This window comes from Burkholderia sp. Bp9090, assembly GCF_003857985.1.
In the GTDB taxonomy this organism is placed as follows: domain Bacteria; phylum Pseudomonadota; class Gammaproteobacteria; order Burkholderiales; family Burkholderiaceae; genus Burkholderia.
The window spans coordinates 55980-112925 of record NZ_QTPV01000004.1; the positions used below are offsets into that span (position 1 = coordinate 55980).

The following is a 56946-nucleotide window of genomic DNA, read 5'->3' on the forward strand; positions in this document are numbered from 1 at the left end:
CCCGATGTTCGACACGATCCTGGCCGGCGGCGGCATCGGCGTCGTGCAGGCGCCGGCCTGCGCCCATGCGCTCGCGCACGGCAGGCTCGTCGAGATCCTGCCGCAATACACGATCCCCGCATTCGCGCTCAACGCGCTGGTCCAGGCGCAACGGCCGCTGCCGCCGCGCGTGCGGGTCGTCGTCGATCTGCTGAAGAAGGAGATTCCGGCGCTTTTGGACAGCAGCAAACCCTGAGCGCGCACACCCGCCCGAGCGGTACCGTCTGCTTTCCGGATAACTGAAGCCTCGCCTCGAAACCCGTCCGTCGATTCGATCCGATTCGATTCCATGCGGCCACGCGTTTGCCGGCGCCGTCGCGTCGTTGCCCGTGCAGCCGCCACGCAGTCACGCGCGCCGCATCACCACGCCTGCCGATAGATCGCCAGCGCGTCGGCTTCCGTCACCTCGCGCGGATTGTTCACGAGCAGGCGCGTCTGCAGCATCGCGTCCGACGCCATCCTCGGCAGGTCGCCCTCGCCGATGCCGACCTCGCGCAGCGTGCGCGGAATGCCCGTCGCGACGATCAGGCGATCGATCTCGTCGATCAGCGCCTGCGTTCTCGCTTCGTCGCTCCCCGCGGCCGACGGCGCGACGATCGCCGCGAGTTCCGCATACAGCGGCGCGGCAGCCGGCGCATTGAAGCGCAGCACGTGCGGCAGCACGAGCGCGTTCGACAGCCCGTGCGGCACGTGGAACATGCCGCCGACCGGATAGGCCAGCGCATGCACGGCCGCGACCGGCGCGTTCGCGAACGCCTGGCCGGCGAACATCGCGCCGACCAGCATCGCTTCGCGCGCGCGGCGATCGTTGCCGTCGTCGCAGGCCTTCAGCAGGTTGCGCGACAGCAGCGTCAATGCGTGCACGGCCAGCATGTCGGACACCGGATTCTTCAGCCGCGACGACGTATAGGCCTCGATCGCGTGCACCATCGCGTCGATGCCCGTCGCGGCGGTTGCCGCGCGCGGCAGCCCGAGCGTCAGCTCGGCGTCGAGAATCGCGACGTCCGCGAACAGCTGCGGCGACACGACGCCCATCTTGCGCGCCTCGCCGACCGTGACGATCGACACGGCCGTCACTTCGGAGCCGGTGCCGGCCGTGGTCGGCATCTGCACGAGCGGCAGCCGGGACGTGGCAACCTTGTCGACGCCGTACATGTCGGCCAGCGCCTGCCGCCCCGGCGCGAGCACCGCGATCAGCTTCGCGACGTCCATCGACGAACCGCCGCCGAGGCCGAGCACGATCTCCGCATCGGCCGCCACCGCCCGCGCGGTCGCCTCGAGCACGACGTGCTCGGGTGGATCGGCGATCACGTCGTCGATCACGGTCACCTGCCAGCCGTGCGCGGCGAGGCTCTCCAGCGCGGGCGCGAGCACGCCGCTGCGATGCAGGAACGCGTCGGTGACGACGCACAGCCGCGCGAGCGCCGGAAAGCGTTCGCGCAACAGCGCGCCGAGCCGGCGCGCGGCGCCGAATTCGACGATCTGCGTCGGCACGGTACGGAATTGAAACGGGTTCATCGGGTGCCTCCCGGTGGCGTCGCCGTGCCGGTATCCGGCTGCACCATGTACTGCGTCACGTCGCGGCGATCGAGCAACGGAATGATCGCGCCGACACCGAGCCGCTGGAAATGCGGCGTTTCCCGATGCACGTCGAGGCCGTCGGCATCGCGGTAACGCTCGAGGATCACGATGTGGTCGGGATCGACCGGCGAGCGGAAGTACGCATAGTCGAGGTTCTTCGGCTCGGCACGCGTGGCCGGCGCGAGTTCCGCGAGCAATTCGATCACGCGGTCGCCGTTGCCGGGTTTCGCGAAGAAATGGGCGATGACCTGCAGGTAAGGTTCGTTCATGCTGCACTCCGTATTCGCCAGCGGCCCGTCATGACGGGCCGTCATTCGACCATGCGTGGTCGCTCGTCGAAGGCGGCAGTCGGCGGCCCGACACGGTGCCGACGCCTCGTCGTCGCATTGTATTGAATCGGTGCCGCTTGCGCCGCGCACGCGTCATGCAAGCGACGGCACGCTTCGCGCGAAGGGTTCACGGCAGGGCCGTCGAATGCCCGCGCGTCACACCAGCCGGCCGCCCCCGTCGACATGCAGGATTTCGGCATTCATGAAGCCGTTGCCCAGCAGGAACGCGATCGCTCCGCCGACTTCGTCGGCGCGACCGACGCGTCCGCCAGCTGTCCGCCGGTGAGCACGATCGAGCCGGTCGCGGGCAGCAGCGGCAACGCGGCGCGGATCGCATGAACCGGCCCGGCGATACGCTCCTGCAGCGCGGCGAGCAGAATTCCGAATTCCGGCTATTGCATCGCCCCCGGAGCGGCGCCGGTGGGCCCTTCGGCTAAAATGCCGCACTTTCCACCTTGTCCGGCCCGCTCGCCATGCAACCCGCTTCCCCCGCCCGATCCACTACCCACGGCGCCGACGATGCAGACCTGTCGCACGACCTCGTCTACGGTCCCGACGACCGGCCCGCGCCGATGGTCGCCTTCGTCGCCGCGCTGCAGCACCTGCTGGCGATCATCGTGCCGATCGTCACGCCCGGCCTGCTGATCTGCCAGGCGCTCGGCGTATCGAGTCGGGATACGACCCTTATCGTGTCGATGTCGCTGGTGATTTCCGGCATCGCGACCTTCGTGCAGTGCAAACGCTTCGGCCCGCTCGGCGCCGGCCTCCTGATCGTGCAGGGCACCAGCTTCAACTTCGTCGGCCCGCTGATCGCCGGCGGCAGCGTGATGGTCAAGCAAGGCACGCCGGTCGAGACCGTGATGGCCGCGATCTTCGGCGTCGTGATCGCCGGTTCGTTCGTCGAGATGGGCGTATCGCGCATCCTGCCGTTCGTGAAGCGCCTGATCACGCCGCTCGTCACCGGCATCGTCGTGCTGCTGATCGGCCTCACGCTGATCAAGGTCGGCCTCATCAGCATGGGCGGCGGCTACGGCGCGATGGCCAACGGCACGTTCGCGAGCGCCCAGAACCTGACGCTGTCGTGCCTCGTGCTCGGCACCATCATCCTGCTGAACCGCGTGCCGATCGTGTGGGTGCGCAGCACCGCACTCGTGATCGCGCTCGTGATCGGCTATGTCGCGGCCGCCGTGCTCGGCCGCCTCGACTTCACCGGCGTGCACCAGGCCGCGCTGTTCCAGGTCCCGACGCCGCTGCATTTCGGCATCGGCTTTTCATGGTCGCTGTTCGTGCCGATGCTGATCATCTACCTCGTCACGTCGCTCGAAGCGATCGGCGACGTCACGGCCACCAGCAAGATCTCGAAGGAGCCGGTCGAAGGGCCGGTGTGGATGCGGCGGATCAAGGGCGGCGTGCTCGTGAACGGCGCGAACTCGCTGCTGGCCGGCGTCTTCAACACGTTCCCGAGCTCCGTGTTCGCGCAGAACAACGGCGTGATCCAGATCACCGGCGTCGCGAGCCGCTACGTCGGCATCTGGATCGCGGGCATGCTCGTGGTGCTCGGCCTGTTCCCGGTCGTCGCGGGCGCGCTGCAGGCCGTGCCGGAGCCCGTGCTCGGCGGTGCGGCAATGGTGATGTTCGGCGCGGTGGCCGCATCGGGCATCAACATCCTGTCCGGCGTCCAGCTCGATCGCCGCGCGCTGCTGATCATCGCGGTGTCGCTCGCACTCGGCCTCGGCGTGTCGCAAGTGCCGGACATTCTGAACAGCCTGCCGCATGCACTGAAGAACGTGCTGGAGTCGGGTGTCGCGACGGGCGGCATCTGCGCGCTCGTGATGAACTGGTTCTTGCCGGAACAGAAGTAACGCTACGGACTCCATGACGACGCGGCCCGGCCGACGGATCGCGTCGCGCTCGACGAGCCCGGCTTGGCCGGGCGCCCGACTCTCGCTAGAATCGGTTCATGCCTCAAGCCCCCGTCTCCTCGAATGCGCCGGAAGCCAGTGCGGTCCCCGTCAAGGAACGCGCGACCGTCGTCTGCTACCGTGAACAGCAGGTCCTGCTCGTCGCGCGCGCATCATCGCGCTGGGCGCTGCCCGGCGGCACGATCAAGCGCGGAGAAACACCGCTCGAAGCCGCGCATCGGGAGCTACAGGAAGAGACCGGCATCACCGGCCAGGACCTCGTCTATTCGATGCAGTTCACGGGGCTCGCGAAGGTGCATCACGTGTTCTTCGCCGAAGTCGGCCCGGAGCACACGGCCCAGGCGAACAACGAGATCAAGAAGTGCAAATGGTTTCGCATCGACAACGTCGACGAACTGCGCGCGAGCATCCCGACGAAACGCATCGTCGAGCTCGTCTACGAGCACGAGATCCTCGAGTAGGTAGACACCCCACCCCCGCCGGCTCGCGCGAGCCGATATGATGCGCCCACGGTCCATCACCGCGTTCCCTTCCGAGCGAGCTGCAGATGAACAGTGCGTACACCTACCGCGGGTACACGATCGATATCCGCTGCGAATTCCGGCTCGACGAATCGCGCGACGACGCGCCGCCCGCCCAGCTGCGGTTCGGGTTCGTCGCGGTCGTGCAGGTGCGCTCGGCCGGCAGCGCGCCGCGCCTGCTCGGACCGATTCGCCTCGCCGACGACGGCGGCCACCTGTTCCGCAACACCCGCAATGCGTTGCGCGCAGGCCGCGCGGCCGGCGAAATCCTCGTCGACGATCTGCTGGTCGATACGGGTCAGGCAACAGGACGCGCGCATTCCTGAGCCGTCGATCGGCCCGGCATCATCTTTGCGGCGTTTTGCGGAGCGCGCGTGCCGGCGCTCAGTGCAGGCGCTTTCGTCGTAGTTCGTGTGTGGAATAGACGGCGAGGAAGATACCGAGCATCGCAACGCCGGACGCCAGGAAGTCGTTTGCGGTTCCCGTGCTATTCAGCGATTTCGGGAAGATGCCGAGACTCAGTCCTGCGGCAGCCAGAAACACGCCTGCCGCCACACCCCACACCGGTCCGGTGGTCTTTTCGATTGTGTTTTTCATACAGCACCCGTCTACAGTCTTTGCCTGAATGGCGGCGGCGCATGGCGCTCGCATCTACCATTCGTGATTCGACTATAGCGGCGAAATAATCAGGGCGGATTTAGTGCTTTCACCGATCAAGTTTTTTCCGATCGCGAACATGCCGTGTCCCGGCGACTCATGCCCTGCTCGATCGATCCGGACAGGATTCCCTCGCTGTGAGCCTTATTGCCTGCCATTGCGTCGCGAATATCGATCGACGGGCAGCGGTTCTTACGCTCCGACGCAGAATTTACGGTTCGTTTCAAAGCTGCTCATACTGTGGGCGTTCCCCGCGGCTATGCTTCGTTGCACGCACAATAACCTCGAAGGGGGACAAAGCAATGAACAACACATTCTGGAAGGCCGCACTATGCGCGGCGGCGGTGCCGTTCGCACTCGCAGGATGCGGCGGCGGCGACGATGGCGGCAGCCCGCAAACCGGCACGCTGCATGTCGCAATGACCGATGCACCGTCATGCGGCTTCGATCACGTATTCGTGACCGTTTCTCAGGTCCGCGTCAATGCGAATGGGAATGCTTCCGATAACGATGCCGGCTGGTCGACCATCACGCTGGCGACACCGCAGAAGATCGACCTGCTGTCGCTGACCAACGGCGTGCTCGCCGATATCGGCCAGACCGCCTTGCCGGCCGGCCAGTATCAGCAGATCCGCCTCGTTCTCGCGCCGAACCAGGGCAACACCCTCGCGAACTCGGTCGTCCCGACGGGCGGCACGGAACAGGCGCTCGCGACGCCGAGCGCGACGCAAAGCGGTTACAAGATCATCCAGCCTTTCACGGTCCAACCGAACACGCTCGTCGACCTCGTGCTCGACTTCAACGCGTGCAAGTCGATCGTCCAGCGCGGCAACGGCACGTATGCGCTGAAGCCGGTCGTCACCGCGATCCCGACCGTCGTGAGCGGCGCGATCTCCGGCTATGTCGCCTCGGCCGAAGCCGGCGCGACCGTGTATGCGGAACAAGGCGGCAAGGTGGTCCGCGGCACGGTTGCCGACAACACCGGGAAGTTCGTGCTGTCGCCGCTGATCCAGAGCTCGACGCAAGGCAACTACGACGTCGTGATCGTGCAGAACAACTTCGCGTCCGGCATCGTCCGCTCGGTCCCGGTCGTGGTGAACACGACCACGGCCGTGTCGGCGTCGACTGCCCCGATCACGCTGCCGGCATCGACGATGAGCACGGTCAGCGGCACGGTGACGGCAAGCGCCAATGCGTTCGTGCGCGCGTTGCAGACCGTCGATGCGAATGCGTACGAGATCACGTCGATCAACGCGAACCTGGATACGGGTACGTATGCGCTCAACGTGCCCACGGCCGCGCCGATCGTCGGCACGTACTCGGGCTCGCTGCCGGTCGCGCTGGCCGCGTCGCCGACCGCCGCGGCACAATACACGATCGAAGCGGACGCAGCGTCGGGCGCAACGCAATCGACGAACGTCAACGCGACGACCAGCCAGTCGAACGTCAATTTCAGCTTCTGACGCATCTGCAGCATCATCGAAAGGGCCTCACGGCCCTTTCCTCAATAAACGGGAGAACGAAGTGAAGAAAGGGGTTATCGCATTGCTCGCCGCGGCGAGCGTGGTCGGCGCGCTCAGCGGATGCGTCGCATACGTGCCGGGGCCGCCGGTCGTCGTGGCACCGCAGGGCGGACCGGGGAACGGGTTCTGCCCGCCCGGACAGGCGAAGAAAGGCAATTGCTGATTGCACGAGGCCCGCGTACGCGGGCCTTTTTCATGGTCGGTCGCTGCATGACGGGCATCGCGGCGGAATGGCGGAAGGCAGCCGACTCCAACTGTCGGGCGGGAAGCCTCGCCAGGGTTTGACTTCCATCGTTGCGAGTCTCCTCCTACCCTTGCTTCGCGCCAGTTCAACTGCGACCCGCATCACTCGCTGCATGCCGAGAAGCGCTTGCCGCTTCGCACAGATGCGTGGCGGGCGGGCTGACCAATGCGACAACGTCATGGGCATTCCCTCAGCGGCAGACATGCCGCGCACGCGACTACCGTGATCCACGATTGGCCACATTGAACGATACCGTGGAGACCCGCGAGCTGATCAGCAATGTGGCCGCCGAGGACATATACACCGCGGCGTGTCCAAAGCGAATCGCATTCGCCAAACCGCCGCTTCCATCCAGCGTCGGCGCACCGCTTGACGCGGCCGCCCGATAAGTCAACGAGATTAGCCCGCCGGTCACCGCAACACCGATCAATCCACCCATCGTTCGCAGCGCTCGAACTGAGGCAATCGCGATGCCGACCTGTGCAGGTCCGGCCAGCTGATGGCCAATGATCGTCCAAGCCCGAAAACGTAAACCGAAGGCGATCCCAAGCAACGCGACGAGGTCCGTCGTCATTCCGGTCGACCCGCCGCGAAATCCGCGACGTCAAGCCCACCGACAGCCTTCGGCGATAGCTGCCCGCCCGCATCGCGCAACCACGTTGGGCGAGCGGCGCGCCGGCAAGGCATCGACAAACGCGGCGAGAGCTACATTCCCGGCATGCGCACTAAATCGCGAACTCTCCAACGCGCTGCCGCCCGATTTGCGTCGACTATGCGACAGATACGCGACGCACGATCTACGCTTGATCGATCGACTTGACGACACCACGGTGATCGAAAAATGAAGCCAGGTTTGGTCGTTCGACCTGCAATCATTAATCTTGCGTCGCGGCGACTGACGTTGGAACGGCAATAGATTCATTCCCCATGCCCATTATCTCTATCCATCTCCAGAAAAATAGTGACATATCTCGCGAGGAATTATCTCAAATATAGCACACCGAAATAAATTGTTTACTTTCTCGATCCCATCTATATACTTACGATTGCATTTCAACCGAAACACCTGAAGTGCAACATCAAGAACAGTTGTTTTCGCAAATGCTTCCTTACTGAAGGAGAGTGAAATGAATGCTGTCTCGATTCAACCCACCAAAGTCGTCGCCTATGGCTCGTTTCTTGCCGTCATTCTGTCCAAGAAATCTATTCCAGGCGATGGACTCTACGGGCGCGGCGTGAAAGGTATGTAACAGTAGCGCGCTGAATCACACGATGATACGAGGCACGCGCCCAAGTATCGGCCGGGCGCGTGCCTCGCGAATGCTCTCATGGTGGGCATGCATGTCACACAAGCACTCGACAGAACAAGACGCGAAATTGCTTTATCCGAACTATTCGCTCGAATGCGTTTTACTTGATGGTGAGACGATCTTCTATAGCGAGACAAAGAATAGTTATTTCGGCCTGTCAGGGGTAGCAGTCGATATTTTGACGATCTCTCGGAGATTGCACACGGGGCTACGCGCGGAGGATTTTATTAATGAGATTGCAGGTAGCCGAGCACTAACGACCACCGATAAGAAATTGATTTTAGATGGAGTCACCACATTAATCGATCTGGGCGCCCTTTATGAAAAATGACGGCGCGTACATCTTTCTCACCCATAGCCTCGTGCGAGCCATGTTGCTTGGTCGGCCGGTCAGCGACGCCTATCTCGGTATTTTCAAGTCGATCTTTCCCGGCGCGGTTAGAGGCAGGTACGCGGGCGCGGTCGGCCGTATCGACCAACCTTATCTTCAGGAAGTCTGCGATTCCATTTACCAGGCCGACCTGCTCGAAATGGGTGGCGCGTCGTGCTATTCGGCCAGCATCGTCGTGCAGGCCCTGGCATTTCTGCATGGCATTCCAAGCGACCTGGTGATCGGCGTCAAAAGGCAGGATGAGAAGGTCGTCGGACACGCGTGGATCGAATTGTGTCGCACGGGATCCGTGCCGGAAATCGTCAATCCGGGGCGCATGGATTTGAACGAATATCGGGCGCTGACGCGCATGAATCCTGAAACGGCTGTCACGGGATGGGTTGCCTCGCTATGAAACTCTGGACGATAGTGGTGAACGGCACAACGGTGGAAGTCGACGCCTACATCGACGACCTCCTCGATGCTTTGGGCGATGTTCAGGTCGACAGCGCGAAGCGGATGGCTCACGGCTGGGCGACTCTGATCGAGATGGATATACGCCTGTGCGAAGCCGAATGCCGGAGCCCCCGACGGATCGACACATCGGCCGGCGACACCGCGTATAGCGGTTGGTTGCGCGACCTGCACAGCGGCACGCTCCATTCGTCGTTCCGCCAGGACGCGCTTGCGCTCGATCCATCGAAAAACGTCGTGCTCGGCGAGTTCAGCTACGCGTCGATCCGGCCCGAACGCGTGATCCTGATGACCGACCATTATGCGACGCACCCGATTTACTACTGGTGCGGCAAAAACGGGCAATGGGTGGCGAGCAACGATCTGCGGCTGCTCTTGCTATGCCGCCTCGTGCCGCTGAAAATCAGGCGCGAGTCTTGCATCGAGTTCCTGACGCAATCCGTCATGGTCGGCGAAAACGAATTGGCCGGCGAAGCGACATTCTTCGCAGAGGTACTGAAGATGCCGGCGAGTGGCGTTCTGAGCATCGACAGAACAGGCCAGACGTTCGAGCTGACGCAGGCGCGCGACGATGTCGCTTTCCGGCTTGACAGCGCGATCTCCCGTCGGGAGGACTTCGAGCAGGTGTTTCGGGCTCGCCTCGACGCCTGCGTGCTCGACCGCATCGAAGCCGGCGCGGGCGGGATCATGCTGAGCGGGGGCGTTGACTCCAATACCGTCCTCGGGGCGACCCTCTCGGTGCACGGGCGCAGCGCGCCCTTCTGCGCCAACATGGGCTTCAGGGATGCGGATCTCGCGATGAGCCAGGATGACAAGCTCGTCGAGGCGCTCGTTCGGCACTGCGACGTTCCTCATCGGATCATCTACGCCGACGATTTTTTGCGTCTTCCGGCGCTGGACGATGCCTGCGCCTATGTCGACGGGCCCGACGCAGCCGCCAATCCGCTCGCCAAGGAAGCCTGCGCACGCGTGTTCCAGGATCACGATGTTTCGCTCGTCATGACGGGCGAAGGGGGAGACGTCATTCTTGGCGAGTCGACGCATCCCTGGATTCTCGATTCCATTCGCGAGCATGACGGGATCGAAGCACTCCACGACTACGTGACGGAAAACCTCGGCATTCGAGCCTTCTCGCGAGCCTACTTTCACAAGATGCTGACCTCGCTGTCGCCACGCCTGGGGCGACGCGAGTGGCTTGAGAAGGAATCGACCGAAGGGCGCGCGATATTGCCCGACTATCTCGGAAAGTGCCTGCTCGCGGGAGCGCGGCGCCAAGCGCGCGCCGGAAAGGGGTACGCGAGGCATTCGCGGACGCGATACCTGGGCCACGACTACATCAGGGCAATGCTGTTTCCGCGGGCGACTTACTTCGACACCTTGAATGTCTACTGCACCCACTCCCATCCGTTCCTCGACCCGCGGATGATCTCGTTCGCACTCGCGTGTCCGCCGCATCTTCACCACGACTATAGACGCCTGAATCGCGCGAATCCCTACGCGACGTCGAAAATGCTGGCGCGAAACGCCTATCGCGGAGCGCTGCCGGATTTCGCGACGGAGAAAAAGAGCAAGACGAGCTATGCGCTGATGGCACGGCGAATGTTTCGCAATAGCGCGGGGGCGCTGCGGCGCCTGACCGATCGCCCCATGATTCTGAATGACTGGGGACTCGTCGATCAGGCTCGTTTCCGCCGCCACCTGACGGCCTATATTGTCGCGACGGAAGACCCTAACGCACAGCTCGGCACTCAGTACCACTATATTCGCGGCGTGACCGATCTTGAAGCCTGGCTCGTAAGATTCTCCGGAGCGCGGGCTACTGTCGTCAAGCATTTGAAATTCCGTCCACTACGTGCCCTTGCGGGCTGAGCCAGCCGCCATGAAAGTCTGGGAAATCCTGCACAATCTCGGCGAGACGCTATTGCTGCTGTGGCGAGCGGCGCCGCGGGCGCTGAGCCTCGCCATCATGTCGAACCTCGTCGTCGGCGTCATACCGAGCGTGCTGCTCTACATCAACGCGCAGCTCATCGAGCGCCTGACGTCCAATGCGGCCGCAGCCGCTGTCATGGCGCTCGTCATTGCCTACTTCATACTCGGCGGCTTTCACGATGGATTGAACGCGATATCGAGCTTCATCGTCGACTCGCTTGGAGATTCGGCGCGCATGCTGCTGAAGCGAGATGTGAACTCGATCGTCGCGACGTTCCCGAACCTCGGCATACACGAGGATGCCGATCTGCGCGAAACGGCGATTCTCGCGGCCGGCGCGAGCGACCAGGTGGGTGAACTTGTGCTGCATCTTTATGCAGTCTGCATTGGAACCGTGATGATCATTCCGATCCTGCTCCTGACGGGGCAAACGGCATGGTGGATTCCCTTCCTCGTGTTGGCTGGCATGGTGCCGCCCCTCCTGTTCCGGGCGCGGGCCGAACGCGAGAGCTGGAATGTCCAGGAGCATCATGCGGCAACGTTCAACGATCTGCGCCTTCTCGAGCGGGTTCTGACGCAGCCCGAATTCGCCAAGGACTTGCGCATCTACCGCATGCAGGAGCGTCTGCTGGCCAAGTGGCAGGGTCTCTACGACAACTATCTCGAGACCATCAAGCGAGTACGCACGCGCAACGCGCTCAAGCTCGCCGCGACGTCGCTGGCGGCAAGTGTCTGCCTCGGACTGCCGCTCTATGCCGTCATCGACGGATTTCAGCTCGGCAAGTTCAGCATCGCCCAGCTCGCGTTCCTGCTCGGCGCGCTCGTTCAGTTGAAAGACGGGTTAGCCGCGATCGTCTACAACTTCGGCGATCTGTTGCGCGTTTCCTATGCCGTGCGCCCGTTCCGCAAGCTGATCGCCCTTCACGCTGCGCAGCAGAAGCAGGCGGTCGACCCTGCCCGCCGGCCGCCGCCGGTGCGCGAAACGTCGGCGGCCGCACCCTGCGTGACGCTGCGCAACGTGGGTCTGCGGTACGGCGACGCCGAACATGCCGCGCTTGATCAGATCGGTCTGGAGATTCGCGATCGAGAGGTCATCGCGATCGTCGGCGAAAATGGCGCCGGCAAGACGACCCTGCTCAAATTGCTGTGCGGTCTCTACGAGCCGACGACAGGTGTGTTGGCGTGGTCGACGGCCCATCATCCTCCGCGTGTGGTCGGTGTGTTTCAGGACTTTGCGCGCTTTCCGCTCGACGTGCGCGAGAATCTCGTCGAGCACGACATGCAGCAAGCCGACGAATACCTGAAGGCGGTCGGCCTCGAGTTCCTGGGCCGCCGCCCGGACACCCCTCTGACCACGGAGACGGCGGGCGGAACCGATATTTCAGGGGGGCAGTGGCAGAGGCTAGCCATCGCGCGTGCGATGGCACATGCCGACGAAGCCGACCTGCTCGTCTTCGACGAACCCACTTCAGCGCTCGATCCCGAGTCCGAAGCGGACATCATGCGACTCATTCTCGAACTGGCCGAGCAACGGACGACCGTCATCGTTAGCCACCGTCTCGCGTTGACGCGATTCGTCGATCGCATCGTCGTGCTCGACAAGGGCCATCTCGTTGAGGAGGGGTCTCACGACGAACTCATCGCCCGAAACGGGAAGTACGCGCGGATGTTTCATAGTCAAGCCATGTTCTATCACGACAGCGTTCCGGATGGTCCTGCCGCAATACGGCGGTCCGATGTGCTGGTGGGGAGGAACTCGAAGGGATTCGATCGACGACGCCCGCGCTGAATTCGCCCCGGAACCCAGAAACTCCGAAGCTTTCTGCATTTCAACCAGTCCATTTCCATTTCATTACAGACGGCCGCTCGTACACCCCCGAAGCACATTGCTCTCATGAAGAAATCCCCCCAACGCGGGTGCTACGTGGCTACCGGCCTCGCCGTCACCGTCTTGCTCATTGCGTTCGCGTGGCGCTGGCTCGCGCCGGACAAGCGTCCGCAATACCTGAGCGCGAAGGTCGAGCGCGGCGATCTCGAGAGTGCGGTGCTCGCGACGGGCACGCTGCAGGCCTTCAAGGGGGTCGACGTCGGCGCGCAGGTGACCGGCCAGCTCAAGTCGCTGAAGGTCAAACTCGGCGACAAGGTCAAGAAGGGGCAATGGCTCGCGGAGATCGACCCGGTGCTCCCGCAGAACGCGCTGCGTCAAGCGAAAATCAGCGAGCAGAACCTCGTCGCGCAAAGACGCGCGACGGCCGCGCAGCTCGCTCAGGCCGAGCTCGCATTCCGCCGCCAACGGCAAATGCTGCCGGACGACGCGACCTCACGGCAGGACTACGAAGCTGCGCAGGCCACACTCGACGTGCAGCGTGCAACCCTTGCGTCGTTCGACGCACAGATCCGCGCGGCCCGCATCCAGATCGAGACCGAGCAGGCCAACGTCGGCTACACGCGAATCGTCGCGCCGATGGACGGCGAAGTCGTCGCGATCGTCACGCAGGAGGGGCAAACCGTACTCGCGCAGCAGCAGGCGCCCGTGATCCTGAAGCTCGCCGACGTCGACACGATGACCGTCAAGGCGCAGGTGTCCGAAGCCGACGTCATCCGCGTGCACCCCGGCCAGACCGCGTACTTCACGATCCTCGGCGACCCCGACAAGCGCTACTACGGCAAGCTGCGAGCAATCGAGCCCGCGCCGCAGAACTTCCTCGACACGCAGAGTTCGCTCGGCGGTATGGGCGGCGGCTTGTCCAAGCCGAATACTGCGGTGTTCTACAACGCACTGTTCGAGGTGCCGAATCCCGGTCATCGGCTGCGCATCTCGATGACCGCGCAGGTCAGCGTGGTGCTCGACACCGCGCGCCAAGCGCTTAGCATTCCCGTTGCCGCGCTCGGCGCGCAGGCGCCGGACGGCCGCTATGCGGTGCGCGTGATCGGCGCCAACGACAAGGTTGTCACGCGCCAGGTCCTCACCGGACTGAACAACAACGTGAAGATCGAGGTGCGCGACGGCCTGAAGGCCGGCGAGCGCGTCGTGATTGGCGAAGCGGCAGACGACACTCCCGGTTCGGAAATTTAGCGATGACCCGGCCGCTGCTGCAGTTCACCAACGTCACACGGCGCTTTCCGGCCGGCGATCGGGATGTGATCGTGCTGAAAGACGTCAATCTGTCGATCGACGCTGGCGAGATCGTCGCAATCGTCGGCGCGTCGGGTTCCGGCAAGTCGACGCTGATGAACATGCTCGGCTGCCTGGACCACCCGAGCGCTGGCAGCTACCGGGTCGGCGGCCGCGAGACGCGCGACCTCGACGCGGACGAGCTCGCTCAATTGCGGCGCGAGCACTTCGGCTTCATCTTCCAGCGTTACCACCTGCTGCCGTATCTCAATGCGGCGGCAAACGTCGAGATGCCGGCTATCTATGCGGGGAGCGCGCATGCTGCCCGGCGCGCGTGCGCCGAGCACCTGCTTGCTCGCCTCGGGCTTACGGAACGCGCCGGCCACCGGCCGAGCCAGCTGTCCGGCGGCCAGCAGCAGCGCGTCAGCATCGCACGCGCACTGATGAACGGCGGCGAAGTGATCCTTGCCGACGAGCCGACGGGCGCACTCGATTCGAAAAGCGGTCAGGACGTCATCCGGATCCTGCGCGAACTGAATGCGCTCGGCCATACGGTGATCATCGTCACGCACGACGAGCAGGTCGCCGCGCACGCGCGCCGCATCATCGAGATCCGCGACGGCGAGATCGTCGCGGACCGACCAAACTCGCCGGTCGAGGATGGCTCGCCGGCCCCGGCGCATGCTGCCGACGTGTCGTCCACCGTCGCCGGCGACCGAACCGCGCAGGCGAACGCATCGGACGATCGCGGCGTCCGAGCCGCCTCAGCGGACGCACTGGCTGCCGCGCCGCTTCGCCCGCGCCAGTGGTCGGCGAGTGCCGGCAGCTTCGCCGAGGCGTTCCGGATGGCCTGGCTCGCGCTCGTATCGCACCGGCTGCGAACGATCCTGACGATGCTCGGCATAATCTTCGGCATCACGTCGGTCGTGTCGATCGCCGCGATCGGTGAAGGCGCGAAGCGTTACATGCTCGACGAAATCGCCAGTATGGGCACCAACACGATCAGCATCTACCCGGGCCGCGACTGGGGCGACAGCCAGGCAGGCACGATCCAGACGCTCGTGGCCGCCGACGTGGCCGCCCTCGCCGAGCAGCACTACATCGACGGCGCGACGCCCGAAACGGCGCGCAGCCTGCTGCTGCGGTACCGAAATATCGACGTGAATGCGCTCGTGAGCGGTGTCGGCGAGCGTTTCTTCCAGGTGCGCGGAAGGAACTTCACACTGGGTGTCGGTTTCAGCACGGATGACGTGCGTCGTCAGGCGCCGGTCGCGGTGATCGACCAGAACACGCGCCGCAAGCTGTTCGGCGCGAACCCGAATCCGCTCGGCGAGGTGATCCTCGTCGACAACCTGCCGTGCATCGTGATCGGCGTGACGGCGGACAAGAAGAGCGCGTTCAGCGACATGAAGGACCTGAACGTATGGGTACCGTACACGACCGCGAGCGGCAGGCTGTTCGGCCAACCCCATTTCGGCAGTATCACCGTACGCGTACGCGACGGCCAGCCAAGCAAGGCCGCCGAGAACAGCCTTGTGAAACTGATGACTCAGCGCCACGGGCGCAAGGATTTCTTCACGTACAACCTGGATAGCGTAGCCAAGACGACCGCGAAGACCGGCCAGTCGATCGCGCTGCTGCTGTCGCTGATCGCGGTGATCTCGCTCATCGTCGGCGGGATCGGAGTGGTGAACATCATGCTCGTGTCGGTCACGGAGCGCACGCGCGAAATCGGCATCCGGATGGCGGTCGGCGCGCGGCAGAGCGATATCATGCAACAGTTCCTCGTCGAGTCCGTGATGGTATGCCTGATGGGCGGCGCGATCGGAATCGTGCTGTCGTTCGGCATGAGCTTCATCTTTTCGCTGTTTGTCACCCAATGGAAAATGGTGTTCTCTGTCGGCTCGATCGTCACCGCGGTCCTGTGTTCGACGCTGATCGGCATCGTCTTCGGCTTCATGCCCGCGCGCAACGCGGCGCGGCTCGATCCGATTGATGCGCTCGCGCGCGATTGAGGTCGCGATGATCTGCATCCCGACCGCCCCTCGCAGCGTGCTCGCGCTCGCTTGCGCAGCCGCGCTGCTCGCCGGCTGCGCAAGCGAGCGTCGCCAGCCGCTACCCGCCGTGAACCTGCCCGCGCAATGGACCACGTACGACGCGGCCGGCACGGCGCCCGCTTCCGCTGCGTCGAGCGCATCCGCGCCCTTTGCTACCTCGCCAATTCCGGCCGACTGGTGGCGCGGCTTCGGCGACCCGGTGCTCGACCGGCTGATCGCCGACGCGCTCGATGTCAACAACGACCTCGCTGCTGCCACGATCCGCGTCTATCGTGCCCGCCTGCAGGCGGGGCTCGTCGCGACCAATCAGACGCCGAACGTCACCCTCGAGGGCGCCGGCAGCGTGTCGCACTCGCTCGGCGGCAACGACGGCATGTCGCGCAATTTTGACGAAAATGGCAGCGTGCCGCGCACGCTCGATTCACATCGAACGTCGCGCATGAGCAATCTGTCCGGCATGCTCAGCTACGAACTCGACCTCTGGGGCAAGCTCGCCGCGCTGCGCGACGCGGCGCGCTGGAGCGCCAATGCGACGCAGGCCAATCGCGACGCGGCGCGGCTCTCGTTGATCGGCGCGACGGCCGCGCTGTACTGGGAGATCGGTTATCTGAACCAGCAGATCGCGCTCGGCGACGCAAGCATCACGTATGCGGAGCGCACGCTTGCGCTGGTGCGCGCGCGCCATGCGGCGGGCGCGGTGTCCGGGTTCGACGTTGCGCAGGCCGAGCTGAGCGTGTCCGCGCAGCGCGCGGCTCAGACGCATCTGATCCAACAACGCACCGTGAAACGTCACGCGCTTGCGATCCTGTTCGACAGGCCGCCGCACGCGAAAGCCGCGGAGCCGACCGCGCTGCCCGACCGGCCGCTGCCAGCGGTGCCTGCGGGCGTGCCTGCGGATCTGCTTGGTCGACGCCCGGATCTCCGTGAAGCGGAGTTCCGGCTGCGCGAATCACTCGCGAACCTCGACTTCACCCGCACAAGCTTCTATCCCTCGTTCACGCTGACAAGTTCCTTCGGCACGTCGAGCGCGAGTCTCGAGCGCGTGCTGTCGAATCCGATCGCGATGCTCGGCCTCGGGCTCTCGCTGCCGCTCATCGAATGGAATACGATGCGACTGAAGATCAAGGTGTCGCAGACGGAGTACGAGGAAGCAGTCGTCGCTTTCCGCCAGCGGTTGCACACCGCGCTCGGCGAGGTCGAAAACGTATTGTCTGCACGTGCGCAGCTCGAACGTGAAGGCGAACAGCACACGCTGTCGCTCAAGTGGGCACAGCATGCGGAAGCGCTGGCGCGAGTCCGCTTCGTGGCCGGCGCGACCGACGTACGGCCATGGCTCGACCAGCAGCAGCGGCTGCGCGACGCGCAGAGCGCCGTCGCGCTGAACCGCTTGCATCGACTCAACAACCGGATGGACTTATACAAGGCGCTGGGCGGTAGTGATCACTGACCTGATTCCAACGCGTGCGAACAGACTTGTCGATTGCGAAGTGGGAGACGGCGGGTGACGGGCACGCGATTCCGTTTCGAAAAAGCAAGAAACGCCTGATGGGCGGGAGTTTTGGACAGGCGTCCGGAGGACTCGAACGCGGCACAAATCGGCCCGGCGCACTTCCCAAAGCGGATATTGCCGCCATCGCTCGCTGCGTAAATTTCGATGTTCCGCCGTGGAAAGACTGCCCGGAGCGCCAAAATCTTGTAACCCTTGTGGCGGAAGGCAGCCGGAGTCGAACCGACCCGGGAGTGACTGACACCCCCAACTGGATTTGAAGTCCAGCCGTACCACCGGATACGAATGCCTTCCGTGGGGAAAAACCAAAGAACGACGAGCGCCTACGCCTGTACACCCACCCAACCGCTGTCAGGCCGCAGGAAGTGAAGATCGCGGTGGAAGCGAGTATACCCAACCCGATCGAAGAACTCGAGAATCTGGATCGCGCGCTTGCGGCCGAGCCCCGTTGCATCGCGAAACGTCGCCGCGTCGAGCCCGCCGCCGCGCGCCGGCGCGAGATGCGCGACCAGCCCGGCCAGCTCTCGCACGACATCCGCGTGATAGAACAGGTCGCGCACGATCTGATGCACGTCGCCGCGCCGCGCGAGCTTGCGCAGCAGCGTGCGCACGGCCTCCTCCTGCGCGCCCGTGTCGCGCGCCAGATCGCGGACCCACGGCGGATCGAAGCGCCCCGCATGAATCAGCGGCAGCAATTGCCCCGCCAGCGCTTCCTCGCGCGCATCGAAACTCACCGAATGCGACGGCAGATGCAGCCACGGCCCGCTTCGCGCCACCTCCCCGCCGTCCACCAGCGCATCGACCAACGCACGCCACAGCGCATCGCCGACGAGCGGCGCCGCCATCCGCCGCAGGCGCGCCGCATCGAGCCCCTGCTCGTCCGGCACGCGTTCGTGATACGCGCGCAGCGTATCGATCGCCCGCGCCTGCAGCGCGTCCCAATGCACTCGCGCGATCACCGTGCCGTCGTTCGACGCGCGCTCGCGCTGGCCGATCGCCAGTGCGTCGTCCGGCAACGCCAGCACGTCGGGCGCGAAGCCCGTCAGGTGCGTGAGCATCGCGCGTGCGATCCCGAGCGGCGCCTGCGCGAGCAATGCATCGAGCCGCCCTTCGTCGAGCCAAGCGGCCAGTGCGTCGAGCCACGCACGGCGCGCGGGCGTGCGACGCTTGCGTGCGGGACCGAACGGATCGAGCACGCGACCGCCGCCGACGGTGCGCGTCGCCTGCGGATTGCGGACTATGAAGCGATCGCCCGGCAGCGCGAACACGGGTTCGTCGAACACCAGTTGCACGCGCATCATCTGGCCCGCCGCGAGCGTATCGCCGTCGAGCAGCGCGACGTGCGCGACGCGATGCAGCGTGCCGAGATGCACGTGCAGCGGCGCCCAGTGCGTCAGCGTGAGCCCCGCATCGGCCAGGAGCGTCAGTTCGACGTCGAGACGCGGCGACGTCGCGACGAGCCGCGCATCCGCGACGGTATCGCCACGCTCGACGTCCGCACGGTCGACGCCGGCCAGGTTCAGCGCGCAGCGCTCACCCGCGCGGCCCGCGTCGACCGGCCGGTTCTGCGCATGGATGCTGCGCACGCGCGCCGCACCGCCGGTGCGCACGACCGCGAGCGTGTCGCCCGTCGCCACGCGGCCCGCGAACGCGGTGCCCGTCACGATGGTCCCCTGCCCGGCGAGCGTGAACACGCGATCGACCGCGAGCCGGAACAGGCCGTCGTCGCGGCGCGCACGCCATGCGAGTGCCGCATCGGCGAGATGACGCTTCAATGCGGCGACGCCCGGATCGTCGTCGCGCGTCGCGCAGGTTTCGAAGATCGGCGCGCCATCGAGCGTCGAGCCGTGCAGCCACGCAGCGATCTCGTCGCGCACCGCCGACAGGCGCGCGGCGTCGACCCGATCGCACTTCGTCAGCGCGACAGCACCATGCGCGACGCCGAGCAGTTGCAGGATCGCGAGGTGCTCGCGGGTCTGCGGCATCACGCCGTCGTCCGCGGCGATCACGAGCAGCGCGAAGTCGATCCCGCTCGCACCGGCCGCCATCGTATGAATCAGCTTCTCGTGACCCGGCACGTCGATCAGGCCGAGCACGTCGCCATTCTCGAGCGGCGTGTACGCATAGCCGAGTTCGATCGAGATGCCGCGCGCCTTCTCTTCCTTCAACCGGTCGGTGTCGACGCCGGTCAGCGCGCGCACGAGCGTCGTCTTGCCGTGATCGATATGTCCCGCGGTACCGACGATCATGCAGCCGGCCCCGCAGCCTGCACGCATTGCGCGACGAATGCCGCTTCGTCCGCCGCTTCGAGGCAGCGCAGGTCGAGCCGCAGCGCATTGTCGGCGATGCGGCCGATCACCGGGCGCGGCCATTCGCGCAACCGTTTCTCGAGCTGCGCGAGCGCACGGCCGCCGCGCTTGCCGTCCGGCGTGCGCACGACGAGCCCGGCGCTCGGCAACTGGTCGACCGGCAGCGCGCCGCTGCCGATCTGGCTGAACATCGGCTCGACCTGCACGTCGAAGCCGCCGCCGAGCGCGGCCTGCAACGCCGGACGCACGCGCTCGGCGGCCTCGGCGATCTCGCGCTGCGGCCGCGTCAGCAGACGCAGCGTGGTGAGCCGCTCGCGCAGGAATTCCGGCGCCTGGTACAGCCGCAGCACGGGCTCGAGCGCGGCGAGCGTCAGCTTGCCGACGCGCAGCGCGCGCTTGAGCGGATGTTTCTTGATCTTCGCGACGAGCGCGCGATCGCCGACGATCAGCCCGGCCTGCGGCCCGCCGAGCAGCTTGTCGCCGCTGAACGTGACGAGGTTCGCGCCTGCCGCGACGGTTTCCTGCACGGTCGTCTCGTGCGGCAGGCCCCATTGCGACAGATCGGCGAGCGTGCCGCTGCCGAGGTCGACCGCCACCGGCAGCCCGTGCTCGCGCGCGAGCGGCGCGAGTTCGGCCAGCGTCACTTCCTTGGTGAAGCCGCTGATCGCGTAGTTGCTGCAGTGCACCTTCATCAGGATCGCCGTGCGCGGACCGATCGCGTCCGCGTAGTCGCGCAGATGAGTGCGGTTGGTGGTGCCGACCTCGCGCAGTTTCGCACCCGCACGGCTCATGATGTCGGGAATGCGGAACGCGCCGCCGATCTCGACCAGTTCGCCGCGCGACACGATCACTTCGCGTTTCGGCGCAAGCGCCGACAACACGAGCAACACGGCCGCGGCATTGTTGTTGACGACGGTCGCGGCTTCCGCGCCGGTCAGTTCGCACAGCAGATCGTCGATCAGGTCGTCGCGGTCGCCGCGGCGGCCGGTGGCGAGGTCGAATTCGAGGTTGACGGGTTGCGTGAGTGCGTCGACCACCGCGCGCACCGCGTCGTCGGGCAACAGCGCGCGCCCGAGATTCGTGTGCAGCACGGTGCCGGTCAGGTTGAACACCGCGCGCACGGTGCCCGCGCTCTGCTCGGCCAGCGCGCGGGCGACGGCCGCCGCGATGCGCGGCTCGTCGAGCGGCCCGGCCGCCGGCGGATCCTGCTGCGCGGCGGTGCGCCAGCGTTCGAGTTCGGCGCGCACCGCGTTCAGCACGCGCGTACGGCCATAGTCGGCGAGCAGCGGCTGCAGCGGCGCCGACGTCAGCACGCGCTCCACCGACGGCACGCGTGCGAGGACGGCATTCAGTTCATTCAAACCCGGTTCGGTCACGTAATGGTGGCTCCAATTCCATGCGCGGCAGGCAGCCGGCGCAGGCGCTCGCGCGCGCCCCGGCTCCGTACCGTCATTCCGCTTCGCGCGACATGTCCGGCCACAGCAGCGGGTTCGGCGAACTGCGCTGGTAGCCGGCTTCGTTCATCAGCAGGTCGAGCGTGAGGCTCGCGAGATCGTCCGCCAGCGGCTCGAACTCGTAGTCCTTCTCCTGGTAGCCGATCTTGCGATAGGTCTTGCATTCGTCACAGGACTCGGCCTTGACGGCTCCGCTGCCGCCTTCGATCCCGTGGTAAGCGATGCCCTTGGTCGAATCGCAGTGCGAACATTTCGTGCGCACCATGTGCCACTCGGTCGTGCACAGGCCGCACTGCAGGAAACGGTAGCCCTGGTACTGGCCGCCGACGCGCACGACGCTCGCGACCGGATGCGTGCCGCACACGGGGCACAGCCCCGGCTGGTCGAGATACGGGACGTCGGCCGGTGCCACGCGGCTCGCGAGATCGGTCCAGACGACCTGCAGCGCGGCCATCAGGAACGGCGCGGTGGCCGGGTCGACTTCGGCGAAGCGCAACGCGAGGATCGCGTCGGCCTGCGCGTCGAGTTCGGCGGGCGCCATCAGGCGCAGCCGGTCGAGCAGCTTCGCGAGCGACGGATTGACGAGCCCGGCGCTTTCGACGCGGTCGAGCAGTTCGTACAGCACGGCCCGCCACTGCGGGTTGCGCTCGCCGTCGAGCGCCGGCACGAGGGGCATCGAATGCTGTTGCGCGCGTGCGATCGCTTCGGGCGACGGCAGCGGCAGTTCCAGCGCCTGCAGCGTCGCGTGCTGCGCGTCGGCAACGGTCGCCATCAGCCGCAGGTAGCCGCTGATCGGGTTCAGGTCGGCAAGCTTGCGCAGCCGGGCGGCACGCGCGGCGAACGCGGTGCCGCGCTCCGGCAGGCGAAAGCGCGGAATGGCCGAGTGATCGAGCGCCGAAATCTCGGTCGGTTCGAGAATGCGTTGTGTCACGAAAATGTCTTCCAAATAAACAAGCGCCGACAGGTCGGCGCTTCAGGCGGTTCCGACGGCTGACGGAACGGCCCGCCGCGATCGGCGAGCCGCCCCGCTCCAGTGCGTTATTTCACGCTTTCACGGAACCACTTCGGGTGATGCTTGCGGGCCCAGCCCAGCGTGACGGTGCCGCGCACCATCGCCCCGATCGAGCCCTTCACCCACAACGCCGCGTAAATGTGCACGATGATGCTCGCGATCAGCACGAAGGCCGCCACGGCATGCACGACGGCGGCCGCGCGGATCACCCCGATCGGGAAGTAGAACGAGAAGTAGCGCCGCCAGATCACGATCCCCGACAGCAGGAGCAGCAGCAGGCACGCCACCAACGTGAAGAATAGCAGCTTCTGTCCGGCGTTATAGCGCCCGACGGGCGGCAGCCTGTCTTCCTGGTTGGTCAGCACGTCGCCGATCTGCTTCAGCCATTGGCGGTCGTCCGCGTCGAGCGTGTTGTGATGCCAGAAGCGCACCACGAGAATCGCGAACGACACGAACATCACGAGACCGACGAACGGATGCAGGATCCGCGTCCACTGGCCGCCGCCGAACAGCGCGGTGAGCCAGAACATCGACGGATGGAACAGCGCGAGCCCGGACAGCGCGAGCAGCACGAACGTGATCGCGGTGATCCAGTGGTTCGTGCGCTCGTTCGGCGTGTAGCGGACGATCAGGTTGGGGTCGTCGTGCTTCATTTTGCGTCCTCCTTGATGCGTCGCGCCTCGTCGCGGGCGGCGGCTTCCTCTTCCTCGCTGACCTCGTTCGGACCGACCCGGGTGTAGTGGAAGAACCCGGCCAGCGCGGTCAGCGCGAGGCCGGCGACCGCGAGCGGCTTCGCGATGCCCTTCCACAGCTTCACCATCGGGCTGATCGACGGATTGTCGGGCAGCCCGTGGTACAGCGACGGTTTGTCGGCGTGGTGCAGCACGTACATCACGTGCGTGCCGCCGACGCCCTGCGGGTCGTACAGCCCCGCATGCTCGAAGCCGCGCTCCTTCAGGTCCTCGATCCGCTCGGCCGCGTGCTGCTTCATGTCCTCCTTGGTGCCGAACACGATCGCGCCGGTCGGGCAGGTCTTCACGCAGGCCGGCTCCTGGCCGACCGCGACGCGGTCGGAACAGAGCGTGCACTTGTACGCGCGATGATCCTTCTTCGAGATCCGCGGCACGTTGAACGGGCAGCCGGTCACGCAATAGCCGCAGCCGATGCAGTTCTCCTCGTGGAAATCGACGATCCCGTTGTTGTACTGCACGATCGCGCCCGGCGACGGACACGCCTTCAGGCAGCCCGGATCCTCGCAGTGCATGCAGCCGTCCTTGCGGATCAGCCACTCGAGGTCGCCCGCCGGGTTCTCGTATTCGGCGAAGCGCATCACCGTCCACGAGTGCTCCGACAGGTCGGCCGGGTTGTCGTACACGCCGACGTTGGTGCCGACCTCGTCGCGCAGGTCGTTCCACTCCATGCATGCCGTCTGGCATGCCTTGCAGCCGATGCATTTCGATACGTCGATCAGCTTCGCGACGCTCCCGGTCACCGGTTCGCGCGCCGTGGGCGGCGGCGTCGTGGTGGCCGAGACGCGCTTGATATCCAGCGATTGCAATGCCATCTCTTCCCCCTTACGCCTTTTCGACCTTCACCAGGAACGACTTGAATTCCGGTGTGTACGAGTTGCCGTCGCCTACGGACGGAGTCAGGGTATTGGCGAGATAGCCGGGCTTCGTCAGACCCTTGAAGCCCCAGTGCAACGGGACGCCGACCGTCTGGACCTTCTTGCCCTCGATCGTCAGCGGCTTGATCCGCTTCGTGACGAGCGCGACCGCGACGATGTAGCCGCGCTTGGACGACACCTTCACGCGATCGCCGTGCGCGACGCCGACTTCCTTCGCGAGGTCTTCGCCGATCTCGACGAATTGCTCGGGCTGGATGATCGAGTTCAGCCGCGCATGCTTGGTCCAGTAGTGGAAATGCTCGGTCAGCCGGTACGTCGTCGCGACGTGCGGGAACTCCGATGCCTTGCCGAACGACGCGCGGTCGTCCGGGAACACGCGGGCGGCCGGGTTGTTCAGCGCCTGCGGGTTGTCAGGGTGCAGCGGGTTCGCCGCGAGCGGCGTCTCGAACGGCTCGTAGTGCTCGGGGAACGGACCTTCGTTCATCCCCGCGCGGGCGAAGAAGCGCGCGACGCCTTCCGGGTTCATGATGAACGGCCCCATCCCGTTCTCGGGCGGTTCGTCCGCCTTGAAGTCCGGAATGTCGGGGCCCTTCCACGCGCTGCCGTTCCAGCCGATCAGCTTGCGGGTCGGGTCGAACGGCTTGCCGGCGACGTCGCACGATGCGCGGTTGTACAGGATCCGCCGGTTGGCCGGCCAGGCCCACGCCCAGTTCAGCGTCTGGCCGATGCCGGTCGGGTCCGAGTTGTCGCGCCGCCCCATCTGGTTGCCGGCCTGCGTCCAGGCGCCGCAGAAGATCCAGCAGCCGCTCGCGGTCGTGCCGTCGTCCTTCAGCTGCGCGAACGCGGCGAGCTGCTCGCCCTTCTTCACGAGCGTCTTGGCCGGATCCTTCGGGTCGGGCAGGTCGGCGAGCGCACGGCCGTTGAACTCCATCGCGAGCTCTTCGGGCGTCGGGCTTTCCGGGTTCGCGTACGGCCAGGTCAGGTTCACGATCGGGTCCGGATACTTGCCGCCGTCCGTCTGGTACATCTTGCGCATGCGCAGGAACAGCCCCGCCATGATCTCGAGGTCGCTCTTCGCCTCGCCCGGCGGCTCCGCGCCCTTCCAGTGCCATTGCAGCACGCGGCTCGAACTGACGAGCGAGCCGTTTTCCTCCGCGAAGCACGTGGTCGGCAGCCGGAACACCTCGGTCTGGATCTTCGACGCATCGACGTCGTTGTAGTCGCCGTGATGCTTCCAGAACTCGGACGTCTCGGTCGCGAGCGGATCCATGATCACGAGCCACTTCAGCTTCGCGAGGCCGGCCGCCGTCTTCACCTTCGACGGCGCCGCCGCGAGCGGGTTGAAGCCCTGGCAGATGTAGCCGTTCATCTTGCCGGCATTCATCAGCTCGATCGCCTGCAGCAGGTCGTACTGCTTGTCGAGCTTCGGCAGGTAGTCGTAGGCCCAGTTGTTCTCGGCGGTCGCGGCGTCGCCCCACCACGACTTCATGAAGCTGACGTGGAACGCCTTGTAGTTCTTCCAGTAGCTCAGCTGGTTCGGCCGCAGCGGCAGCTGCACGCGCTTCTTGATGTAGGCGTCGAAATCCTGCTCGGCCTGCATCGGCAGCGTCATGTAGCCCGGCAGCAGGTTCGACATCAGCCCGAGGTCGGTCAAGCCCTGGATGTTCGAGTGGCCGCGCAGCGCGTTCATCCCGCCGCCGGCGATGCCGATGTTGCCGAGCAGCAGCTGCACCATCGCGCCGGTGCGGATCATCTGCGCACCGACCGAATGGTGCGTCCAGCCGAGCGCGTACAGGATCGTGCCGGCGCGGCCTGGCACGGCCGTCGTCGCGAGCATCTCGCACACCTTCAGGAATTTCTCCTTCGGCGTGCCGCAGGTCTGCTGGACCATGTCCGGCGTATAGCGCGCGTAGTGCTGCTTCAGCAGGTTGTAGACGCAGCGCGGATGCTGCAGCGTCGGGTCGACCTTCGCGAAGCCGTCGTCGCCCCGCTCGTAGTCCCAGCTCGATTTGTCCGGATACGCGTGCTTCTCGGCGTCGTAGCCGGAATAGATGCCGTCGTTGAACGCGAAATCCTCGCGCACGATGAACGAGAAGTCCGTGTAGTTCTTCACGTACTCATGCTGGATCTTGTCGTTCGTCAGCAGATAGTTGATCACACCGCCCAGGAAGACGATGTCGGTGCCGGTGCGGATCGGCGCGTAGTAGTCGGCCACCGAGGCCGTACGCGTGAAGCGCGGGTCGACGACGATCAGCCGCGCCTTGCGGTGCGCCTTCGCCTCCGTTACCCACTTGAAACCGCACGGATGGGCCTCGGCTGCATTGCCGCCCATCACGAGAATCACGTCCGCGTTCTTGATGTCGACCCAATGGTTCGTCATCGCTCCACGGCCAAACGTCGGGGCAAGACCTGCCACCGTCGGGCCATGTCAGACACGCGCCTGATTGTCGAATGCGAGCATCCCCAGACTGCGGACAGTCTTGTGCGTGAGATAACCGACTTCGTTGCTGCCCGCCGATGCGGCCAGCATGCCGGTGGTCAGCCAGCGGTTGACCTTCGCGCCGTCTTCCGCCGTCTCGACGAAGTTCGCGTCGCGGTCGGCCTTCATCAGCTTCGCGATCCGGTCGAGCGCGTCGTTCCAAGAGATGGGTTCCCACTTGTCCGAGCCGGGCGCACGATACTCGGGGTGCGTCAGGCGGTTCGGGCTGTGGATGAAATCGATCAGGCTCGCACCCTTCGGGCACAGCGTGCCGCGATTGACGGGATGGTCGGGATCGCCTTCGATATGGATGATGCTCGGCTGCGCATTCTTCGCGCCGTCACCGAGGCTGTACATCAGGATGCCGCAACCCACTGAACAATAAGGACAGGTGTTGCGCGTTTCGACTGTGCGCGCCAGCTTGTACTGTCGGACCTCGGCGAGCGCTTCCGTCGGAGAAAAGCCCAGCAGGGCAAGACTCGATCCGGCAAGCGACGTGGCCGTCACCTTCAGGAACTGGCGCCGGGACATTTGTAGCATGATGGTCTCGGCGTTTTTGTGGGGTGGGGTGAAACTGAAAGGAATTATAGACAGTTCAGGCAACTATGATCGATTCGTCGGATCAATACCGATTTGCCGATCCACCGATGTCCTGCGTTCAACGCACAACCGAACCGTCATGAAACGACAGATCACGTCCGAGGCGACCCGCCTCGCGCAACAACAGGCCAACTGGGCACTCAACGCGTTCAGGCGCTTCTCCTCCGACCGCTGCTCGGCGATGGCCGCGAGCATCGCGTTCTTCTCGGCGTTCTCGCTCGCGCCGACGCTCGTGATGGTGATCGCCGTGGCCGGCTGGTTCTACGGCGACGATGCCGCACGCGGCCAGGTGTTCGAGCAGGCCCACCAGCTGATCGGCGACGATGCGGCGGCCAGCATCCAGACGATCGTGCAGAACGCGCATCGCGCGGGCCAGCGCGGCGGCATCGCGACGCTGATCTCGTTCGCCGCGCTCGCGATCGGCGCGTCGGCGACGTTCGCGTCGCTGAACACCGCGCTTTCCGTGATCTGGCCGAGTACGGAAAGCCGCTGGTCGAGCATGCTCGGGCTCGTGCGCGTGCGGCTCATTTCGTTCGGGCTCGTGCTCGGCGTCGCGTTCCTGCTGATCGTGTCGCTCGTGCTCGATACCGCGATCACGTTCATCGGCACCTGGCTGCTCGGCGATTCACCGTATGTCGCGATCACCAACCTGTTGCAGTTCTTCGTCGGCATCGCGGTGCTCGCGGGCGCGTTCGCCGCGCTGATGAAGTTCCTGCCCGATGCGCGCGTCGCATGGCACGACGCGACGATCGGCGGGATCGTGTCCGCGATCCTGTTCTCCGGCGGCAAGAAGCTGTTCGCGCTGTATCTCGCGCACGCGGGCACGGCCAGTGCGTTCGGCGCGGCCGGATCGTTCGCGGTCCTGCTGATGTGGCTGTACTTCTCGGCGGCCGTGCTGCTGCTCGGCGCGGAATTCGCGGCCGCGCGCGGCGATGCGCATCGCCGCAACGGCAACGTCCCGGCCGCGGCCGCGCCGACGGATCGCGCCGCCGATCGCTCAGGCGGCAACTGAATCCCCACGTATTTTTTCCCGCGCGGCCGCGCGTCGCGCGCGCCGCATCGTCGCCCTACGCGACTGCCTTCGCTTGCGCAACCCACCCGGCCACCGCGCGTTGATGCGCTCTTTGCATCAGCGCGCGATGCAGCCTGCAACAGCAAACGTTTGCACGCGTCAATTTCCGTGCGCCAACCGGCCAAACCCGCCCCTCCGCCGCCGAACGCACCAACCGCTGCAACAATCGCGGCGCAGCAATTGTCAACTATTTCAAAAAGAGGAACAGTCCTTGATGTGCTTGATATATATAGACTTTTTCTCGCTGTTACCTTTTCGAGACACTTTATTTTTTAAGCTTTCTTGCAGGGATGGCACTGAGCTATTCTCCAATCCGCAACAAATAATGAATGACGAATCATTTGCGTGGAGATACTCAACGATGAAGAAACTCGCACTCTCGACCCTCTCGCTCGCCCTGCTGGGCGCCGCTGGCGCTGCTCACGCTCAGTCGAGCGTGACGCTGTACGGCGTGATCGATACGTCGATCGCATGGGTCCACGGCAACGACGGCCAAGCCAACAACTCGTGGCAAATGCTGTCGGGCAACCTGCAAGGCAGCCGTTGGGGCCTGAAAGGTGCTGAAGACCTCGGCGGTGGCCTGAAGGCGATCTTCCAGTTGGAAAACGGTTTTGATCCGGGCACGGGCCACCTGAACCAGGGCGGTCGCATGTTCGGTCGTCAGGCATACGTCGGCCTCGAGAGCGCCCAGTACGGTACGCTGACGCTCGGCCGCCAGTACGACCCGCTGGTCGACCTGGTCCAGGCAGTCACGGCTGACAACTACTTCGGTAGCGTGATGGCAACGCCGGGCGACGTCGACAACAACGACAACTCGCTGCGCGTCAGCAACGCAATCAAGTACACGTCGCCGGTCTGGGCAGGCTTCCAGGTCGAAGGCATGTACGCCCTCGGCGGCGTTGCAGGCAAGACGGGCTCGGGCCAGACGTGGTCGGTCGCAGCTGCCTACAACAACGGCCCGGTCGGCGTTGCAGCAGGCTACTTCTACGCAGCCAACCCGTCGCCGACGACGGCAATTGCACGCGGCGGCTGGGGTTCGACGACCTCGGACAACATCATCGACGGCCCGATCAACTCGGGTTACGCAACGGCGAAGTCGATCGCGATCGCACAAGTCGCAGGCCAGTACGCACTCGGCCCGGTGACGTTCGGCCTCGGCTACAGCAACGCACAGTACAAGCCGGACGCATTCTCGGGCTTCGGCTCGACCGAAAAGTACAACACGGGCCGCGCGTTCGTGACGTACCAGGTCACGCCGCCGCTGCTGCTGGGCCTCGGCTACTCGTACACGAAGGCGAGCGGCGATACGGACGCGAAGTACCATCAGGTCGGTATCGGCGCGGACTACTCGCTGTCGAAGCGCACGGACATCTACCTGGTCGGCGCATACCAGCACGCGAGCGGCACCCAGCGCGTGGACGCGACGACGACGCAAAGCGCGCAAGCGTCGATCGCTTCGTACGGCTTCGCTGGCAAGAGCTCGGCCGAACTGGTCGCACTCGGCATTCGCCACAAGTTCTAAGAAGTACGTTTCCGGTGTGCATGGCGTCTCCGACGCCATGTCGCCGAACTGCAAAACCAGTCACCGGTTTCGGCCGTGGCTGGTTTTTTTTCGTCCGTTGCCGGCGCCGCCCTGGCGAGCCGCGACCGTGGTCGGCACCGTGGGTACGGCGGCCGGCCGGGAGCGGCGTCTGGGCCACCTGTCGCGCGCCGGAAGCGTGTCCGGAGGCATCCGGTACCTGCACGGTCGGACCGTGGCATACGGCCGGTCAGGCGCATGCCGCGCTGCTGCCACCGCGCTCCCATATTCCTGCTGACGCGCGCCTGGAGGATCTGGCGTCGCAACGGACGCATGTGTGTCCACCCTGCCGATTTCGATACCGCGACGCGAAGCACTATGCTTCGACGTGTCGATTTCGACGGCCTTCGTCCGTCGTATCGATGGCGGCACGCAGATTGCCCCGTTCCTCACCGACACCCCCGACAGGAGACGCTCCATGACGATTCAGAAGATCACGCCGTTCCTCTGGTACGCGACGGAAGCCGAAGAAGCCGCGGCCTTCTATGCGGGCATTTTCCCGGACTCGCGCGTCGTGCGCGTCACGGCGGTCGCCGGCACCAGCGGCACCCGGATGGTCGAGTTCGAGCTGTTCGGGCAGCCGTTCATCGCGATGAGCCACCCGCGCACCGAGACGTTCAACCATGCGATCTCGCTGATGATCAGTTGCGCCGACCAGGCGGAACTCGACCGCTACTGGAGCGCGCTGCTCGACAACGGCGGCACGGCCGACGGCTGCGGCTGGCTGCGTGACCGCTTCGGCGTCTCGTGGCAGATCGTGCCCGACGCATTGATTCCGATGATGGCCGACCGCGACGAGGTCAAGGCGGCGCGCGTGGCCGCTGCCATGATGCAGATGACGAAGTTCGACGTCGCCGCGCTGAAGGCCGCATACGCCGGCACGGCGGGCTGACGAAGCCACGGACGCTGCGCGCCCTTCGCGCGGGCAGCAGCATGCACGTGCAGCGCGCGCGGTTCGCGCACGACCGCGATCGTCCACCGGATTGCATCGCGCCGCGACGCAATCGCGAGCGGCGGCATGCTCGCGAGCCGCTACGTCGACAGCATCGCTTCGACGATCCGTCGCGCGTAGCGCGCGAATGCGCCGACCGTGACCAGCAGGTCGATGTCGCCGCGCGGTGTCGGCCCGCCGTCGCACGCCGAGCCGAATCCGAACGGATGCATCGCCTGCGGCATCGCGCCGGGATGCCGCTCGATCGCCGCACACGCGGCAGTCGCCTGGTCGGCGATCCCGACGGGAACGATCGCTGCGTTCATCACGCGAGACTCGCGCGACACCCGTGCAATGCGCAGCGATACAAGACCGCGCGCCGGCACGAACACGACGATCCGGCCATCCGCGCAAGCGGCCCGCGACACAGGATGCGTGTCACGTCATGCCGTATCCGCGCTGTGCGATGCCGACGCGGCCGCGCGATTTGCGCGGCGCAATAAAAATCCCCGTACGCTTTCGCGTACGGGGATCGTCGGACATCGCAACGGCCGCCGACCTGCAATCGGCGACCGTTACGCGGCATTACGCAGCCGCGTCCTTCAGCTTCTTCAGCGCACGTGCCTTCACGCGCACGCTGGCCGGCTTTGCCGGGAACCAGCGCTCTTCGCCCGTGAACGGATCCTTGCCGAAGCGCTTCTTCTTCGCCGGCACGACTTGCGCCGTGATCTTCAGCAGACCCGGCAGCGTGAACTCGCCTGCGCCCTTCTTGTGGACCGAGCCCAGCACGACGTTCTCGAGCGCGACGAGCACTGCCTTGACCGCCTTCACTTCGACAGCTGCACGCTCAGCGATGTGCGTTGCGAGCGATGCCTTCGTGAACTTGTCCTTCAGCGGCGTCGGAGCGGCCGGTGCTGCCTTCGCGACAGCCTTCTTGGCCACTACTTTCTTCGCGGGCGCAGCCTTTTTGGCAGCCACTTTCTTGGTGGCCGGTGCGGCAGCCTTCTTGGCCACCTTTTTTGCGGAAGTCGCCATGTTTCTCCTACCAGGTGTGGTCGTTGGATACACGAAGCGTGCAACGCGCGCGCTTCAACGCCGGATTCTACAAGCGCCGTGACGCTTCGTGCAGTACTTTTATGCGTTTTCGCGGGGTTTCCCGCAGGTTTTGTTGCGCGCGACCGACTTCGCCGACGCTCGAGCAACGAAAAACGCCTTCACGTATACGTCGAAACGCGTCCGAACGCGAATTACGTTCGATATTTGCGCGCCTATACTGACCTCGCTCAGTGCCCCGGATGCCTTCATGCGCGAAGTCAGATACGTCAAAGGACTCGACGGCCTGCGAGCCCTCGCCGTCATCCTCGTTTTCCTGTCCCACAAGGGCCACGTCCTCGCTGTCGACGTGGGCAAGCTCGGTGTGTGGACGTTCTTCTTCATCAGCGGATTCCTGATCGTCGGCGAACTGCATCGCAACCGTCAGGCAATCGAGAGCGGCACGATGACGCGCCGCCATGCGCTGGCGCTGTTCCTCGCGAAGCGCGCGCTGCGGATCTTTCCCGTCTACTACCTGCTGCTCGCCGCGCTCGCGATCGCGCACGCGCTGTTCTACCAGCGCGGCGTCAATCTCGGGCTCGCGTGGCACGCCACGTTCCTGTCGAACTACTGGATCGGCGTCGTCAAGGACGGCTGGCCGGGCTCCACGTCGCACTTCTGGAGCCTCGCGGTCGAGCAGCAGTTCTATCTGATCGCGCCGCTCACGCTGCTCGCGGTGCCGGCCGCGCGCCACGTCACGCTCGGCGTCGCGGCCGTCGCGCTGTGCGCGCTCGCGCATCTCTCGCTCTACGCGCTCGACGCATCGCCGGTGCTGATCTACGCGTTTTCCCCGTGGAATTTCGCGCTGATCGCGCTGGGCGGCGTCGGCGCAATGGCGCTCGCCGATCGCGGCCAGGACGTCGTCCGCCGCATTCCGCCCGGCCGGCTCGGCGCCGCCGGCGTCGCGCTTTTCCTCGCGCTGCCCGCGCTCACGACGCTGCCGGACGTCGTCACGGGGCTCACGGATCTCGGCCTGTCCGCGTCGCTCGGCGCGCTGATGCTGTGGATCGTCACCGAACCCGACCACCCGGCCGTCGCACTGCTCGACTGGGCGCCGCTCGTCTATCTCGGCACGATCAGCTACGGCTTCTACCTGTTCCACAACCTGATTCCGGCACGTCTCGGCGAGATGCCCACGCTGTTCGCGCGCGTGCCGATGCCCGCAATCGCCCGGGACGTGCTGCCGGAACTGCTGCAGTTCGCACTCGCCGTGCTGCTCGCGCATCTGTCGTGGCGCTATCTGGAAAAACGCCTGCTCGACTTCAAGAAGCCGATCGCCGCGATGCTGGCCCGGTACTTCGTCGCACGGCCGGGCACGTCGCCGCGCTGAGCGGCGCACCGGAATCGTCGCGCACGCACCCGTTCGACGCCGCCCGGATTCAGCACCGCCAATCACTCGCCGCCCCACGCCTGCGCAGCGAATGCACGCAAAAAAGCCCCGGCGCACAAGGCCGCCGGGGCCAACGGAACAACCACCACCTGAAACAGCGGAACAGCGCGGCTGCTTATGCGACAGCAGCCAGCGCGGGCAGGCAGGTACGCAGGTACGCCTCGAATTCGCGGCTCACTTCCGGATGCTGGAGCGCGAGTTCGACGGTCGCCTTGAGGTAGCCGATCTTGCTGCCGCAATCGAAACGCGTGCCGTAGTAGCGATACGCGAGCACCTGTTCGTTCGCGAGCAGCGACTGGACGGCGTCGGTGAGCTGCAGTTCGCCGCCCGCGCCCGGCTTGAGCTTGCGCAGGTGATCGAAGATCGTCGGCATGAACACGTAGCGGCCGACCACGCCGAGGTTCGACGGCGCGTCTTCCGGCGCCGGCTTCTCGATGATGCCCGACAGCTTGATGATGTCCTCTTCCCACTCGCGGCCTTCGATGACGCCGTACGAGCGGCTGTCCTCGCGCGGAATCGTCTCGACCCCGATCACCGAGCTGTGATAGTGGTCGAACACGTCGACGAGCTGCTTGAGCACCGGCTGTTCGCCATGCAGCAGGTCGTCGGCGAGAATCACCGCGAACGGCTCGCCGTGCACGAGCTTCTCCGCGCACAGCACCGCATGGCCGAGGCCGAGTGCTTCCGGCTGGCGCACGTAGAAGCAGTTCACGTGGCTCGGCTTGATGCCGCGCACGAGTTCGAGCAGCTTTTCCTTGCCGCGCGCCTCGAGTTCGGCCTCGATCTCGTACGACTTGTCGAAGTGATCCTCGATCGCGCGCTTGCTGCGCCCGGTCACGAAGATCATCTCGGTGATACCGGCGTTGATCGCTTCCTCGACCGCGTACTGGATCAGTGGCTTGTCGACGACGGGCAGCATTTCCTTCGGGCTCGCCTTCGTTGCCGGGAGGAACCGCGTGCCGAGACCGGCGACGGGGAACACGGCCTTGGTGACTTTCAACATGTTCGCATCCTGATTGCGTTGACTGCGCCGCGTCGCTGGACGACCCGGCGCGATTGTTTTCCGAACGGCATATCGAGAACCGGCGGCACGGCCAATTCCACTCCGCTCATTTTCGATATGGACCGATTGCCCATGTTTCCGGAAAAGAGATAATCTGCGCATCCGGTCGATATTGCCGAACCCGGCGCCGATACAGAAACAAATTACCGATTTTCCGGATACAAATTCTTACGATTCGAATTCCTCGATATACGGGACGCCGCCCCGCTCGAGACCCGGGCGAATCGGCTCGTTCTTCAGCGCCTCGCGGTACGCCGACAGCACGGCCATGACCAGCAGTACTGCCGCGCTCGCGATCCAATGCATGTCCATCTTGCCGCTCCTTGCATCAATCAACTGGAGCTTCAAACTATCAGAAAAAAATCGGCAAATAATTGTGGCGTCGGCGAAACCGCTTTCAGACCGGAATAACACCACCATCTGAAATACCACTATTTCCCGGCGCGATTTTTTTATTCATTCGAGCGAATTCTTGCGCATTACGATTGGACCATCCCCTTCATCCGTCGCAAGGAATCGAATCGCATGCAAGCTTTCAGCGGATCGTCTTTGGCTGCGCCGCCCGTCGCCGACCACAAGGAACACGTGATCGACGCGATGCGCGGGTTCGCGGCGCTGCTCGTCGCCTATTTTCACTGCCGCCAGGTCGTCTGGGTCGGCATGCAGAGCTTCCATCACGCTTACGGTCATGCGCTGAACCCGAGCGCGATCGTCGGCTACCTGACCTTCCCGTTCGCATGGGGCTCCGCCGGCGTGCCGATCTTCTTTGTGATCAGCGGCTACTGCATCCACCGCAATGCAGCGCTCAAGCTCGCGGCCAACCCCGCGTACCGGCTCGACGCGCCGAACTTCTGGGCGCGCCGCTTCGCGCGCATCTACCCGGTGCTGCTCGCCGCGCTGCTGTTCACGCTCGCGATGGACGCGGTCAGCCTGCAGATCGCGCCGGTCAGCCACAAGATCCGCGACGTCGGCATCACCTCGTTCCTCGTGAACCTGTTCTCGCTGCAAGGCGTCGCCGGCTACACGTACGGGTCGAACGGCGCGCTGTGGACGCTGTCGCTCGAAGTGCAGTTCTACGCGATCTACCCGCTGCTGTTCGCGCTGCGCCGGCGCATCGGCATGCCGGCCATCGTCGCGGCCGTCGCGCTCGTCAACGTCGCGTCGGCGTGGCTGCTCGAACGGCACGACCTGCAGTTCTTCACGTCGTACTGGCTGTCCTGGACCGTCGGCGCGTGGATCGCCGACGTGCGCGCGCAGCCGGTGCGCGGCACGGCCGCCGTGCCGTCGCGCGCGTGGTACCTCGCGGCGGCCGTGCTGCTGGCCGCGGGCTGCGGCGCGTTCCATTTCGGCCAGTACGGCGCGTTCCAGCTGTGGGCGGCCGGCTTCGCGTGCTTCCTGTACCGCGCGCTCGCCTGCCCGCCGCGCCCGACGCCGCTGCTGCGCGTGCTCGGCTGGTTCGGCGACTTCAGCTACTCGCTGTACCTGATCCATCTGCCGCTGTTCGTCTGCCTCGGCTCGGTGCTGTTCCACTCCGAACTGCAACTGTCGATCTGGCCGTCGATCGCGTTCATGGCCGCCGCGATTCCGGTCGCCTACGTGTTCTACCGGCTGTTCGAACGCCCGGCGATGATGTGGGCGGCCAGCCTGAAGCCGACCCGCACCGCCCGCGTCGTCGCACCGGCCCCCGAACGGGCCGCCTGAACGGCGCCGTTGGCGCGCTCGCGGCCCCCGCCCGGCGTCAGGCTGGGCGAGGGCTTTTTTACGGGCAGGACGGCGCGAGGATGCATTTGCGCGTCGCGACGCGGCGGGCACGACGTACCGAAGTACGCAAGCCGCGGCGTCATGCGCCGCCTGGGCGGCTGCACGGCGGTCGCGTCGCCGACCCCTCACGCGATCCGCGGCAGGACCGCACGGCGCCGCTCCTGGCGTCCCGCACAGCGATTCCGAACCGGGCGGCGGCCGGATTCACGCCCGCTGCGACGCATCGCTCCGCCGCCCGAGCGCATCGTCGTTGCAGCCCGCATCCCGCGACCCGGGGCGGCCCCGCATTCCGCCGCTCACGCTCACGCAATCGCTCGGCTTTGCGCAGATTACGGATTCGTCACGTGCGGCGTGCCCGGTGCGCGACAGCGCTCGGCCGCGCCCAAAGCGCAAAGCCCCCATGCAGCGCAACGCCGCATGGGGGCCCGGTTCCGCCGGTTCACGACGACACGCTTCACATGCCGCAGCAAGCCGCCACCTACCGCTTCTTCGCCTTCGCGGCCTTCGCGGTATCCGCGAGGATCTTCTCGACCCGCGCTACATAGGTTTCGGTGCCGAACCGGCGCACCGCGGTCGCCCGCCCGCTCACGACGAGCCGCTCGCGCAGCGCGGCGTCGCGCTGCAGCCTGCCCAGCGCGTCGGCCAGCGCGGCCGCGTTGCCCGGCTCGCAGAGCAGCCCGTTTTCGCCGTCCTCGATGATCTCGACGACCCCGCCCGCGCGAGCCGCGACCACCGGCCGCCGCGCGAGCATGCCCTCGACGATCACGCGCCCGAACGGCTCCGGCGTGATCGACGTATGCGCGACCACGTCGACCGCCTTCATGCACGCGGCCACGTCGCGCTGGAAGCCGAGGAAATGGACACGGTCGTCCATCCCGTGACGCGCGACGATCTCGTGCAGCTGCGCCGCGTATTCGTCCTCGCCGAACAGCGGCGCGCCGACCAGCACCACGTGCATGCCGGGATGGCGAGCCGCGGCCTCCAGCAGCAGGTGCTGCCCCTTCCAGTGCGCGAGGCGGCTGAACGAGCCGACCAGCCATGCGTGCTCGGGCAGCCCGAAGCGCGCGCGCAGCGCGGCCTGGCTCGCATCGTCCAGCGCGTCGAACGGTTCGGCCGAAATGCCGTTGAACACGACGTCGACGTGCTGCGGCGTGAAGCCCGTCAGCGCACGAAATGCCTGCGCGGACGCGTCGGAGTTCGCGATCACGCGCGTGACGCCGAACCGCGCGCAGTACTTGATCGCCATCAGCTGCTTGCTGCCGAAATGGTCGCCGCTGACGATGTCGCGCAGGTGCCAGACCACCGGCTTGCGCGCGAGCCGCCCGGCCAGCGCGGCAACCACCATCGCGCGCTGCGTGTTCGCGTAGATCACCTCGGCGCGGCGCGCACGCCGTGCGACGTCGCGCACGAGCGCGATCAGCTGCTTCAACGCGCCGGCCGACACGCCGCCCTGCTTGCGCACCCCGGCGAGCGCGCCCTGGTCGAGCACGTCGACGCGCGCGCCGATCTCGTCGAGCGCCGCGCGGAACGGGCCGTCGTCGAACAGCAGCACATCGGCGTTCGCGCGCATGTGCTTCATGATCTCCAGCAGCGACAGCTCCGCACCGCCGAGCACGCCGCTCTGATCCAGCACGAGCGTCGCCGGGCCGCGCGCGGCCGGCATCGGCGCGACGGCCGTGCCGCGCTGCGCGGTCGAGCCGGGCAGCGCCGTCTCCACGTAATCGAGAAAGCGCCGCCGAAAGGTGTCGGCCGAAAAGCGCTCCGCATTCGCGCGGCACGCGTGCGCCGTGAAGCGCTGCGGCGCGCGCTCGAAATCGTCGACCGCCGCGACGATCGCATGCGGCGTCTGTTCGTCGAAGAACAGCCCGGTCGGCTGCGCGTGCGAGCGCGGCTCGAGCACGGTCTCGAGCGCGCCGCCCTTGCCGTACGCGATCACGGGCGTGCCGCACGCCTGCGCCTCGACCACCGAAATCCCGAAATCTTCCTCGGCCGCGAACACGAACGCCTTCGCGCGCCGCATCCGGTCGTGCAGCACCGCGAACGGCTGGTAGCCCATGATCTCGACGTTGGGGCCCGCCTTCGCGCGGATCTTCTGCATCTCCGGGCCGTCGCCGATCACGACGAGCTTGCGCTCCGGCGTGCGCGAGAACGCTTCGACGATCAGATCGATCTTCTTGTACGGCACCATCCGCGACGCCGTCAGGTAGAAATCGTCCTTCACCTCGTTCAGCGAGAAGCCGTCCACGTCGACCGGCGGGAAGATCACCGCCGCGTCGCGGTGATACACCTTGCGGATGCGGCGCGCGATGAACGCGGAGTTCGCGACGAAGCCGTCCACCGCGTTCGCGGTGCGCGTGTCCCAGTTGCGGATGTAATGCAGGATCATCCGCGCGAGCAGCGACTTCGGCCCGTGCGTCAGGTTCGACTGTTCCAGATACTGGTGCTGCAGGTCCCACGCGTAGCGGATCGGCGAATGCACGTAGCTGATGTGCATCTGGTCCGGCCCGGTCAGCACGCCCTTCGCGACCGCGTGGCTGCTGGAGATCACGAGGTCGTAGTCCGACACGTCGAGCTGCTCGATCGCGAGCGGCATCAGCGGCAGGTAGCTGCGGTACTTGGTGCGTGCGAACGGCAGCTTCTGGATGAACGAGGTCGTCACCGGCTTGCCGCGCACGAACGCGCGGTCGTCGAGAAAATCGACGAGACTGAACAGGTCCGCGTCGGGAAAGCACGCGACGATCTGTTCGAGCACGCGCTCGGCGCCGGCGTACGTGACGAGCCAGTCGTGGACGATCGCCACGCGCAGCGGGCGCGACGCATCGCGTGCGCTCGCCTGCCCGGCCGGTTTGGCCCGGCGCAGCGCAGCGGCGTCGCCGGCTTCGGCCGCGGCGGCATCGGCCGTGGCGAGGTTCAGGATGGCGTGTTCCGCCAGATCGCGATTCATACGGTTTTCCTCGCATTGAGACGGACGAACAAGTCACGCACCAGCGCGCGCAAGGCCGGCGTCATCGTGAACGACCACGCCAGGTTCAGCACCAGCACGACCGCGCAGAGGCCGATCGACTCGCCGAGCCCCGACCACGCTTGCGCGAGAAACAGGCTCGCGAGCAGGAAGGCGAGATGCGCGAGCATGTCGAGCACGATCGCGCGCATCCGGATCGCCGACAGGTAAAGCAGCACGCCGTAGTCGACCAGCGCGCGGGTCGCGACGACCACCGCCGCGCCGATCAGCCCGAAGTGATGGATGCCGAACCACAGGCCGCCGACGAAGAACGGCATCTCGATGAGCCCGGCGAACGCGGCGCGCGCCGGGTTGACCTGCGACTGGATCAGGATCCGCGTGACGCTCGCCTGGCCGACGAGCCACACGCTGATCACCAGCACGCGCCCGACCGGCGCCGAATGCGCGGCGAGATCGGCGCCGACCCACAGCGTGAGAAACGGCGCGAGCGCGAAGATCGCGACGATGCCGACCGGCGTGAACACGCCGTTCAGGAATTCGAGCGACTGACGCGCGAGCGTGTCCGCGTGATCGCGGCCGACCGCCGACAGGCGCGGGAACAGCGTGCGCACCAGCGCGTTCGGCAGCATGTTCAGCCGCGTGACGAGGTTCTGCGGAACCGTGTAGTAGGTGACGAACTTCGCGCCCATGCCGGCGCCGAGCATCACGCGATCGAGCGTGTCGGCGATCATGCTCGCCATGCTCGCGATCAGCATCCAGCCGCCGAAGTTGAACAGCCCTTTCGCGGTGCCCCACTGCGGCGGGTCGATGCGCCGGATCCCGAGCACCTTGATGCTCGCGTGACCGAGCATCACCGCCGCGATCAGCCGCGCGACGACCGCGGCGGCGAGCACCGTCTGCAGGTTCGGCGCGATCCACCACGCGGCGCCGAGCGGCAGCAGCTGGAACAGGAAGGTGCCGATCGTCTGGTTCGTGTTGAACACGCCGAACCGTTCGGCGCCGTTGATCGCGCCGGCGAACACCCACGACACGTTCGCGAGCGGAATCGCGAGCGCGAGCCACGGCAGCGCGAGATACACCTCGTGCTGCATCGCCGCCGACACCTTCGTGAAGTACTCGGTGTAGATGAACGCGCCGAAATAGATCAGCAGCCCGCCGACGATGCCGGTGCCGAGATTCAGCCAGAACGCGCTCCAGAACACGCGCGCGCTTTCGTCGGCGTCGCCACTCGCGAGCGCCTTGGAGATGTGGTTCTGCGCGGCCATGCTCATCCCGAGATCGAGGATCCCGAAATAACCGATCAGCGTCCACACGAGGCTGACGACGCCGTAGCGCTCGACGCCCAGCGCGTGGATATACGCGGGCACCGTCACCAGCGACACGAAGGTCGGCAGGATCAGCCCGATGAAGTTGATCGAAACGTTCTTGAGTATGCCTTTGTCCATGCTTCTGCCTTGTGTGACGGCGACTGCGACGACGGTGCGCCGCCCGTCACGGTTTCCAGCGATACATCAGCACCTTGCCGCGCGCGTCTTCCTCGACGAACACCAGGTATTCGCCGTTCTCGCGCCGGAACGCGCTGATGCCGAACGGCACGTCGACCCAGCCCGACGCCTTGCCGACCTCGGCGCCCGGGCTCATCACGCCGACCTCCTTGCCGGTTTCCTTGTCGTACACGTGGATCTTCCCGACCGGCTCCACCGTGAAGATGTAGCGGCCCTCGACCGTGATCCCGATCAGGTCGAGGATCGGCTTCGCGTCGAGCTGCCACGGCAGCGCGACCGTATAGCGCACCACCGGCGAGCCGCTCGACCACTTGTCGAAGCGCACCAGCACGCGGCCGACTTCCTTGTTGATGCCGGGCTGCGGCGGCGCGTCGGCCGTGTAGCCCGTCACGTACAGCGTGTCCGTCTGCGGCTCGTAGATCGCGCGGCGCAGCTGCGTGAACGGCTGCGGCATCGGATAGGTCGTGACCTTGTCGTACGAATAGATCGGGTTGCCGGCCTTGTCGACGCCGCCGTAGCCGAAGCGATGAATCCCGCGCACGTCGCTCGTGCGCCAGATGTCGCCCTTCGTGTCGACCCACCAGCCCCAGCCGCCCGCCTTCGCCTTGCCGGTCGTGTTGGTCGTGAACTCGTCCTCGTCGAGCCGGCCGTTACCGTTCGCGTCGCGCCAGATCCAGTCGCCGCCCGGCGGCTTGTTGGGCACCTTGTCGACCGGCCGCGCACGGCCCGCGATCAGGCCCGACGGAATCGCGACCTCGCCGTCGCGCTTCGCGTCGAAGCGGTAGATCTTCAGGTGATCGGCGTACATGTCGGTCAGGTACAGGAACGTGCGGCCGTCGACGCGCCGCGCGAACGGCATGCCGGGGTACTGGTCCGTGTGGAACACGGGATCGTCCGGATACTTGAAGCGGTTCGACAGGAAGCCGGCGTATTTCCAGTCCTGGCCGGGCGGCTTCGACAGGTCGAGCTCGAAGCGCTTGTTGCCCGTGTACACGCTGTTCGGCCGTGCGGGATCGAGCCACGCGCCGTCGACGAACAGCAGCCCCTGCACCTGCCAGCGCAGCTTGCCGTCCGGCGTGTAGCTCTCGAGCACCGCGCCGAGCCCCGCACCGATCGTGTCGTGGCGCGGCCCGATGCCGTTCATCGACACGTACACGTTGCCCGCGCGATCGACGCCCACGCCCGTCAGCCCGTTGAAGCGTTGCGGCCCGGGGCGGCCCGGCACCGGGCCCGCGAAGATCCCGCCGCGCTCGCCGAGCGTGCCGGACGGCGCATAGCCGTTGCCGCCTTTCGAGAAAATCAGCACCTGCTGGCGCGGGCCGTTGTCCGCGACCAGCACGCGCCCTTTCGCGTCGACCGCCACGTCCACCGCATCGGTCCCCTCGGGCAGCGCGGGCGCGTCGTCGAGCTTGCGGCCGTCCGCGCGCACGTGCACGAGGTGCGCGGGCCCGTTGAGCGTATCGGTGAGCAGCCACAGCGTGCCGTCGCCGGCGAGCGCGATGCGGCCCGGCTCGTGCGCACTCCACGTGCCCTTCTTCTGCATCGTTTCGGCGTCGTACACGTCGACTTCGTCATGCGAAGGATTCGTCGCGAACAACGTCTTGTCGTCGGCCGCGAGGCCGCCCACTTCCGCCTTCAGCTCACCGACCTCCGACCGCGCGGGTGCCGCCACCTCGTTCATCACCATGAAGCTCGCGGCCATTCGCGCCCGGCCGGCATCGGCGCGCCCGCCGGGCGCGACCTGCGGCGCCGCGCGGAACGGCGCGGGCTGCTTCATGTCGCCGATCGTGCGCCGCGAAATGCCGTACCACTGCTTGCCCTTGTCCGGCCAGATGCCGGGCGACTGCAGATGGCCGCGCTCGTTGCCGACGCCGATCGCGACGTACGCATACTTGCCGTTCACCGCGACCGCGTTGCCGCCGAGGTTGCCCCAGCCATGCGTGCCGCCGGCGAAGCCGAGCATCTTCCCGTCCTGGTAGACGCTCGCCTCGGCGCCGCTCTCGTCCCACGGCGCGTTCGTATACACCTTGCCGTCGGGCGTCACCGCGATCGCGCGAATGTCGATCTGCGTCCAGCTGCCGTCGCCGTAGCCGAACGTGTTGCCGATCCACGACGTGGTCGCGGGCAACACGGTTTCAGCCGGTGCGGCGCTCGCGGACAGCGCCGCGCATACCGTCATGCCAACCAGAATCAGACGTCGCAATGCGCTCTCCAGACTCGATGCAAAAGCGACCGGCGCCCGCGGCGTGCTGCGTGCCTGGATGACCTGTCGCTAAATGGGTTTCAAACGTCGCGATGCAGGTTACAAGCAAAAATAATCACAAGAAATTTGGAAATATTTGGGGATGTTTCCGCCTGAAATATTGAACCGGAATCGTCCGGAATAACCCCGGCGAAGCGGAAATAACGACCGCCTTTCACGCGACGATCCGTAGAAAATTCCGCTCCGGCCCGCCCGACGGCCTCCCTGGCCTGCAAATCTTTCATCTCGTGATTGAAACGACCGGCATTTGAATGTTTTCAGCCGAATAAATGACATGCGTTTTTTTGCCGATTTCTTTTCCCTAGAATCGATTTCGAATCAATATCCCCTTTAAACGCATGCATTACGTTCACGCATCGAATGCGCGGCGCGCGTCGGCATCGGCCGCGCGTCGCGAAGGAGCGGCGCGATGACGGGCATCTCGCGCACCGCCGACCTCGCCCCGCCGCAACACGGCCGCATCGTGCAGCTCGACGGGCTGCGCGCGATCGCCGTCGGCGCCGTGTTCCTGCAACACGCGCTGAAGGCGCCGCTGTGGATGGGCGTCGACCTGTTCTTCGTGCTGAGCGGCCTGCTGATCACCGGCATCCTGCTCGAGCGCAAGGCGCGCGGACAGTCGTACTTCAGCCACTTCTACGCGCGCCGAGTGCGCCGGATCCTGCCGCCGTACGTGTTGCTGCTGGTCGTGTCGACGCTGCTGTTCGGCGCGAGCTGGCTGCCGCACTGGCCGTGGTTCGCGTTCTTCTCGACCAACATCGGGCTGTCGCTCGGCAGCATCGGCCACGACAGCCTGAACGTGCTGTGGTCGCTCGCCGTCGAGGAGCAGTTCTACATCTTCTGGCCGTTCGTCGTGCTGTGGTGTTCGGAGCGCGCGCTGCTGTGGATCGCCGCCGCGCTGATCGTCGCGGCGCCCGTGCTGCGCGCGATCGCGACGCCGTGGTTCGATTCGTTCTGGCCGATCTACTACCTGACGCCGTTCCGGATGGACCTGCTCGCCGCTGGCGCGCTGCTCGCGATCGTGCTGCGCCGCGACCGGCGCGCGCTGGAGCCGTTCTATCCGCTCGCGATCGTCGGCGCGCTCGTGTCGCTCGCGATCCTCGGCTGGCTGCACCTGTCGTTCCCGCGTTTCCGCGCCGCGAACACGCCGCTGTCGAACGCCGCGCTCTACAGCATCTCGCTGCTGCTGTGCACATCGATCGTCGTGATCGCACTGCGCGGACGCGGCGTCGTGCAGCGCGTGCTGACGAACCCGCTGCTCGTGTACGTCGGCACCGTCAGCTACACCGTCTACCTGATTCACCTGAGCGTGCTGTACGCGCTGTGGCCGCTGCACCTGAACCGCTTCGTCACGGCCGCGCTCGCGCTGGCCATCACGCTCGTGTACGCCACCGTGAGCTGGTACGGCTTCGAGCGGCGCCTGACCCGCGGCCCCGCGCGCAGCACGGTACCCGCCGCCGCGCGCACGACCGCCTGACTTTCTCAATCCATCGTTTCGACCAGGACATTGCCATGAGCCAAACTCGCAAGAAGGCCATCATCACGGGGATCACCGGGCAGGACGGCGCCTACCTGACCAAGCTGCTGCTCGACAAGGGCTACGAAGTCACGGGCACCTACCGCCGCACCAGCTCGGTCAACTTCTGGCGCATCGCCGAGCTCGGCGTCGACACGCACCCGAACCTGTCGCTCGTCGAGCACGACCTGACGGATGCCGGCTCCAGCCTGCGGCTGCTCGAACGCACGCAGCCCGACGAGCTGTACAACCTGGCCGCGCAGAGCTTCGTCGGCGTGTCGTTCGACCAGCCGGCGACGACCGCCGAGGTCACGGGCGTCGGCCCGCTGAACCTGCTCGAGGCGATCCGCGTGGTGAGCCCGAAGACGCGCTTCTATCAGGCGTCGACGTCCGAGATGTTCGGCAAGGTGCAGGCGATCCCGCAGACGGAAACCACCGCGTTCTACCCGCGCAGCCCGTACGGCGTCGCGAAGCTGTACGCGCACTGGATGACCGTGAACTACCGCGAGTCCTACGGCCTGTTCGGCTGCAGCGGCATCCTGTTCAACCACGAATCGCCGCTGCGCGGCCGCGAGTTCGTCACGCGCAAGATCACCGACACCGTCGCGAAGATCAAGCTCGGCAAGGCGACCCGGCTCGAGCTCGGCAACCTCGACGCGAAGCGCGACTGGGGCTTCGCGCTCGAATACGTCGAAGGGATGTGGCGGATGCTGCAGGCCGACGAGCCCGACACTTACGTGCTCGCGACCAACCGCACCGAGACCGTGCGCGACTTCGTGCAGATGGCGTTCGCGGCCGCCGGCTATCAGATCGAATGGACCGGCAAGGGCGAGCAGGAACGCGGCCTCGACGCGTCGAACGGCGACGTGCTCGTCGAAGTGAATCCGAAGTTCTACCGCCCTGCCGAGGTCGACCTGCTGATCGGCTCCGCCGACAAGGCGAAAGCCAAGCTGGGCTGGGCGCCGGAGACGACGCTCGAACAGCTCTGCCAGATGATGGTCGAAGCGGACCTGACGCGGAACCGGCACCATGACACGTACTGAAGCCAGGCGCCCGTCGCGCCGGGCGTTCGTCACGGGCCTGGCGGGCTTCACCGGCCGCTACATGGCGCAGCGGCTCGCTGCGGCCGGCTACGACGTGTGGGGCACCGTGGCGCCCGGCGCGGCGCGGCCCGACGATCCGGCGCTCGCCCACTGCACGCTGCTGCCGGTCGACCTGCTTGATGCGGACGCGACCCGTGCGGCACTCGCCGATGCGCGGCCCGATGCGGTCGTGCATCTCGCCGCGCGCGCGCACGTCGCGCAGGACGAGCCGTCGCAGACCTACGCGGTCAACATCGTCGGCACGCGCAACCTGCTGGCCGCGCTCGCGGGCCTCGACCGCCGCCCGTCGGCGGTGCTGCTCGCCAGCAGCGCGAACATCTACGGCAATTCGACGGCCGGCGTGCTCGACGAAAGCGTCGCGCCCGCGCCCGCGAACGACTACGCGGTCAGCAAGCTCGCGATGGAATACGCGGCGAAGCTGTGGGCCGACCGCCTGCCGATCGTGATCGCGCGGCCGTTCAATTACACGGGCGTCGGCCAGGACGACGCGTATCTGCTGCCGAAGCTGGTATCGCACTATGCGCGCAACGCGCCGCGCATCTCGCTCGGCAATCTCGACGTGAGCCGCGATTTCTCCGACGTGCGCGACGTGACGGCCGCCTATCTGAAGCTGCTCGAAGCCGCGCCGGCCGGCGAGACGTTCAACATCTGCTCGGAGCGCGCGTATTCGCTGAAGGAGGTGCTGGCGATGCTGTCGCGAATCGCCGGTTACGTGATCGACGTGACGATCGATCCGCGCTTCGTTCGGCATAACGAAGTAAAGAGCCTGAGCGGGTCGCGCGACAAGCTGCGGCGCGCGGTGGGCGAGCTGCCCGTGACGCCGCTCGACGAAACCTTGCGCTGGATGATGGACGCGATGCGCGACGCGCGGGCCGGCTGATTCCGGCAACGTTCGTCGTACTTCGTCATGAAAAACACCCCAAAGATTGGATCTAGTCCAACTTTTGGGGTGCAGTTCATGTCGAGCGGCCCGTCGTCATGCCGGCCCTGAAACCGGCGTCGCCGCGCTCAGCCCTCGAGGCCGCGCGCGAGATCGTTGCGCAGGTCGCCCGCGTTTTCCAGGCCGACCGCGAGGCGGATCAGCCCTTCGGTGATCCCCGCGGCCGCACGCGCTTCCGGCGTGATGCGCGCGTGTGTCGTCGTCGCCGGATGCGTGATCGTCGTGCGCGTGTCGCCGAGGTTGCCGGTGATCGAGACCAGCTTCGTGCTGTCGATCACGCGCCACGCGTTCGCGCGCTGCTGCTCCGGCGTGTCGCCCTTCAGCTCGAACGATACGATCGCGCCGCCCGCCTTCTGCTGGCGCTTCGCCAGCTCATGCTGCGGATGCGATTCGAGCCCCGGATAGAACACGCGCTTGACCGCAGGATGCGAATCGAGCCAGCGCGCGATTTCCAGCGCGTTCGCCGACTGCTTCTCGACGCGCAGCGACAGCGTCTCCATCCCCTTCAGCAGCACCCACGCGTTGAACGCCGACAACGTCGGGCCCGCGCTGCGCACGAACGGGAACACCTTGCCCATGATGAACTCCTTCGAGCCGACCAGCGCGCCGCCCAGCACGCGGCCCTGGCCGTCGAGGAACTTCGTCGCCGAGTGCATCACGACGTCCGCGCCGAGCTTCAGCGGCTGCTGCAGCACCGGGCTGCAGAAACAGTTGTCGACGACGAACAGCGCGTTCGCGGCCTTCGCGATCTTGCCGATCGCCTCGATGTCGGCAAGTTCGGTCAGCGGGTTCGACGGCGTTTCGAGGAAGAACATCTTCGTCTCGGGCCGCACCGCTTCCTGCCAGGCGTTCAGGTCGGTCGGATCGACGAAGGTCGTCGTGATGCCGAACTTGCTGAAGATCTGCGAGAACATCCCGAGCGTCGAGCCGAACAGGCTGCGCGAGCTGACGAGGTGATCGCCCGCCTGCAGCGCGGACATCACGACCGACATGATCGCGGCCATGCCCGACGCCGTCGCGATACAGGCCTCGCCGCCTTCGAGCGCGGCGAGACGATCCTGGAACATGGTGACGGTCGGGTTCGTGAAGCGCGAATAGGTGAAATAGTCTTCCGAATTCGCGAAGCGCTCGGCTGCCTCGGCCGCGCTCGTGAAGCAGAAGCTCGACGTGAGGAACAGCGCTTCCGAGTGCTCGTTGAAGTCGCTGCGCAGCGTGCCCGCGCGCACGGCGAGCGTGTCGAAGTTGAGGGAGTCGTCCATGTTCCGTTATCCGTATTCGAGGGTCGCGCCGACGGTCGTGCGTCCGGCGCGCGCCCAGCCACAAAAATCAGGCCAAAACAAAAAGCCCGCTATGCGTCGGCATCAGCGGGCTTCGGTGCGGTACGACAGCGATCGACTCGGGCCGGCTGCCGCCGGCCTTCGCTTTAGCTGTTTTGGGAAGTCGCCCCGCGTCCGCAAGCTGAATCAAATCGACGCAAGGCCACATCCTATCACGCTTCATCCGAAGCGTGCGCCGGTATCACTCGACCGACAGCTGCAGGTTCATCTGCGAACGCGCGGTGTCGCCTGCCGTGTCGCGATCGGCCTGCGACGCCGGTGCGAGACGGGCGCGCTCGATCGCGTCGAGGTACTCGGGCGTCACGGCGCCGGTGATGTAGTTGCCGTCGAAGCACGACGCCTCGAAGCCCTCGAGCTTCGGGTTGATGTCGCGCACCGCGCGGCGCAGGTCGTCGACGTCCTGATAGATCAGGTGGTCGGCACCGATGATCTTCGCGACTTCCTCGTCGGTGCGGCCGTGCGCAACCAGCTCGCCGCGCGTCGGCATGTCGATGCCGTACACGTTCGGGAACTTCACGGGCGGCGCCGCCGACGCGAAGATCACCGACTTCGCGCCCGCATCGCGCGCCATCTGCACGATTTCGTGCGAGGTCGTGCCGCGCACGATCGAGTCGTCGACGATCAGCACGTGCTTGTCCTTGAACTCGATACTCATCGCATTGAGCTTCTGGCGCACCGACTTCTTGCGCACGGCCTGGCCCGGCATGATGAAGGTACGGCCGACGTAGCGGTTCTTGAAGAAGCCTTCGCGATACTCGACGCCGAGCTTCGCGGCAACCTGCATCGCAGCCGGACGCGACGAATCGGGAATCGGCATCACGACGTCGATCGGCACGTTCGGCAGCTCGCGCTTGATCTTCTCGGCGAGGTAGTCGCCCATGCGCAGGCGCACGTTGTAGACCGGCACGCCGTCGAGGCACGAATCCGGACGCGCGAGATACACGTATTCGAACATGCACGGATTCAGCGTCGGGTTCTCCGCGCACTGCTGGCTGTGGAAGTTGCCGGCCTTGTCGATGAAGATCGCTTCGCCCGGCTGCACGTCGCGCACGAATTCGAAGCCGATGCCTTCGACCGCCACCGACTCCGACGCGACCATCCATTCGGTGCCGTGTTCGGTCTCGAGCTTGCCGATGCAGAGCGGACGGATGCCGAACGGATCGCGGAACGCGACCAGGCCGTAGCCGGCGATCAGCGACACGATCGCGTACGAGCCCTGCAGGCGGCGATGCACGCCCTCGACAGCCTTGAACAGCGCGGCCGGATCGAGCTCGAGGCCGGTCGTCGACAGCTGCAGCTCGTGTGCGAACACGTTGAGCAGCACTTCGCTGTCGGAATTGGTGTTGATGTGCCGGCGGTCGATCCGGAACATCTCGTCCTTCAGCTGTTCCCAGTTCGTCAGGTTGCCGTTGTGCGCGAGGATGATCCCGAACGGCGCGTTCACGTAGAACGGCTGCGCCTCGGCTTCGCTCGACGCCGAACCGGCCGTCGGATAGCGGACCTGGCCGATGCCGAAGGTGCCGGGCAGGCTGCGCATGTTGCGCGTGCGGAACACGTCGCGCACCATGCCGTTCGCCTTGTACATGTGGAAATTGCTGCCGTCCGCCGTCGCGATGCCCGCTGCGTCCTGACCGCGATGCTGCAGCAGCAGCAGGCTGTCATAGATCAGCTGATTGACGGGGGCTTGGGAGATAACACCTACGATGCCGCACATGGCATGTCCTTCAAGATGACAAAATCGGTTCCGTCCTGCCCGGCCGCGTCGTCACACGCGTACATACTGGGCCATGCCGTCGGGCAGGAGCTGCTTCAGCTCGTGCACGCCCTGTTCGGCGAAAGGACGCAATAGCGCATTGCGCCAGAAATCCTGTTTGGGCAATTCGGTCAGCCCGGCCGCCGCGACCAGCAGCACCACCAGCACGCAGCCGCGGACGAGCCCGAACATCATGCCCAGCGAGCGATCGACCCCGCCGAGGCCCGTCGCCTGCGCGATCCGCGACAACAGCGCGTTCGCGACACCCGCGACGAACACGACGCCGATCACGATCAGCGCGAACGCGATCACCCACTGCGTCAGCGCGCCGCCCGGCCAGTTCGCCGGGATATACGGCACCACCAGTCCGACATAGCGGGCGGCGATCGCGATCGCCGCGATCCAGCCGATCAGCCCGAAAATCTCGGAGACGAAACCGCGCCACGCGCCACGCAGCGCAGACAACGCGATCACCGCCAATACAGCGTAGTCGAAAGCCGTCAGCATCGCACGTTACTGCGTGAGTCCGGCTTCGCGCACCTTCGCGATCGCGGCGGACGCCGCCGCGCGATCCGCAAACGGTCCGGCACGCAGCTGGCTAGCCGTGCTGCCGTCCGCCTGCTTGCGATGCTCGACATATGCGGGCACGCCCGCCGATTTCAACTTGGTGGCCCACGAACGGGCCGTTGCGTCGTCCTTGAACGAGCCGAGCTGCACCGCGAAGCGCGCACCGGCCGGCGAGGCCGGCGACGACGCATCGCCGCTGTCGGCCGCGGCGTCGGCGTTCGCGACCGCCGCGGGCGCCGGCTTCGGCGCGGCCGGCTTCGGCGCAGGTGCGGCCGCGGCTGGCTTGGCAGCGGGCTTCGGCGGCGTCACGCTCGCCGTGGTCGTCGAGGGTTCGGGCTTCGCGGCCGGCTTGGCCGTGTCCTTCTCCGCGGGGGCCGGAACGGCCGCCACCGCGGCGTCGGAGGCCGGCGGCTCGTCGTGCGCGACGCCCGCCTGCACGTCGGACGCGTCGTCGTCACGCGGCGCGACCGCCTGATGCGCGGGCCGGTTCGGAATGTCGATCGCGATGTCGTCCGTCACCGGCTTCGGGTGCGAATCGAGCACCATCGGCAGCACGATCACCGCGGCGACGACGAGCGCGATCGCGCCGACGAGGCGCCGGCGGGCGCGTTGCTTTTCAGGAAGGGTCGGATCGAGGAGCAGCGCGTCCGATTCCGGACGCTCGGTGCGACGCGTGCGCCGCTCGACGCGTTCAGTGCGCTCCGTGCGCACGTTCCGGGAGGCCCCGGTACGACCGCCGCGCCGCGGGGGCGCGTCGTCGTCTTTCTTGCCGAACGAGAAAATTCCCATGAATGGCTGAGTCCGAAACTGCCCTTCAGTCAGTGTTGCTGCGATTTCCGGTAGGCCATCACACCCGCCACCGTATGGAAACTGCCGAAAACCACGATTCTATCATTCTCGGATGCTCTTTTTAGTGCATCGCGAAACGCTTCGGCGGGCGACGCGTACCGCGTCACGCTCGAATCGGCCCCGTCCTCCACGCCGGCCTTCCGCAGCGCGGCTTCGAGCTGCTCCGCGCTCGCCGCGCGCGGCAGCGGCAGGTCGGTCACGCACCAGTGGTCGATCTCGCCCTTCAGGTGCCGCAGCACGCCGTCGATGTCCTTGTCGTGCATCGCACCGAACACCGCGTACGTGTATGGGAAGAAGCCCATGTTGCCCAGATTCTGCTCGAGCACGGCCGCCGCATGCGGGTTGTGCGCGACGTCCAGCACGATCGCCGGCTTGCCGGGCAGCACCTGGAAGCGCCCCGGCAACTCGACGTTCGCGAGCCCGAGCCGGATGTCCTGCGCGGACACCGGCAGCACCGGGCGCAGCGCCTCGAGCGCGGCCAGCGCGGCCGATGCATTGATCAGCTGGTTCGCACCGCGCAGCGCCGGGTAAGCGAGCGCCGGATAGCGCTTCTCGCGGCCGAGGTAGCTCCATTGCTGGCGCTCCGCGCCCGGCTGCGCTTCGTAGCGAAAATCGCGGCCGACCAGCCACAGGTCGGCGCCGATCGCTTCGGCATGCTCGACCAGCGTGTTCGGCACCGCGGGATCGCCGCAGATCGCCGGCTTGCCCGCGCGGAAGATCCCCGCCTTCTCGAACGCGATCTTCTCGCGCGTGTCGCCGAGGTATTCGGTATGGTCGATGTCGATACTCGTGACGATCGCGCAATCGGTATCGATGATGTTGACCGCATCGAGCCGGCCGCCGAGGCCGACTTCGAGGATCACCGCATCGAGCCCGCGCGACGCGAACAGGTGCAGGATCGCGAGCGTCGTGAATTCGAAGTACGTGAGCGACACCGGCTCCGGCAGCGACGTGCGCGCCGCTTCGACGGCTTCGAAGTGCGGCAGCAGCTCGGCGTCGCTGACCTGCTGGCCGTTCACGCGCGCACGCTCGCCGAATTCGAGCAGGTGCGGCGACGTGTGGCAGCCGACCTTGTAGCCCGCGTGAACGAGGATCGCCTCGAGGAACGCGCAGGTCGAACCCTTGCCGTTCGTGCCGCCGACCGTGATCACGGGGCACGTGAATTCGAGCTGCAGCGCCGCCTTGACCTGCCCGATGCGGGTGAGGCCCATGTCGATGCCGACCGGGTGCGCGCGTTCGAGATGCGAAAGCCACGCGTCGAGAGTGGGAAAAGTGCTCATCGGATCAAATCTGAATCGGTACCGCCACTACGCCAAAAAACGAAACGCGCCGCCCGGCGGTTCAGCCGGGCGACGCGCGCAGTTCACAACGCCGCGCCAATCAGGCCAGCGCGTCGGCCGGCTGTCGCTGCAGCAGCGCGAGCAGTTGCGCGATCTCGTCGCGCATCTTGCGGCGGTCGACGATCATGTCGATCGCGCCCGTCTTCAGCAGGAATTCCGCGCGCTGGAAGCCTTCCGGCAGCTTTTCGCGAACCGTCTGCTCGATCACGCGCGGGCCGGCGAAGCCGATCAGCGCCTTCGGCTCGGCGATCACGACGTCGCCGAGGAACGCGAAGCTCGCCGACACGCCGCCCATCGTCGGGTCGGTCAGCACCGAAATGAACGGCAGCTTGGCCTCGGCCAGCTTGGTCAGCATCGCGGTGGTCTTGGCCATCTGCATCAGCGACAGCAGGCTTTCCTGCATCCGGGCGCCGCCCGAAGCGGTAAAGCAGATGAACGGCACCTGCTGCTCCAGCGCGTTCTGCGCGCCGCGCGCGAAGCGCTCGCCGACGACCGAGCCCATCGAGCCGCCCATGAACGAGAACTCGAAGCAGGCCGCGACGACGGGCAGCGTGTGGATCGCGCCGCCCATCACGACCATCGCGTCGGTCTCGCCCGTCTCGTCCATCGCTTCCTTCAGACGATCGGGGTACTTGCGGCTGTCCTTGAACTTCAGCGAGTCGACCGGCACGATTTCCTGGCCGATTTCATAGCGGCCTTCCGGATCCAGCAGCCCGTCGAGGCGCTCGCGCGCGCCGATGCGCATGTGGTGATCGCACTTCGGGCACACGTGCAGGTTCGCGTCCACGTCGTTGCGGTACAGCACGGCCTCGCAGGACGGGCACTTGACCCACAGGCCTTCCGGAATGCCCTTGCGGCTTTTCGGGTCGGTCTGCTTGATCTTCGGCGGCAACAGTTTGTCGAGCCAGCTCATCGTATGGTTTCCTGTTCCGTGGCGGGGCGGGCCGACCGGCCCGTTCCCGCTTCCTGTGTTGTGTTTATCGCGCCGTGTTGCCGGCGCCGTCCAGGGCGGCGCGCAGCTCGGCGATGAAAGTCTTCAGCGCGGCGGCGGCGCCCTCCGGCGCGGCGCTCTCGAGCAGCTGCACCAGGCGGCTGCCGATCACGACGGCGTCCGACACTTCGGCCACCGCGCGCGCCGTTTCGGCGTCGCGGATGCCGAAGCCGACGCCCACCGGAACCGGCACGCGCGACTTGATGGCCGGGATTTTACCCGCAATGCTCGAAACATCCAGATTTCCGGCGCCGGTCACGCCCTTGAGCGACACGTAGTACACGTAGCCGCTCGCGATCTTGCCCACGTCTGCGATGCGTTCGTCGGTCGACGTCGGCGCGAGCAGGAAGATCGGATCGATCTGCGCGGCACGCATTTTCTCGGCGAACACGCCCGCTTCCTCGGGCGGATAGTCGACGACGAGCACGCCGTCGACGCCGGCCGCCTGCGCTTCGGCCGCGAACGCGTCGACGCCCATCCGCTCGATCGGGTTCGCATAGCCCATCAGCACAACGGGGGTTTTCTGGTCGGTCTCGCGGAAGCGCTTCACGTCGGCGAGCACGCTCTTCAGCGTGACGCCGCGCGCGAGCGCGCGTTCCGACGAGCGCTGGATCACGGGGCCGTCGGCCATCGGGTCCGAGAACGGCACGCCGAGCTCGATCACGTCGGCGCCGCCTTCGGCGAGCGCGTGCATGAATTCGACGGTCTTCGCGGGATCGGGGTCGCCGGCCGTGATGAACGGGATCAGGCCCTTGCGGCCTTGTTCGGCGAGTGCGGCGAAGGTCTGCTGGATACGGGAGGACATGGCAATTTTCCTTGATGCGATCGGCGACTCGGCGGCGCGACTCACGCGCACGCCGGCGCGACGAGCGCGCTCACGCGCTCGTGCGCGATCGCACAATAACTTTCGTTGATCTCGTAGCCGACGAAGTCGCGCCCCTGCCGTGCGCAGGCCACCGCGGTCGTGCCGCTGCCCATGAACGGATCGAGCACGCGGCCGCCCGGCGGGCAGCTTGCGAGCACCATCCGCTCGATGATTTCCAGCGGCTTCTGGGTCGGATGATCGACGCGCTCCGCGTGCTGCCGATGCAGGCGCGAGACCGACCAGACGTCCTTCGGGTTGTAGCCCATCTCCAGCCACTTGCTGCCTTCGAACAGCTTGCGCGAGCGGGCCTTCTTCGTGTCGGCGTCGTACGGGATGCGGACCGGATCGAGATCGAAGTAATACGCTTTGGAAACCGCGAAAAAGCCGATGTTGTCGTGCACCGACGTGAAACGGCGCGTCGTGCCGCCCATGCTCGGCACGCGCCGGTCCCAGATGATCTCGTTGACCATCGTGAGCTTCGTCTTCAGGAAGCTGAAGATTTCCGGCGCGTACTGCCACGTGCAGAAGATGTACATCGACCCGCTCGGCTTGAGCTTCGGAATCGCGAGCTCGAGCCACTCGCGCGTCCACGCGAGGAAATCGTCGCCCGAACGCTTGTCCGAGTCGTTGCCGTAGTCCTTGCCGAGCCCGTACGGCGGATCGGCGACGATCAGGTCGATCGACGCATCCGGCAGGCGCGCGGCTTCGGTCATGAAATCGCGGTTGTGCAGCTCGATCCCGGACGGCCGTGCGCGCGGCACGGCGACGGCAGGCTGCACCGCCTCCGCTTCGCTCGCGGCGCCGCCGCCCGGTTGTTCGATCAGGTCACGCATCGGTCGGGGTCAGAGCGCGATGCCCGATCGCTCGGCGACCGTGTGCATGTCCTTGTCGCCGCGGCCCGACAGGTTGACGAGCAGGATCTTGTCCTTCGGCAACGTCGGCGCGAGCTTCACGCCGTACGCGATCGCGTGGCTCGACTCGAGCGCGGGGATGATCCCCTCGATCCGGCAGCAGTCGTGGAACGCCTTCAGCGCCTCGTCGTCGGTGATCGGCACGTACTGCGCGCGGCCGCTGTCCTTCAGCCATGCGTGCTCGGGGCCGACGCCCGGATAGTCGAGGCCGGCCGACACCGAATGCGTCTCGATGATCTGGCCGTTGTCGTCCTGCAGCAGGTACGTGCGGTTGCCGTGCAGCACGCCGGGGCTGCCGGCGATCAGCGACGCCGCGTGACGGCCGGTGTCGAGGCCGTCGCCGGCCGCTTCGACGCCAATCAGCTGCACGGAAGCATCGTCGATGTACGGATAGAAGATGCCCATCGCGTTCGAGCCGCCGCCGACGCACGCAATCACCGCGTCCGGCTGCCGGCCGGCGAGTTCCGGCATCTGCACCTTGCACTCGTCGCCGATCACGCGCTGGAAGTCGCGCACCATCGCCGGATACGGGTGCGGGCCCGCCACCGTGCCGATGATGTAGAACGTGCTTTCGATGTTCGTGACCCAATCGCGCATCGCTTCGTTCAGCGCGTCCTTCAGCGTGCGCGAACCCGATTCGACCGGCACGACCGTCGCGCCGAGCAGCTTCATCCGGTAGACGTTCGCGGCCTGGCGGCGCACGTCCTCGGCGCCCATGTAGACGATGCACTCCATGCCGAAGCGCGCGCAGATCGTCGCCGTCGCGACGCCGTGCTGGCCGGCGCCGGTCTCGGCGATCACGCGCTTCTTGCCCATCCGCTTCGCGAGCAGCGCCTGGCCGATCACGTTGTTGATCTTGTGCGCGCCGGTGTGGTTCAGGTCCTCGCGCTTCAGGTAGATCTGCGCGCCGCCGAGCGTCTCGCTCCAGCGCTGCGCGTGATAGATCGGCGACGGACGGCCGACGAAGTACTTCAGTTCGCGCTCGTACTCGGCGACGAAATCGGGGTCGTTCCGGAATTTTTCATACGCCGTGCGCAGTTCGTCCAGCGCGTGAATCAGCGTTTCGGCGACGAACACGCCGCCATACGGGCCGAAGTGGCCGCGATCATCAGGAAGGTTGTACATGGTGTCACTCTCGATCGGTCGGTGCGCCCCGCTGTCGGGGCCGCACCTTCTTGCATCACCCGGCGTCCGCTTCGCGCACCGCGCGTACGAACGCCGCCATCCGGGCGTGATCCTTCACGCCCTTCGCGCCCTCCACTTCGATGCCACTCGAGACATCGACAGCAAACGGACGCAACTGGCGAATCGCATCACCGACGTTTTGCGCGCTCAAGCCACCACTCAAAACGGCCCGATGCGCGAGCTCTGCGGGAATAAGAGACCAATCGAAGACCTTGCCGCTACCACCGTAGTCCGGCACCAGGGTGTCGAACAGGAGGCCGCGCGCTTTCGAATAATGAAGAGCCGATTCTACCAAATCGGCCGGCTGCGTCGAGGGGCCGACGCGCACCGCGCGCAACCACGGCAGGCGCGCCGCGCGGCCGAGGGCGTCGCACTGCTCGGGCGTCTCGTCGCCGTGCAATTGCAGCATCGTGAGCGGCACGTCGCGCACGACCGCCTCGATCTCCGCTTCGGTCGCGTTCACGAACAGCCCGACCACCGACACGAACGGCGGCGCGAGGCTCGCGAGTTCGGCCGCCTGCGCGATCGACACCGCGCGCGGGCTCTTCGGATAGAACACGAGGCCGATCGCGTCGGCGCCGAGCGCGGCGGCATGCAGCACGTCCTCGGGGCGCGACAGGCCGCACAGCTTGATGCGCGTGCGCGGCGCGAGGCCGGCCGCGGCGGAGGTCGAAGAAGACACGGCGTGATCCGTCATGATTGTGGGTCCAGATCGGCCCAGACGCTGCTCCACGGCACGCTGCCGAGCTGCGCGGGCGGGACGGCGAATTCCGCCGGGTAGCCGACATGGGCGAGGTACAGCCCGTCGGCCATGAACGTGGGCGCCGCGAGATTGCGATCGCGCCCGGCCAGCACGTCGGCGAGCCAGTCGGCCGGATAGCGGCCGCGCCCCACCGCGACGAGGCAGCCCATCAG

General features: G+C 66.1%; 51 protein-coding genes and 1 tRNA gene (2 of these 52 running past the window's edge). 22 read left to right on the forward strand and 30 right to left on the reverse strand.

The features are described 5' to 3' along the window. A protein-coding gene (locus tag DIE16_RS05365; RefSeq protein ID WP_124891980.1) for a LysR family transcriptional regulator crosses the window boundary here: on the forward strand, positions 1-235 show its 3' end. Its footprint begins 674 nt before the window's first position; 235 of the gene's 909 nt are visible here — the last part of the coding sequence; its start codon lies beyond the left edge, outside the window; its stop codon occupies positions 233-235. Positions 236-399: 164 nt separating this feature from the next. Here the strand turns inward: DIE16_RS05365 and DIE16_RS05370 are convergent, their stop codons facing one another. Next, positions 400-1557, reverse strand: coding sequence for an iron-containing alcohol dehydrogenase (locus DIE16_RS05370; RefSeq protein WP_124668452.1), 1158 nt, complete (start codon positions 1555-1557; stop codon positions 400-402). Next, positions 1554-1889 (reverse strand): putative quinol monooxygenase, encoded by a 336-nt coding sequence (locus DIE16_RS05375; RefSeq protein ID WP_124488383.1) that lies wholly within the window; start codon positions 1887-1889, stop codon positions 1554-1556. Before DIE16_RS05375 ends, DIE16_RS05370 begins: the two co-directional genes overlap by 4 nt. Positions 1890-2132: 243 nt before the next feature. On the opposite strand from DIE16_RS05375, the gene DIE16_RS37495 reads away from it, so the two are divergent. The 4 genes from DIE16_RS37495 to DIE16_RS05395 all read left to right on the forward strand — a co-directional run bounded on the left by DIE16_RS37495 (position 2133) and on the right by DIE16_RS05395 (position 4718). Beyond that, on the forward strand, positions 2133-2288 hold the full coding sequence (locus DIE16_RS37495; protein WP_185735449.1) for a hypothetical protein: 156 nt from the start codon (positions 2133-2135) through the stop codon (positions 2286-2288). 134 nt (positions 2289-2422) lie between these two features. After that, positions 2423-3811 carry a nucleobase:cation symporter-2 family protein gene (locus DIE16_RS05385; RefSeq protein ID WP_124891981.1) on the forward strand — a complete coding sequence of 463 codons (1389 nt, stop codon included), beginning with the start codon at positions 2423-2425 and terminating at the stop codon, positions 3809-3811. 98 nt (positions 3812-3909) lie between these two features. Beyond that, entirely contained in the window at positions 3910-4332 is a 423-nt protein-coding gene (locus tag DIE16_RS05390) for an NUDIX hydrolase (RefSeq protein ID WP_124891982.1), read from the forward strand. 86 nt (positions 4333-4418) lie between these two features. After that, positions 4419-4718, forward strand: a complete 300-nt coding sequence (locus DIE16_RS05395) for a hydrogenase maturation factor (RefSeq protein ID WP_124891983.1) — start codon at positions 4419-4421, stop codon at positions 4716-4718. 58 nt (positions 4719-4776) lie between these two features. Here DIE16_RS05395 and DIE16_RS05400 read toward each other — a convergent pair whose 3' ends face one another. Further along, complete coding sequence (locus DIE16_RS05400; RefSeq protein WP_044843850.1) at positions 4777-4989, reverse strand: hypothetical protein; 213 nt, start codon at positions 4987-4989, stop codon at positions 4777-4779. 362 nt (positions 4990-5351) lie between these two features. Between DIE16_RS05400 and DIE16_RS05405 the strand changes: the two genes are divergently transcribed. Further along, the gene (locus DIE16_RS05405; protein ID WP_124891984.1) at positions 5352-6512 is read left to right on the forward strand and encodes a DUF4382 domain-containing protein; all 1161 of its coding nucleotides are present in this window, start codon (positions 5352-5354) and stop codon (positions 6510-6512) included. Positions 6513-7033: 521 nt separating this feature from the next. On the opposite strand, the gene DIE16_RS05415 is transcribed toward DIE16_RS05405, so the two are convergent. Then, the gene (locus tag DIE16_RS05415) at positions 7034-7390 is read right to left on the reverse strand and encodes a hypothetical protein (RefSeq protein ID WP_124891985.1); all 357 of its coding nucleotides are present in this window, start codon (positions 7388-7390) and stop codon (positions 7034-7036) included. Positions 7391-7943: 553 nt separating this feature from the next. Between DIE16_RS05415 and DIE16_RS37010 the strand changes: the two genes are divergently transcribed. The 8 genes from DIE16_RS37010 (at position 7944) to DIE16_RS05450 (ending at position 17518) form a co-directional block, all read left to right on the forward strand. Then, complete coding sequence (locus DIE16_RS37010; RefSeq protein ID WP_260426306.1) at positions 7944-8066, forward strand: hypothetical protein; 123 nt, start codon at positions 7944-7946, stop codon at positions 8064-8066. Between the two features lie 91 nt (positions 8067-8157). After that, a complete protein-coding gene (locus DIE16_RS05420; RefSeq protein ID WP_124668447.1) occupies positions 8158-8457 on the forward strand; it encodes a hypothetical protein in 300 nt (99 codons plus the stop codon). Next, on the forward strand, positions 8447-8911 hold the full coding sequence (locus tag DIE16_RS05425; RefSeq protein WP_044843847.1) for a lasso peptide biosynthesis B2 protein: 465 nt from the start codon (positions 8447-8449) through the stop codon (positions 8909-8911). The genes DIE16_RS05420 and DIE16_RS05425 overlap by 11 nt, the downstream gene beginning before the upstream one ends. Continuing rightward, positions 8908-10839, forward strand: a complete 1932-nt coding sequence (locus DIE16_RS05430) for an asparagine synthase C-terminal domain-containing protein (protein ID WP_185735450.1) — start codon at positions 8908-8910, stop codon at positions 10837-10839. Before DIE16_RS05425 ends, DIE16_RS05430 begins: the two co-directional genes overlap by 4 nt. A gap of 10 nt (positions 10840-10849) precedes the next feature. Continuing rightward, on the forward strand, positions 10850-12688 hold the full coding sequence (locus DIE16_RS05435) for an ABC transporter ATP-binding protein (RefSeq protein ID WP_124891987.1): 1839 nt from the start codon (positions 10850-10852) through the stop codon (positions 12686-12688). Between the two features lie 105 nt (positions 12689-12793). Next, complete coding sequence (gene macA / locus DIE16_RS05440; RefSeq protein ID WP_124891988.1) at positions 12794-13975, forward strand: macrolide transporter subunit MacA; 1182 nt, start codon at positions 12794-12796, stop codon at positions 13973-13975. Positions 13976-13977: 2 nt separating this feature from the next. After that, on the forward strand, positions 13978-16029 hold the full coding sequence (locus DIE16_RS05445) for a MacB family efflux pump subunit (protein WP_124891989.1): 2052 nt from the start codon (positions 13978-13980) through the stop codon (positions 16027-16029). A 7-nt stretch (positions 16030-16036) separates the two neighbouring features. Then, positions 16037-17518 (forward strand): efflux transporter outer membrane subunit, encoded by a 1482-nt coding sequence (locus tag DIE16_RS05450; protein WP_124891990.1) that lies wholly within the window; start codon positions 16037-16039, stop codon positions 17516-17518. Between the two features lie 258 nt (positions 17519-17776). On the opposite strand, the gene DIE16_RS05455 is transcribed toward DIE16_RS05450, so the two are convergent. The 7 genes from DIE16_RS05455 to fdnG all read right to left on the reverse strand — a co-directional run bounded on the left by DIE16_RS05455 (position 17777) and on the right by fdnG (position 26999). Continuing rightward, positions 17777-17872: transfer RNA gene (locus tag DIE16_RS05455), tRNA-Sec, on the reverse strand. Between the two features lie 29 nt (positions 17873-17901). Then, complete coding sequence (gene selB / locus DIE16_RS05460) at positions 17902-19827, reverse strand: selenocysteine-specific translation elongation factor (RefSeq protein WP_124891991.1); 1926 nt, start codon at positions 19825-19827, stop codon at positions 17902-17904. Further along, positions 19824-21263, reverse strand: coding sequence for an L-seryl-tRNA(Sec) selenium transferase (selA, locus tag DIE16_RS05465; RefSeq protein WP_124891992.1), 1440 nt, complete (start codon positions 21261-21263; stop codon positions 19824-19826). Before selA ends, selB begins: the two co-directional genes overlap by 4 nt. 73 nt (positions 21264-21336) lie before the next feature. After that, entirely contained in the window at positions 21337-22272 is a 936-nt protein-coding gene (gene fdhE / locus DIE16_RS05470) for a formate dehydrogenase accessory protein FdhE (RefSeq protein ID WP_185735451.1), read from the reverse strand. Positions 22273-22379: 107 nt separating this feature from the next. Then, positions 22380-23006 carry a formate dehydrogenase subunit gamma gene (locus DIE16_RS05475; protein WP_124486369.1) on the reverse strand — a complete coding sequence of 209 codons (627 nt, stop codon included), beginning with the start codon at positions 23004-23006 and terminating at the stop codon, positions 22380-22382. Then, positions 23003-23917 carry a formate dehydrogenase subunit beta gene (gene fdxH, locus DIE16_RS05480; RefSeq protein ID WP_124521371.1) on the reverse strand — a complete coding sequence of 305 codons (915 nt, stop codon included), beginning with the start codon at positions 23915-23917 and terminating at the stop codon, positions 23003-23005. Before fdxH ends, DIE16_RS05475 begins: the two co-directional genes overlap by 4 nt. 10 nt (positions 23918-23927) lie before the next feature. Beyond that, positions 23928-26999, reverse strand: coding sequence for a formate dehydrogenase-N subunit alpha (gene fdnG / locus DIE16_RS05485; protein ID WP_148093142.1), 3072 nt, complete (start codon positions 26997-26999; stop codon positions 23928-23930). 139 nt (positions 27000-27138) lie between these two features. Between fdnG and DIE16_RS05495 the strand changes: the two genes are divergently transcribed. From DIE16_RS05495 to DIE16_RS05505, 3 genes are all read left to right on the forward strand, one after another. Further along, positions 27139-28071: a YihY/virulence factor BrkB family protein gene (locus DIE16_RS05495; RefSeq protein WP_124486372.1), complete on the forward strand. Its 933-nt coding sequence runs from the start codon at positions 27139-27141 to the stop codon at positions 28069-28071. A 421-nt stretch (positions 28072-28492) separates the two neighbouring features. Then, the gene (locus tag DIE16_RS05500) at positions 28493-29653 is read left to right on the forward strand and encodes a porin (protein ID WP_124891994.1); all 1161 of its coding nucleotides are present in this window, start codon (positions 28493-28495) and stop codon (positions 29651-29653) included. Between the two features lie 475 nt (positions 29654-30128). After that, a complete protein-coding gene (locus tag DIE16_RS05505) occupies positions 30129-30602 on the forward strand; it encodes a VOC family protein (RefSeq protein WP_124521363.1) in 474 nt (157 codons plus the stop codon). Positions 30603-30742: 140 nt separating this feature from the next. Here the strand turns inward: DIE16_RS05505 and DIE16_RS05510 are convergent, their stop codons facing one another. After that, positions 30743-30967, reverse strand: a complete 225-nt coding sequence (locus DIE16_RS05510) for a hypothetical protein (RefSeq protein WP_185735395.1) — start codon at positions 30965-30967, stop codon at positions 30743-30745. 259 nt (positions 30968-31226) lie between these two features. Continuing rightward, complete coding sequence (locus DIE16_RS05515; protein ID WP_011548077.1) at positions 31227-31676, reverse strand: HU family DNA-binding protein; 450 nt, start codon at positions 31674-31676, stop codon at positions 31227-31229. 268 nt (positions 31677-31944) lie between these two features. Between DIE16_RS05515 and DIE16_RS05525 the strand changes: the two genes are divergently transcribed. After that, positions 31945-33063, forward strand: a complete 1119-nt coding sequence (locus tag DIE16_RS05525) for an acyltransferase (protein WP_124891995.1) — start codon at positions 31945-31947, stop codon at positions 33061-33063. A 175-nt stretch (positions 33064-33238) separates the two neighbouring features. Here DIE16_RS05525 and galU read toward each other — a convergent pair whose 3' ends face one another. Together galU and DIE16_RS36520 are read right to left on the reverse strand one after the other, a co-directional pair. Next, entirely contained in the window at positions 33239-34126 is an 888-nt protein-coding gene (gene galU / locus DIE16_RS05530) for a UTP--glucose-1-phosphate uridylyltransferase GalU (RefSeq protein WP_124486375.1), read from the reverse strand. A gap of 228 nt (positions 34127-34354) precedes the next feature. Further along, on the reverse strand, positions 34355-34498 hold the full coding sequence (locus DIE16_RS36520) for a hypothetical protein (RefSeq protein WP_006479318.1): 144 nt from the start codon (positions 34496-34498) through the stop codon (positions 34355-34357). A 213-nt stretch (positions 34499-34711) separates the two neighbouring features. Between DIE16_RS36520 and DIE16_RS05535 the strand changes: the two genes are divergently transcribed. Then, positions 34712-35887 carry an acyltransferase gene (locus DIE16_RS05535; protein ID WP_124891996.1) on the forward strand — a complete coding sequence of 392 codons (1176 nt, stop codon included), beginning with the start codon at positions 34712-34714 and terminating at the stop codon, positions 35885-35887. A gap of 538 nt (positions 35888-36425) precedes the next feature. Here the strand turns inward: DIE16_RS05535 and DIE16_RS05540 are convergent. The 4 genes from DIE16_RS05540 to DIE16_RS05555 all read right to left on the reverse strand — a co-directional run bounded on the left by DIE16_RS05540 (position 36426) and on the right by DIE16_RS05555 (position 42901). After that, a complete protein-coding gene (locus DIE16_RS05540) occupies positions 36426-38891 on the reverse strand; it encodes a glycosyltransferase family 4 protein (RefSeq protein ID WP_124891997.1) in 2466 nt (821 codons plus the stop codon). Next, positions 38888-40354, reverse strand: a complete 1467-nt coding sequence (locus DIE16_RS05545) for a flippase (RefSeq protein ID WP_124667672.1) — start codon at positions 40352-40354, stop codon at positions 38888-38890. Before DIE16_RS05545 ends, DIE16_RS05540 begins: the two co-directional genes overlap by 4 nt. Positions 40355-40400: 46 nt before the next feature. Next, positions 40401-42593, reverse strand: a complete 2193-nt coding sequence (locus DIE16_RS05550) for a hypothetical protein (RefSeq protein WP_185735456.1) — start codon at positions 42591-42593, stop codon at positions 40401-40403. A 104-nt stretch (positions 42594-42697) separates the two neighbouring features. Next, positions 42698-42901, reverse strand: a complete 204-nt coding sequence (locus DIE16_RS05555; RefSeq protein ID WP_124486382.1) for a hypothetical protein — start codon at positions 42899-42901, stop codon at positions 42698-42700. Positions 42902-43086: 185 nt separating this feature from the next. Between DIE16_RS05555 and DIE16_RS05560 the strand changes: the two genes are divergently transcribed. The 3 genes from DIE16_RS05560 to DIE16_RS05570 are packed head-to-tail and all read left to right on the forward strand — an operon-like array spanning position 43087 to position 46173. After that, positions 43087-44151, forward strand: a complete 1065-nt coding sequence (locus DIE16_RS05560) for an acyltransferase (RefSeq protein WP_124521352.1) — start codon at positions 43087-43089, stop codon at positions 44149-44151. Between the two features lie 35 nt (positions 44152-44186). Further along, positions 44187-45233 carry a GDP-mannose 4,6-dehydratase gene (gene gmd, locus DIE16_RS05565; RefSeq protein ID WP_044843827.1) on the forward strand — a complete coding sequence of 349 codons (1047 nt, stop codon included), beginning with the start codon at positions 44187-44189 and terminating at the stop codon, positions 45231-45233. Continuing rightward, entirely contained in the window at positions 45220-46173 is a 954-nt protein-coding gene (locus tag DIE16_RS05570) for an NAD-dependent epimerase/dehydratase family protein (protein ID WP_124521895.1), read from the forward strand. Before gmd ends, DIE16_RS05570 begins: the two co-directional genes overlap by 14 nt. A 128-nt stretch (positions 46174-46301) precedes the next feature. On the opposite strand, the gene DIE16_RS05575 is transcribed toward DIE16_RS05570, so the two are convergent. The 11 genes from DIE16_RS05575 to truA all read right to left on the reverse strand — a co-directional run. Beyond that, complete coding sequence (locus DIE16_RS05575; RefSeq protein WP_124486385.1) at positions 46302-47492, reverse strand: O-succinylhomoserine sulfhydrylase; 1191 nt, start codon at positions 47490-47492, stop codon at positions 46302-46304. Between the two features lie 259 nt (positions 47493-47751). Beyond that, on the reverse strand, positions 47752-49284 hold the full coding sequence (gene purF / locus DIE16_RS05585) for an amidophosphoribosyltransferase (protein WP_044843824.1): 1533 nt from the start codon (positions 49282-49284) through the stop codon (positions 47752-47754). 51 nt (positions 49285-49335) lie between these two features. Further along, positions 49336-49830, reverse strand: a complete 495-nt coding sequence (locus tag DIE16_RS05590) for a CvpA family protein (RefSeq protein WP_044843823.1) — start codon at positions 49828-49830, stop codon at positions 49336-49338. A gap of 6 nt (positions 49831-49836) precedes the next feature. Next, a complete protein-coding gene (locus DIE16_RS05595) occupies positions 49837-50679 on the reverse strand; it encodes an SPOR domain-containing protein (RefSeq protein WP_124521346.1) in 843 nt (280 codons plus the stop codon). A 29-nt stretch (positions 50680-50708) separates the two neighbouring features. Beyond that, positions 50709-52019, reverse strand: a complete 1311-nt coding sequence (gene folC, locus DIE16_RS05600) for a bifunctional tetrahydrofolate synthase/dihydrofolate synthase (RefSeq protein ID WP_124486387.1) — start codon at positions 52017-52019, stop codon at positions 50709-50711. Positions 52020-52119: 100 nt separating this feature from the next. Next, positions 52120-52992: an acetyl-CoA carboxylase, carboxyltransferase subunit beta gene (accD, locus tag DIE16_RS05605; protein WP_044843820.1), complete on the reverse strand. Its 873-nt coding sequence runs from the start codon at positions 52990-52992 to the stop codon at positions 52120-52122. A gap of 64 nt (positions 52993-53056) precedes the next feature. Continuing rightward, positions 53057-53875 carry a tryptophan synthase subunit alpha gene (trpA, locus tag DIE16_RS05610; protein ID WP_044843819.1) on the reverse strand — a complete coding sequence of 273 codons (819 nt, stop codon included), beginning with the start codon at positions 53873-53875 and terminating at the stop codon, positions 53057-53059. A gap of 41 nt (positions 53876-53916) precedes the next feature. Continuing rightward, the gene (locus tag DIE16_RS05615) at positions 53917-54768 is read right to left on the reverse strand and encodes a site-specific DNA-methyltransferase (RefSeq protein ID WP_124486388.1); all 852 of its coding nucleotides are present in this window, start codon (positions 54766-54768) and stop codon (positions 53917-53919) included. A gap of 9 nt (positions 54769-54777) precedes the next feature. Continuing rightward, a complete protein-coding gene (gene trpB / locus DIE16_RS05620) occupies positions 54778-55971 on the reverse strand; it encodes a tryptophan synthase subunit beta (RefSeq protein WP_044843817.1) in 1194 nt (397 codons plus the stop codon). Between the two features lie 55 nt (positions 55972-56026). Beyond that, entirely contained in the window at positions 56027-56728 is a 702-nt protein-coding gene (locus DIE16_RS05625; RefSeq protein WP_124486494.1) for a phosphoribosylanthranilate isomerase, read from the reverse strand. After that, positions 56725-56946: the end of a tRNA pseudouridine(38-40) synthase TruA gene (gene truA / locus DIE16_RS05630; protein WP_185735452.1), read on the reverse strand. It continues 591 nt past the right edge of the window; the window shows 222 of its 813 coding nt (coding positions 592-813); its start codon lies off the right edge, out of view — the gene reads right to left on this strand; it ends in the stop codon at positions 56725-56727. The genes DIE16_RS05625 and truA overlap by 4 nt, the downstream gene beginning before the upstream one ends.

What these genes read in the sequence shown, in the direction of transcription:
- DIE16_RS37495 (WP_185735449.1), top strand. Translation starts at nt 2,133, where the DNA reads ATGCAGGATTTCGGCATTCATGAAGCCGTTGCCCAGCAGGAACGCGAT.
- DIE16_RS05395 (WP_124891983.1), top strand. Translation starts at nt 4,419, where the DNA reads ATGAACAGTGCGTACACCTACCGCGGGTACACGATCGATATCCGCTGC.
- gmd (WP_044843827.1), top strand. Translation starts at nt 44,187, where the DNA reads ATGAGCCAAACTCGCAAGAAGGCCATCATCACGGGGATCACCGGGCAG.
- DIE16_RS05505 (WP_124521363.1), top strand. Translation starts at nt 30,129, where the DNA reads ATGACGATTCAGAAGATCACGCCGTTCCTCTGGTACGCGACGGAAGCC.
- DIE16_RS05385 (WP_124891981.1), top strand. Translation starts at nt 2,423, where the DNA reads ATGCAACCCGCTTCCCCCGCCCGATCCACTACCCACGGCGCCGACGAT.
- DIE16_RS05370 (WP_124668452.1), bottom strand. Translation starts at nt 1,557, where the DNA reads ATGAACCCGTTTCAATTCCGTACCGTGCCGACGCAGATCGTCGAATTC.
- DIE16_RS36520 (WP_006479318.1), bottom strand. Translation starts at nt 34,498, where the DNA reads ATGGACATGCATTGGATCGCGAGCGCGGCAGTACTGCTGGTCATGGCC.
- trpA (WP_044843819.1), bottom strand. Translation starts at nt 53,875, where the DNA reads ATGTCCTCCCGTATCCAGCAGACCTTCGCCGCACTCGCCGAACAAGGC.
- fdxH (WP_124521371.1), bottom strand. Translation starts at nt 23,917, where the DNA reads ATGGCATTGCAATCGCTGGATATCAAGCGCGTCTCGGCCACCACGACG.
- selB (WP_124891991.1), bottom strand. Translation starts at nt 19,827, where the DNA reads ATGATCGTCGGTACCGCGGGACATATCGATCACGGCAAGACGACGCTC.
- DIE16_RS05390 (WP_124891982.1), top strand. Translation starts at nt 3,910, where the DNA reads ATGCCTCAAGCCCCCGTCTCCTCGAATGCGCCGGAAGCCAGTGCGGTC.
- DIE16_RS37010 (WP_260426306.1), top strand. Translation starts at nt 7,944, where the DNA reads ATGAATGCTGTCTCGATTCAACCCACCAAAGTCGTCGCCTATGGCTCG.
- accD (WP_044843820.1), bottom strand. Translation starts at nt 52,992, where the DNA reads ATGAGCTGGCTCGACAAACTGTTGCCGCCGAAGATCAAGCAGACCGAC.
- DIE16_RS05545 (WP_124667672.1), bottom strand. Translation starts at nt 40,354, where the DNA reads ATGGACAAAGGCATACTCAAGAACGTTTCGATCAACTTCATCGGGCTG.
- DIE16_RS05535 (WP_124891996.1), top strand. Translation starts at nt 34,712, where the DNA reads ATGCAAGCTTTCAGCGGATCGTCTTTGGCTGCGCCGCCCGTCGCCGAC.
- DIE16_RS05590 (WP_044843823.1), bottom strand. Translation starts at nt 49,830, where the DNA reads ATGCTGACGGCTTTCGACTACGCTGTATTGGCGGTGATCGCGTTGTCT.
- DIE16_RS05420 (WP_124668447.1), top strand. Translation starts at nt 8,158, where the DNA reads ATGTCACACAAGCACTCGACAGAACAAGACGCGAAATTGCTTTATCCG.
- DIE16_RS05445 (WP_124891989.1), top strand. Translation starts at nt 13,978, where the DNA reads ATGACCCGGCCGCTGCTGCAGTTCACCAACGTCACACGGCGCTTTCCG.
- galU (WP_124486375.1), bottom strand. Translation starts at nt 34,126, where the DNA reads ATGTTGAAAGTCACCAAGGCCGTGTTCCCCGTCGCCGGTCTCGGCACG.
- purF (WP_044843824.1), bottom strand. Translation starts at nt 49,284, where the DNA reads ATGTGCGGCATCGTAGGTGTTATCTCCCAAGCCCCCGTCAATCAGCTG.
- DIE16_RS05400 (WP_044843850.1), bottom strand. Translation starts at nt 4,989, where the DNA reads ATGAAAAACACAATCGAAAAGACCACCGGACCGGTGTGGGGTGTGGCG.
- DIE16_RS05540 (WP_124891997.1), bottom strand. Translation starts at nt 38,891, where the DNA reads ATGAATCGCGATCTGGCGGAACACGCCATCCTGAACCTCGCCACGGCC.
- DIE16_RS05450 (WP_124891990.1), top strand. Translation starts at nt 16,037, where the DNA reads ATGATCTGCATCCCGACCGCCCCTCGCAGCGTGCTCGCGCTCGCTTGC.
- DIE16_RS05555 (WP_124486382.1), bottom strand. Translation starts at nt 42,901, where the DNA reads ATGAAAGATTTGCAGGCCAGGGAGGCCGTCGGGCGGGCCGGAGCGGAA.
- DIE16_RS05595 (WP_124521346.1), bottom strand. Translation starts at nt 50,679, where the DNA reads ATGGGAATTTTCTCGTTCGGCAAGAAAGACGACGACGCGCCCCCGCGG.
- DIE16_RS05435 (WP_124891987.1), top strand. Translation starts at nt 10,850, where the DNA reads ATGAAAGTCTGGGAAATCCTGCACAATCTCGGCGAGACGCTATTGCTG.
- DIE16_RS05510 (WP_185735395.1), bottom strand. Translation starts at nt 30,967, where the DNA reads ATGAACGCAGCGATCGTTCCCGTCGGGATCGCCGACCAGGCGACTGCC.
- DIE16_RS05525 (WP_124891995.1), top strand. Translation starts at nt 31,945, where the DNA reads ATGCGCGAAGTCAGATACGTCAAAGGACTCGACGGCCTGCGAGCCCTC.
- DIE16_RS05405 (WP_124891984.1), top strand. Translation starts at nt 5,352, where the DNA reads ATGAACAACACATTCTGGAAGGCCGCACTATGCGCGGCGGCGGTGCCG.
- trpB (WP_044843817.1), bottom strand. Translation starts at nt 55,971, where the DNA reads ATGTACAACCTTCCTGATGATCGCGGCCACTTCGGCCCGTATGGCGGC.
- DIE16_RS05430 (WP_185735450.1), top strand. Translation starts at nt 8,908, where the DNA reads ATGAAACTCTGGACGATAGTGGTGAACGGCACAACGGTGGAAGTCGAC.
- DIE16_RS05500 (WP_124891994.1), top strand. Translation starts at nt 28,493, where the DNA reads ATGAAGAAACTCGCACTCTCGACCCTCTCGCTCGCCCTGCTGGGCGCC.
- folC (WP_124486387.1), bottom strand. Translation starts at nt 52,019, where the DNA reads ATGAGCACTTTTCCCACTCTCGACGCGTGGCTTTCGCATCTCGAACGC.
- DIE16_RS05575 (WP_124486385.1), bottom strand. Translation starts at nt 47,492, where the DNA reads ATGGACGACTCCCTCAACTTCGACACGCTCGCCGTGCGCGCGGGCACG.
- DIE16_RS05495 (WP_124486372.1), top strand. Translation starts at nt 27,139, where the DNA reads ATGAAACGACAGATCACGTCCGAGGCGACCCGCCTCGCGCAACAACAG.
- DIE16_RS05560 (WP_124521352.1), top strand. Translation starts at nt 43,087, where the DNA reads ATGACGGGCATCTCGCGCACCGCCGACCTCGCCCCGCCGCAACACGGC.
- DIE16_RS05615 (WP_124486388.1), bottom strand. Translation starts at nt 54,768, where the DNA reads ATGCGTGACCTGATCGAACAACCGGGCGGCGGCGCCGCGAGCGAAGCG.
- DIE16_RS05515 (WP_011548077.1), bottom strand. Translation starts at nt 31,676, where the DNA reads ATGGCGACTTCCGCAAAAAAGGTGGCCAAGAAGGCTGCCGCACCGGCC.
- DIE16_RS05570 (WP_124521895.1), top strand. Translation starts at nt 45,220, where the DNA reads ATGACACGTACTGAAGCCAGGCGCCCGTCGCGCCGGGCGTTCGTCACG.
- DIE16_RS05415 (WP_124891985.1), bottom strand. Translation starts at nt 7,390, where the DNA reads ATGACGACGGACCTCGTCGCGTTGCTTGGGATCGCCTTCGGTTTACGT.
- DIE16_RS05375 (WP_124488383.1), bottom strand. Translation starts at nt 1,889, where the DNA reads ATGAACGAACCTTACCTGCAGGTCATCGCCCATTTCTTCGCGAAACCC.
- DIE16_RS05425 (WP_044843847.1), top strand. Translation starts at nt 8,447, where the DNA reads ATGAAAAATGACGGCGCGTACATCTTTCTCACCCATAGCCTCGTGCGA.
- DIE16_RS05550 (WP_185735456.1), bottom strand. Translation starts at nt 42,593, where the DNA reads ATGACGGTATGCGCGGCGCTGTCCGCGAGCGCCGCACCGGCTGAAACC.
- DIE16_RS05625 (WP_124486494.1), bottom strand. Translation starts at nt 56,728, where the DNA reads ATGACGGATCACGCCGTGTCTTCTTCGACCTCCGCCGCGGCCGGCCTC.
- DIE16_RS05475 (WP_124486369.1), bottom strand. Translation starts at nt 23,006, where the DNA reads ATGAAGCACGACGACCCCAACCTGATCGTCCGCTACACGCCGAACGAG.
- macA (WP_124891988.1), top strand. Translation starts at nt 12,794, where the DNA reads ATGAAGAAATCCCCCCAACGCGGGTGCTACGTGGCTACCGGCCTCGCC.